This is a genomic window from Bradyrhizobium sp. LA6.1 (assembly GCF_040547805.1).
In the GTDB taxonomy this organism is placed as follows: Bacteria; Pseudomonadota; Alphaproteobacteria; order Rhizobiales; family Xanthobacteraceae; genus Bradyrhizobium; species Bradyrhizobium barranii.
Genome location: NZ_JBEPQK010000013.1, coordinates 109802 through 165540, shown reverse-complemented (window position 1 = coordinate 165540; position 55739 = coordinate 109802). Strand labels below are relative to the sequence as shown.

General features: G+C 64.9%; 55 protein-coding genes, 1 tRNA gene and 1 pseudogene (2 of these 57 running past the window's edge). 27 read left to right on the top strand and 30 right to left on the bottom strand.

Annotated features, from left to right (window positions below; all coding sequences use genetic code 11):
- Both ABIB99_RS28515 and ABIB99_RS28510 read right to left on the bottom strand, forming a co-directional pair.
- Positions 1-69, bottom strand: partial view of a hypothetical protein gene (locus tag ABIB99_RS28515; protein WP_354178592.1) — the beginning only. The gene continues 501 nt to the left of window position 1, outside the view; only the first 69 of its 570 coding nucleotides appear in the window; the start codon lies at positions 67-69; its stop codon lies beyond the left edge, outside the window.
- Positions 70-412: 343 nt separating this feature from the next.
- Positions 413-2749, bottom strand: coding sequence for a Tex family protein (locus ABIB99_RS28510; RefSeq protein WP_354178590.1), 2337 nt, complete (start codon positions 2747-2749; stop codon positions 413-415).
- 247 nt (positions 2750-2996) lie between these two features.
- Between ABIB99_RS28510 and atzD the strand changes: the two genes are divergently transcribed.
- Positions 2997-4118, top strand: coding sequence for a cyanuric acid amidohydrolase (gene atzD, locus ABIB99_RS28505; protein ID WP_354178588.1), 1122 nt, complete (start codon positions 2997-2999; stop codon positions 4116-4118).
- A 109-nt stretch (positions 4119-4227) separates the two neighbouring features.
- On the top strand, positions 4228-5697 hold the full coding sequence (locus ABIB99_RS28500) for an amidase (protein ID WP_354178586.1): 1470 nt from the start codon (positions 4228-4230) through the stop codon (positions 5695-5697).
- Positions 5698-5735: 38 nt separating this feature from the next.
- Here ABIB99_RS28500 and ABIB99_RS28495 read toward each other — a convergent pair whose 3' ends face one another.
- The gene (locus ABIB99_RS28495) at positions 5736-6053 is read right to left on the bottom strand and encodes a hypothetical protein (RefSeq protein WP_028151536.1); all 318 of its coding nucleotides are present in this window, start codon (positions 6051-6053) and stop codon (positions 5736-5738) included.
- Between the two features lie 161 nt (positions 6054-6214).
- On the opposite strand from ABIB99_RS28495, the gene ABIB99_RS28490 reads away from it, so the two are divergent.
- Together ABIB99_RS28490 and ABIB99_RS28485 are read left to right on the top strand one after the other, a co-directional pair.
- On the top strand, positions 6215-7123 hold the full coding sequence (locus tag ABIB99_RS28490; RefSeq protein ID WP_071909644.1) for a PaaI family thioesterase: 909 nt from the start codon (positions 6215-6217) through the stop codon (positions 7121-7123).
- A gap of 68 nt (positions 7124-7191) precedes the next feature.
- Positions 7192-7557 carry a hypothetical protein gene (locus ABIB99_RS28485; RefSeq protein ID WP_038942774.1) on the top strand — a complete coding sequence of 122 codons (366 nt, stop codon included), beginning with the start codon at positions 7192-7194 and terminating at the stop codon, positions 7555-7557.
- Here the strand turns inward: ABIB99_RS28485 and poxB are convergent.
- The 3 genes from poxB to ABIB99_RS28470 form a co-directional block, all read right to left on the bottom strand.
- Positions 7554-9290 (bottom strand): ubiquinone-dependent pyruvate dehydrogenase, encoded by a 1737-nt coding sequence (gene poxB / locus ABIB99_RS28480; RefSeq protein WP_354178583.1) that lies wholly within the window; start codon positions 9288-9290, stop codon positions 7554-7556. The genes ABIB99_RS28485 and poxB overlap by 4 nt on opposite strands.
- An 80-nt stretch (positions 9291-9370) precedes the next feature.
- Complete coding sequence (locus ABIB99_RS28475) at positions 9371-10003, bottom strand: 2-dehydro-3-deoxy-6-phosphogalactonate aldolase (protein ID WP_354178581.1); 633 nt, start codon at positions 10001-10003, stop codon at positions 9371-9373.
- A 13-nt stretch (positions 10004-10016) separates the two neighbouring features.
- The gene (locus ABIB99_RS28470) at positions 10017-10931 is read right to left on the bottom strand and encodes a 2-dehydro-3-deoxygalactonokinase (protein WP_354178579.1); all 915 of its coding nucleotides are present in this window, start codon (positions 10929-10931) and stop codon (positions 10017-10019) included.
- A 240-nt stretch (positions 10932-11171) separates the two neighbouring features.
- Here ABIB99_RS28470 and ABIB99_RS28465 point away from each other — a divergent pair, with 240 nt between their 5' ends.
- Complete coding sequence (locus tag ABIB99_RS28465; protein ID WP_354178736.1) at positions 11172-12269, top strand: LLM class flavin-dependent oxidoreductase; 1098 nt, start codon at positions 11172-11174, stop codon at positions 12267-12269.
- A 57-nt stretch (positions 12270-12326) separates the two neighbouring features.
- The gene (locus tag ABIB99_RS28460) at positions 12327-12881 is read left to right on the top strand and encodes a flavin reductase family protein (protein WP_094183977.1); all 555 of its coding nucleotides are present in this window, start codon (positions 12327-12329) and stop codon (positions 12879-12881) included.
- Between the two features lie 206 nt (positions 12882-13087).
- On the opposite strand, the gene ABIB99_RS28455 is transcribed toward ABIB99_RS28460, so the two are convergent.
- The 3 genes from ABIB99_RS28455 to ABIB99_RS28445 form a co-directional block, all read right to left on the bottom strand.
- Positions 13088-14944, bottom strand: coding sequence for a sigma-54-dependent Fis family transcriptional regulator (locus ABIB99_RS28455; protein ID WP_208069487.1), 1857 nt, complete (start codon positions 14942-14944; stop codon positions 13088-13090).
- A gap of 95 nt (positions 14945-15039) precedes the next feature.
- Positions 15040-18342, bottom strand: a complete 3303-nt coding sequence (locus ABIB99_RS28450) for an acetyl-CoA carboxylase family protein (protein ID WP_063985466.1) — start codon at positions 18340-18342, stop codon at positions 15040-15042.
- Between the two features lie 194 nt (positions 18343-18536).
- Positions 18537-20219: a methyl-accepting chemotaxis protein gene (locus ABIB99_RS28445; RefSeq protein WP_063985467.1), complete on the bottom strand. Its 1683-nt coding sequence runs from the start codon at positions 20217-20219 to the stop codon at positions 18537-18539.
- A 294-nt stretch (positions 20220-20513) separates the two neighbouring features.
- Between ABIB99_RS28445 and ABIB99_RS28440 the strand changes: the two genes are divergently transcribed.
- Together ABIB99_RS28440 and ABIB99_RS28435 are read left to right on the top strand one after the other, a co-directional pair.
- Positions 20514-21014, top strand: coding sequence for a hypothetical protein (locus ABIB99_RS28440; protein ID WP_063985468.1), 501 nt, complete (start codon positions 20514-20516; stop codon positions 21012-21014).
- Positions 21015-21025: 11 nt separating this feature from the next.
- Complete coding sequence (locus ABIB99_RS28435; protein ID WP_063985469.1) at positions 21026-21499, top strand: hypothetical protein; 474 nt, start codon at positions 21026-21028, stop codon at positions 21497-21499.
- Positions 21500-21641: 142 nt separating this feature from the next.
- Here the strand turns inward: ABIB99_RS28435 and ABIB99_RS28430 are convergent, their stop codons facing one another.
- Positions 21642-22241: a TetR/AcrR family transcriptional regulator gene (locus ABIB99_RS28430; protein ID WP_063985470.1), complete on the bottom strand. Its 600-nt coding sequence runs from the start codon at positions 22239-22241 to the stop codon at positions 21642-21644.
- Positions 22242-22412: 171 nt separating this feature from the next.
- On the opposite strand from ABIB99_RS28430, the gene ABIB99_RS28425 reads away from it, so the two are divergent.
- Complete coding sequence (locus tag ABIB99_RS28425; RefSeq protein WP_063985471.1) at positions 22413-22790, top strand: tautomerase family protein; 378 nt, start codon at positions 22413-22415, stop codon at positions 22788-22790.
- A 34-nt stretch (positions 22791-22824) separates the two neighbouring features.
- On the opposite strand, the gene ABIB99_RS28420 is transcribed toward ABIB99_RS28425, so the two are convergent.
- Both ABIB99_RS28420 and ABIB99_RS28415 read right to left on the bottom strand, forming a co-directional pair.
- Positions 22825-23754 (bottom strand): CobW family GTP-binding protein, encoded by a 930-nt coding sequence (locus ABIB99_RS28420; RefSeq protein ID WP_063985472.1) that lies wholly within the window; start codon positions 23752-23754, stop codon positions 22825-22827.
- 4 nt (positions 23755-23758) lie between these two features.
- Positions 23759-25249: an amidohydrolase family protein gene (locus ABIB99_RS28415; RefSeq protein WP_354178573.1), complete on the bottom strand. Its 1491-nt coding sequence runs from the start codon at positions 25247-25249 to the stop codon at positions 23759-23761.
- A 185-nt stretch (positions 25250-25434) separates the two neighbouring features.
- On the opposite strand from ABIB99_RS28415, the gene ABIB99_RS28410 reads away from it, so the two are divergent.
- Positions 25435-26529: a tetratricopeptide repeat protein gene (locus ABIB99_RS28410; protein WP_084795304.1), complete on the top strand. Its 1095-nt coding sequence runs from the start codon at positions 25435-25437 to the stop codon at positions 26527-26529.
- Positions 26463-26753: pseudogene (locus ABIB99_RS28405) on the top strand (HigA family addiction module antitoxin); the annotation flags it as partial. The gene ABIB99_RS28410 and the pseudogene ABIB99_RS28405, both read left to right, overlap by 67 nt.
- 208 nt (positions 26754-26961) lie before the next feature.
- Here ABIB99_RS28405 and ABIB99_RS28400 read toward each other — a convergent pair.
- From ABIB99_RS28400 to ABIB99_RS28385, 4 genes are all read right to left on the bottom strand, one after another.
- Positions 26962-27399: a 2'-5' RNA ligase family protein gene (locus ABIB99_RS28400; protein WP_231145435.1), complete on the bottom strand. Its 438-nt coding sequence runs from the start codon at positions 27397-27399 to the stop codon at positions 26962-26964.
- A gap of 158 nt (positions 27400-27557) precedes the next feature.
- A tRNA-Glu gene (locus ABIB99_RS28395) sits at positions 27558-27632 on the bottom strand.
- Between the two features lie 139 nt (positions 27633-27771).
- Positions 27772-28362 (bottom strand): DUF2846 domain-containing protein, encoded by a 591-nt coding sequence (locus ABIB99_RS28390; protein WP_354178570.1) that lies wholly within the window; start codon positions 28360-28362, stop codon positions 27772-27774.
- 98 nt (positions 28363-28460) lie between these two features.
- A complete protein-coding gene (locus tag ABIB99_RS28385; protein ID WP_063985478.1) occupies positions 28461-28805 on the bottom strand; it encodes a hypothetical protein in 345 nt (114 codons plus the stop codon).
- Here ABIB99_RS28385 and ABIB99_RS28380 point away from each other — a divergent pair.
- The 4 genes from ABIB99_RS28380 (at position 28804) to ABIB99_RS28365 (ending at position 32284) form a co-directional block, all read left to right on the top strand.
- Positions 28804-29811 carry an RluA family pseudouridine synthase gene (locus ABIB99_RS28380; RefSeq protein WP_063985479.1) on the top strand — a complete coding sequence of 336 codons (1008 nt, stop codon included), beginning with the start codon at positions 28804-28806 and terminating at the stop codon, positions 29809-29811. The genes ABIB99_RS28385 and ABIB99_RS28380 overlap by 2 nt on opposite strands.
- 216 nt (positions 29812-30027) lie before the next feature.
- Positions 30028-30927, top strand: a complete 900-nt coding sequence (gene rpoH / locus ABIB99_RS28375; protein ID WP_014492123.1) for an RNA polymerase sigma factor RpoH — start codon at positions 30028-30030, stop codon at positions 30925-30927.
- Positions 30928-31261: 334 nt separating this feature from the next.
- Positions 31262-31462 (top strand): hypothetical protein, encoded by a 201-nt coding sequence (locus tag ABIB99_RS28370; protein ID WP_354178567.1) that lies wholly within the window; start codon positions 31262-31264, stop codon positions 31460-31462.
- A 474-nt stretch (positions 31463-31936) separates the two neighbouring features.
- Positions 31937-32284 (top strand): hypothetical protein, encoded by a 348-nt coding sequence (locus tag ABIB99_RS28365; protein WP_223153852.1) that lies wholly within the window; start codon positions 31937-31939, stop codon positions 32282-32284.
- Between the two features lie 111 nt (positions 32285-32395).
- On the opposite strand, the gene ABIB99_RS28360 is transcribed toward ABIB99_RS28365, so the two are convergent.
- The 4 genes from ABIB99_RS28360 to ABIB99_RS28345 form a co-directional block, all read right to left on the bottom strand.
- Complete coding sequence (locus tag ABIB99_RS28360) at positions 32396-33022, bottom strand: peptidoglycan recognition protein family protein (RefSeq protein ID WP_063985481.1); 627 nt, start codon at positions 33020-33022, stop codon at positions 32396-32398.
- A 34-nt stretch (positions 33023-33056) separates the two neighbouring features.
- Positions 33057-34268 carry a GGDEF domain-containing protein gene (locus ABIB99_RS28355; RefSeq protein ID WP_354178564.1) on the bottom strand — a complete coding sequence of 404 codons (1212 nt, stop codon included), beginning with the start codon at positions 34266-34268 and terminating at the stop codon, positions 33057-33059.
- Between the two features lie 641 nt (positions 34269-34909).
- Positions 34910-35521: a LysE family translocator gene (locus ABIB99_RS28350; RefSeq protein ID WP_063985483.1), complete on the bottom strand. Its 612-nt coding sequence runs from the start codon at positions 35519-35521 to the stop codon at positions 34910-34912.
- 55 nt (positions 35522-35576) lie between these two features.
- On the bottom strand, positions 35577-35951 hold the full coding sequence (locus tag ABIB99_RS28345; RefSeq protein WP_028150703.1) for a response regulator: 375 nt from the start codon (positions 35949-35951) through the stop codon (positions 35577-35579).
- A 120-nt stretch (positions 35952-36071) separates the two neighbouring features.
- On the opposite strand from ABIB99_RS28345, the gene ABIB99_RS28340 reads away from it, so the two are divergent.
- Positions 36072-36908 (top strand): SDR family NAD(P)-dependent oxidoreductase, encoded by an 837-nt coding sequence (locus ABIB99_RS28340; RefSeq protein WP_354178561.1) that lies wholly within the window; start codon positions 36072-36074, stop codon positions 36906-36908.
- A 187-nt stretch (positions 36909-37095) separates the two neighbouring features.
- On the opposite strand, the gene ABIB99_RS28335 is transcribed toward ABIB99_RS28340, so the two are convergent.
- Complete coding sequence (locus ABIB99_RS28335) at positions 37096-37902, bottom strand: lytic murein transglycosylase (RefSeq protein WP_063985485.1); 807 nt, start codon at positions 37900-37902, stop codon at positions 37096-37098.
- 167 nt (positions 37903-38069) lie between these two features.
- Here ABIB99_RS28335 and ABIB99_RS28330 point away from each other — a divergent pair, with 167 nt between their 5' ends.
- The 3 genes from ABIB99_RS28330 (at position 38070) to ABIB99_RS28320 (ending at position 39874) form a co-directional block, all read left to right on the top strand.
- A complete protein-coding gene (locus ABIB99_RS28330) occupies positions 38070-39002 on the top strand; it encodes an OmpA family protein (RefSeq protein ID WP_354178558.1) in 933 nt (310 codons plus the stop codon).
- A 120-nt stretch (positions 39003-39122) separates the two neighbouring features.
- Positions 39123-39392 (top strand): hypothetical protein, encoded by a 270-nt coding sequence (locus tag ABIB99_RS28325; RefSeq protein WP_354178556.1) that lies wholly within the window; start codon positions 39123-39125, stop codon positions 39390-39392.
- Positions 39393-39637: 245 nt separating this feature from the next.
- Positions 39638-39874, top strand: coding sequence for a hypothetical protein (locus tag ABIB99_RS28320; protein ID WP_028150700.1), 237 nt, complete (start codon positions 39638-39640; stop codon positions 39872-39874).
- A 109-nt stretch (positions 39875-39983) separates the two neighbouring features.
- On the opposite strand, the gene rpoD is transcribed toward ABIB99_RS28320, so the two are convergent.
- Both rpoD and dnaG read right to left on the bottom strand, forming a co-directional pair.
- Entirely contained in the window at positions 39984-42143 is a 2160-nt protein-coding gene (gene rpoD / locus ABIB99_RS28315) for an RNA polymerase sigma factor RpoD (RefSeq protein ID WP_208069369.1), read from the bottom strand.
- A 379-nt stretch (positions 42144-42522) separates the two neighbouring features.
- Positions 42523-44541, bottom strand: coding sequence for a DNA primase (gene dnaG / locus ABIB99_RS28310; RefSeq protein WP_354178553.1), 2019 nt, complete (start codon positions 44539-44541; stop codon positions 42523-42525).
- 203 nt (positions 44542-44744) lie between these two features.
- On the opposite strand from dnaG, the gene ABIB99_RS28305 reads away from it, so the two are divergent.
- Positions 44745-45308 (top strand): chlorite dismutase family protein, encoded by a 564-nt coding sequence (locus ABIB99_RS28305; protein ID WP_063985488.1) that lies wholly within the window; start codon positions 44745-44747, stop codon positions 45306-45308.
- Between the two features lie 76 nt (positions 45309-45384).
- Here ABIB99_RS28305 and ABIB99_RS28300 read toward each other — a convergent pair whose 3' ends face one another.
- Entirely contained in the window at positions 45385-45783 is a 399-nt protein-coding gene (locus ABIB99_RS28300; RefSeq protein WP_063985489.1) for a gamma-glutamylcyclotransferase family protein, read from the bottom strand.
- 205 nt (positions 45784-45988) lie between these two features.
- On the opposite strand from ABIB99_RS28300, the gene ABIB99_RS28295 reads away from it, so the two are divergent.
- On the top strand, positions 45989-46795 hold the full coding sequence (locus ABIB99_RS28295) for an N-formylglutamate amidohydrolase (RefSeq protein WP_231143624.1): 807 nt from the start codon (positions 45989-45991) through the stop codon (positions 46793-46795).
- Here ABIB99_RS28295 and ABIB99_RS28290 read toward each other — a convergent pair.
- The 4 genes from ABIB99_RS28290 to ABIB99_RS28275 all read right to left on the bottom strand — a co-directional run bounded on the left by ABIB99_RS28290 (position 46792) and on the right by ABIB99_RS28275 (position 50513).
- On the bottom strand, positions 46792-47775 hold the full coding sequence (locus tag ABIB99_RS28290) for a DUF3592 domain-containing protein (RefSeq protein ID WP_084795399.1): 984 nt from the start codon (positions 47773-47775) through the stop codon (positions 46792-46794). The genes ABIB99_RS28295 and ABIB99_RS28290 overlap by 4 nt on opposite strands.
- Before the next feature lie 84 nt (positions 47776-47859).
- Positions 47860-48480, bottom strand: coding sequence for a LysE family translocator (locus ABIB99_RS28285; RefSeq protein ID WP_080586526.1), 621 nt, complete (start codon positions 48478-48480; stop codon positions 47860-47862).
- Between the two features lie 45 nt (positions 48481-48525).
- On the bottom strand, positions 48526-49062 hold the full coding sequence (locus ABIB99_RS28280) for a hypothetical protein (RefSeq protein WP_063985490.1): 537 nt from the start codon (positions 49060-49062) through the stop codon (positions 48526-48528).
- Between the two features lie 2 nt (positions 49063-49064).
- Positions 49065-50513 (bottom strand): LVIVD repeat-containing protein, encoded by a 1449-nt coding sequence (locus ABIB99_RS28275; protein ID WP_063985491.1) that lies wholly within the window; start codon positions 50511-50513, stop codon positions 49065-49067.
- Positions 50514-50629: 116 nt separating this feature from the next.
- Here ABIB99_RS28275 and ABIB99_RS28270 point away from each other — a divergent pair, with 116 nt between their 5' ends.
- Genes ABIB99_RS28270 through ABIB99_RS28260 form a run of 3 tightly spaced genes read left to right on the top strand, consistent with a single transcriptional unit; the run spans position 50630 to position 51916 of the window.
- Positions 50630-50944 (top strand): ArsR/SmtB family transcription factor, encoded by a 315-nt coding sequence (locus ABIB99_RS28270; RefSeq protein ID WP_063687468.1) that lies wholly within the window; start codon positions 50630-50632, stop codon positions 50942-50944.
- Positions 50937-51407, top strand: coding sequence for an SRPBCC family protein (locus ABIB99_RS28265; protein WP_014492102.1), 471 nt, complete (start codon positions 50937-50939; stop codon positions 51405-51407). The genes ABIB99_RS28270 and ABIB99_RS28265 overlap by 8 nt, the downstream gene beginning before the upstream one ends.
- Positions 51404-51916, top strand: a complete 513-nt coding sequence (locus tag ABIB99_RS28260; protein ID WP_063985492.1) for an SRPBCC family protein — start codon at positions 51404-51406, stop codon at positions 51914-51916. Before ABIB99_RS28265 ends, ABIB99_RS28260 begins: the two co-directional genes overlap by 4 nt.
- An 18-nt stretch (positions 51917-51934) precedes the next feature.
- Here ABIB99_RS28260 and ABIB99_RS28255 read toward each other — a convergent pair whose 3' ends face one another.
- Positions 51935-52114 (bottom strand): hypothetical protein, encoded by a 180-nt coding sequence (locus ABIB99_RS28255; RefSeq protein ID WP_063985493.1) that lies wholly within the window; start codon positions 52112-52114, stop codon positions 51935-51937.
- A 394-nt stretch (positions 52115-52508) separates the two neighbouring features.
- Here ABIB99_RS28255 and ABIB99_RS28250 point away from each other — a divergent pair, with 394 nt between their 5' ends.
- Together ABIB99_RS28250 and ABIB99_RS28245 are read left to right on the top strand one after the other, a co-directional pair.
- Positions 52509-53315, top strand: a complete 807-nt coding sequence (locus ABIB99_RS28250; RefSeq protein WP_063985494.1) for a transglutaminase-like domain-containing protein — start codon at positions 52509-52511, stop codon at positions 53313-53315.
- On the top strand, positions 53315-53500 hold the full coding sequence (locus ABIB99_RS28245) for a hypothetical protein (RefSeq protein ID WP_063985495.1): 186 nt from the start codon (positions 53315-53317) through the stop codon (positions 53498-53500). Before ABIB99_RS28250 ends, ABIB99_RS28245 begins: the two co-directional genes overlap by 1 nt.
- A 28-nt stretch (positions 53501-53528) precedes the next feature.
- Here ABIB99_RS28245 and ABIB99_RS28240 read toward each other — a convergent pair whose 3' ends face one another.
- Entirely contained in the window at positions 53529-54302 is a 774-nt protein-coding gene (locus ABIB99_RS28240; protein ID WP_354178546.1) for a DUF2189 domain-containing protein, read from the bottom strand.
- Positions 54303-54601: 299 nt separating this feature from the next.
- Between ABIB99_RS28240 and ABIB99_RS28235 the strand changes: the two genes are divergently transcribed.
- On the top strand, positions 54602-55739 hold the 5' portion of the coding sequence (locus ABIB99_RS28235) for an ATP-binding protein (RefSeq protein ID WP_063985497.1). Its footprint extends 1094 nt past the window's final position; 1138 of the gene's 2232 nt are visible here — the first part of the coding sequence; its start codon is at positions 54602-54604; its stop codon lies off the right edge, out of view.

The following is a 55739-nucleotide window of genomic DNA, read 5'->3' as shown; positions in this document are numbered from 1 at the left end:
AGGTGAGGCGAGCGCCATCATTGCGGCGAGCGTCACCGCAGTGACGCCTTTGAGAAGCCTGTTGTCCATCGAAGCATCCTCCGTGCTGCGCGGCGATCTTTCTGCCGCGCGAGGAGGATCAGATGAGAGGAAGGGACAGGCACCTTCAACTTACAAACGCGCCAGATTCTGACGCAGGTGTTAGGGACGAACGCTCTTTCGCTCCCTCGCCCCGTTCTGACGGGGAGAGGGTGGGGTGAGAGGCTGCGTCCCGCCAATGCGATCTAAAAAGTGATCGCAACGCTTGTCCCGTGCACCGTCAAGTTACGAGCCGGAGGGACCTTTGATCTGGTCAGCCGCATGCCTTGCCCCTCAGCCGGATCGCTGGCACGATCCGGCCTCTCCCCGCAAAGAGCGGGGAGAGGTTAAAATATCACGCCCGCTTGCCGCCGTTCTTCTCGGCTGCGCGGCGCATGGCCTCCGCGAGGGCACCGCCGCCGGAGGATTCCTGGTTGCGCGGGGCCGACGACGTCATGCGCGCGGGGTTTCGCGAGCTGTTGTCCCGCTGCATGCCGGGCGCATCCTTCTTGGCGCCGACCTCGTCGTCGAGGCGCAATGTCAGCGAGATGCGCTTGCGGGCGACTTCGAAGTCCAGCACTTTCACCTTGACGATGTCGCCGGGCTTCACCACCTCGCGCGGATCCTTGATGTAGTTCCTGGACATCGCCGAGATGTGAACCAGGCCGTCCTGGTGCACGCCGATATCGACGAAGGCGCCGAAGGCGGCAACGTTGGTCACGGTCCCCTCGAGGATCATGCCCTTCTGGAGATGCTTGATCTCCTCGACGCCCTCCTTGAACACCGCGGCCTTGAACGCCGGACGCGGGTCGCGGCCGGGCTTTTCCAATTCGCGCAGAATATCCGTGACGGTCGGCAGACCGAAAGTCTCGTCGACGAAATCCTTCGGCTTCAATGTGCGGACGATCTCGCTGCTGCCGATCAGCGCCTTGATGTCACTCTTGGTGGCGCTGAGAATCCGGCGCACCACGGGATAGGCTTCCGGATGCACGCCGGACGCATCGAGCGGGTCCTCGCCGCCGAGGATGCGCAGGAAGCCGGCACACTGCTCGAACGCCTTCGGCCCGAGCCGCGGCACGTCCTTGAGCGCCTTGCGCGACTTGAACGGGCCGTTGGCGTCGCGATGCGCCACGATGCTCGAGGCAAGGCCGGAGCCGACGCCCGACACGCGGGCAAGCAGCGGCGCCGAGGCGGTGTTGACGTCGACGCCGACCGCATTCACGCAGTCCTCGACCACGGCATCGAGCGACTTGGCGAGCTTGGCCTGGCCGAGGTCGTGCTGGTACTGGCCGACGCCGATCGCCTTGGGCTCGATCTTGACGAGCTCGGCGAGCGGATCTTGGAGCCGCCGTGCGATCGAGACCGCGCCGCGCAGGGTGACGTCGAGACCCGGCAACTCCTCCGAGGCGAAGGCCGAGGCCGAATAGACCGACGCGCCGGCTTCCGACACCACGATCTTGGTCATCTTCAGCTCGGCCAGGCCCTTGACGAGATCGCCTGCGAGCTTGTCGGTTTCGCGCGAGGCGGTGCCGTTGCCGATCGCGATCAGCTCGACACGATGCTTCAGCGCAAGCTTGCCGAGGATCGCAAGCGCCTCGTTCCACTGCCGCTGCGGCTCGTGCGGATAGATCACGGCAGTATCGACCACCTTGCCGGTCGCGTCGGTGACGGCGACCTTGACGCCGGTGCGGTAGCCGGGATCGAGCCCCATGGTGACGCGGGTGCCGGCGGGTGCCGCGAGCAGCAGGTCGCGCAAATTGGAAGCGAACACGCGTACGGCCTCGGTCTCGGCGGCGTTCCACAGCCGCATGCGCAGGTCGATGTTGAGATGCACCTGGATCTTGGTGCGCCAGGCCCAGCGCACAGTGTCGATCAGCCAGCGGTCGCCGGCGCGCTTGAGGTCGGCGATGCCGAACCGCTTCATGATCTTCAATTCATAAGCGCTCGGCACGCCCGGCGGCGACGCTTCGGCTTCGGCCTGGATCTGGAGATCGAGGATCTCTTCCTTCTCGCCGCGGAACATCGCGAGGATGCGGTGCGACGGGAGCTTCGTCAGCGGCTCGGAGAACTCGAAATAGTCGGCGAACTTCTCACCCTCGGTCTTCTTGCCGTCGCGCACCTTGGAGGCCATGCGCGCGTTGGTCCACACCTCCTCGCGCAAAGCACCGATCAGGTCGGCGTCCTCGTCGAAGCGCTCGACCAGGATGGCGCGGGCGCCATCGAGCGCGGCGGCGGCATCGGCGACGCCCTTCTCGGCGTTGATGAAGGTTTCGGCCACGACCTTCGGATCGTTGCCCGGCTCCGCCATCAGCTGATTGGCGAGCGGCTCGAGCCCGGCTTCCTTGGCGATCTCGGCCTTGGTGCGGCGCTTCGGCTTGAACGGCAGATAGATGTCTTCGAGGCGCGCCTTGCTGTCGGCGGCGAGAATGGAGGCTTCCAGCGCGGCATCGAGCTTGCCCTGCTCGCGGACCGATTCGAGGATCGCCTTGCGGCGGTCTTCGAGCTCGCGCAAATAGCCCAGGCGCTCCTCCAGGGTGCGCAATTGCGCGTCGTCGAGCGCACCGGTTGCTTCCTTGCGGTAGCGGGCGATGAAGGGAACCGTGGCGCCGCCGTCGAGCAACGTCACCGTCGCCTCGACCTGCTCCGCCCGTACCCCAAGCTCCTGCGCAATTTTCTGGTTGATATTTGCCACGCGAGAATCCCTCTATCCAAGCACGCGACGCGGGGGCGAACCACCGGCAGCGGGACGCCGCTTATGGACCAACCGAGGTTGATTCATCAAGGTGCGGCGCGCAACCGTCGACAGAGGATTTTTTTGTTGAACCGGATGCGATCTCGCCACATTCGTGGGTGCCTGCGCCCCGCTTGTGCCTTGACATGCGCGTCCGTTCCACGGCTGGTTGACCCGCCGGACCACCGAACTCCACACGAGGACTGCAATGCGGACAGCATCGGTCGGCGTCTTCAGGGTCGCCACCACCGGCCCCGGCGACGTCTCCGGCCTCATGGCCATGATCGGCTCCGGCGCGATCGACCCGACAACGATTTTGGCCATCCTCGGCAAGACCGAAGGCAATGGCGGCGTCAACGATTTTACGCGGGAGTATGCCGTTGCTGCGTTGTGCACCGCGCTGGCGCCAGAACTCGGCCTTTCGGCAGAGGCGGTCGAGCAGCGCATCGCCTTCGTGATGTCGGGTGGCACCGAAGGCGTGCTCAGCCCGCATATCACGGTGTTCACGCGGCGCCAGGCTGAGCGCCCGGCAGGCATGTCCGGCAAGCGCTTGAGCATCGGCATGGCGCACACGCGGGACTTCCTCCCCGAAGAGATCGGCCGCTCCGCACAGATCATGGAAACGGCCAAGGCGGTGACTGCCGCGATGGCGGATGCCGGCATCACCGATCCCGCCGACGTCCATTTCGTGCAGATCAAATGCCCGCTGCTCACCAGCGACCGCGTCGAAGCAGCAAACGCGCGCGGCAGCAAGACGGCCACGACCAGCGCCTACAGCTCGATGGCCTATTCGCGCGGCGCCTCCGCGCTTGGGGTCGCGGTCGCGCTCGGCGAGATCGCTTCCGATGTTCGCGACGACGATGTGCTACGGCGCTACGATCTGTTCTCGTCGGTTGCGTCCACCTCGTCTGGGATCGAGCTGATGCACAACGTCATCATCGTGCTCGGCAACTCGGCGTCTTCAGCTAGCGAGTTCGAGATCGGCCACGCCGTGATGAACGATGCGATCGATGCTCCGGCGGTGGTGTCGGCGTTGAAATGTGTTGGCCTTGGTGTTGGGCTTGGCGTCGCGCCGCTAGCCACCGAGGACCGCGAGCTCGTCAATATCTTCGCCAAGGCCGAGGCCTCGCCTGATGGCAGCGTGCGCGGCTTCCGCCACACCATGCTGGAGGATACCGACATCAGCTCGACGCGCCACGCCCGCGCAGCCGTCGGCGGCCTGATCGCCGGCCTCGCCGGCACCGGCGCGGTCTATGTCTCCGGCGGTGCCGAGCATCAGGGGCCGGCCGGCGGCGGCCCGGTTGCGGTGATCGCGCGGCTGTCTTATTGACGCGGCGACCTCTCCGCCCGGCGCAACCCTGCCCTTCGCGCCGGCTCAGTTGATTCACGCGGGACCTTGCGAAAAAGGTGACGCCGCTACCCACGGGGATTTGGACTTCATGACTTTGCCGATGAGCTGGAACGAATGGGCGCAGCACGATGGCGTCGGACTGGCGGCCCGCGTCCGCAAGGGCGAGCTGACGGCGAAGGAGCTGGCGCGCCAGGCCGCGGCGGGCGTGGCCAAGGTCAATCCGGCACTGTCGGGCGTGGTCGAGCTGTTCGAGGACGTGATCGCCGATCCGGCCAAGGACGGCGCCAATCTCGCCGGCCCGTTCGCCGGCTTGCCCTTCCTGATGAAGGACCTCGGACCGACCATGAAGGGACGGCTCCAGGAAATGGGCTCGCTGCTGATGCGCGGCAATCGCGCCGCGGCCGACACGTTCCTCACCGGTAAATTCCGCCAGGCAGGCCTCAACCTGATCGGACGAACCACGACGCCGGAATTCGGCGTGTGCAGCTCGGCCGACAATCCCGCCGTCTACGTGACGCGCAATCCCTGGAATACCGACTACACCACCTGCGGCTCGTCGGCGGGCAGCGCGGCGATGGTCGCGGCCGGCGTCGTCCCGATCGCGCATGCGACCGACGGTGGCGGCTCGATCCGCATTCCCGCCGGCGTCAACGGCAATATCGGGCTGAAAGTGTCGCGCGGCGTGTTCTCGCTGGCCCCGCACATGTCCGACCTCACCGGTCTCGTCTCGATCCAGGGCTGTCAATCGCGCTCGGTGCGCGACACCGCCGCCTTCGTCGATCACGCGCGCGGGCCTGCACCCGGCGAGTTCATGCCGTTCTGGACCACGGCGCAGCCCTATTCCGAGATGATCAAGCGCGACCCGTCAAAGCTTCGCATCGCGCTGTCGCACACCTGGGGCGACTACACTGCGACGCCGGAGATCGCCGCCGAGCTGGAGAAAACCGGTCGCTTCCTCGAAGGCCTCGGCCATCACGTCGAATACGCGCTGCCCGAGCTCGACTTCCGCGCCGCGTTCGCGGCGCAGACCACCTGCTACATCAGCAATTTTGCCGTGGTGATCTCCAACATGCTCGCCGCGCGCGGGCTGGAAAAGCCGCCGGAAGATCTCATCGAGCCCATGAACATCAGGATCTGGGAAGCCGGTCGGCACGCGAGCTTCGCCGAGCGGGCGAAGATGCAAGGCGTGTTCAACACGACCTCGCGCGGCTTCGGCGCGTTCTTCGAGCAGTGGGACGTGATCCTGACGCCGATCACCGCGTTGCCGACGCCGAAGGTCGGCACCAGGGAATATCTCACCATCTCCGAAAATCCTGACGTCCTCGACTGGTTCGGCAATCTCTGGCGCTTCTTCGCCTTCACGCCGCTCGCCAATCTCTGCGGCATGCCGGCGATCTCGATGCCGATGGCAGAGCAAGACCACGGCCTCCCCCTCGGCATCCAGGCCATCGCCAAGCAGGCCAATGACGGCCTGCTGCTGCAGCTCGCCGCCCAGATCGAGCGCGCGCTCGACGGCAAGTGGAACGGCGGCAAGAAGCCGAAGGTGCATGTGGGCTGAGAGATTGCGATCGCATTCAAAAGCGATCGCCCGCGATCTCAGTTCTTCACCGTCGGGATCACCTCCGCCGGCTGCTGCTGCCCTTGCCTGTACATCGCCAGCGCCTTGTCGAGCGCCTCGCGCAGCGCCAGCGCTGCGGCCACGCTGCAACGCAAGTGCGCGGTCTGGACCACGTCGACCCTGACGGCGGCACCGACCGGCATCAGCAGGTTCGCGGCGAGCTCGATCTGGATCGCGCCGTTGTGGTGTCCGAAGCAGGATGCGCCGTCGAAATAGATGATCGGTGCCCGTTCCGAGCTGGAGCTCGAAATGGTCACGGGCCCCTGATTGGTGGCGGGTGTTTCGGGGTCGGCCATGGGCACTCCTTGGGGCTAGTCGACGGACGAAGCGCCCACCATCGTTGCTTCGGCACACCATGTCGAGGCCAAACCGGCCCGGACAGACCTGCCTGCAGACCTGCCTAATGAGCCCCTTTCGGGGTTTTGCGCGGCGACCGACACTGGTCTAGAACGTCGTCATGTCCACTTCACCCACCACGCTGCCGTTCGAGGAACTCGCCGAGGCGATCAAGGGCCGCCGTTCCGACTACGGCCATATCAGCGGGCTCCAGCTCGACCGCTTCGCGCCCGCCGAGGCCTGGTCCAGCCTGCCCTATCGTCCGGTCTTCGTCGGCGACACCGAGACCGGCGTGCTGCATGGCGGCGTCGTCACCGCGATGCTGGACGAGAGCTGCGGCATGGCGGTGCAACTTGCACTCGACGGCACGCGCGCGATCGCAACCCTGGATCTGCGCATCGATTATCAGAAGCCGGCGACGCCGGGCCTCGACATCAAGGCGCATTCGGTCTGCTACCGCACCACGCGCTCGATCGCCTTCGTGCGCTCCACCGCCTATCAGGACTCCGAGGACGATCCGGTCGCAACCGCGACCGCCTGCTTCATGATCGGCGCCAATCGCACCAACATGCTCGCGGACCGCAGGATGGACTCGCGCAGCATCCCGACGCTGGAGGCGCCCGACGACCCGGACGGCCCGTTCGCCAACAGCCCGTTCGCGCGCTGCCTCGGCATTCGCGTCAATAACGATGGCACGCTGACGATGCCGTTCTCGCCGCAGATCATCGGCAACCCGATCCTGCCCGCGATCCATGGTGGCATGACCGGTGCCTTCCTCGAGACCTCCGCGATCCTCGGCGTGAGGCGCGAGCTCGGCATCGCGGCGCTGCCCAAGCCGATCGGACTCACCGTCAACTATCTGCGTTCCGGACGTGCCCTCGATACCGTCGCCAATGTCTCGATCGTGAAACAGGGCCGGCGTATCGTCGCCTTCGAGGCGCGGGCCTGGCAGGACGATGCGAACAAGCCGATCGCCACCGCTTTCGGCCATTTCATGCTGCGGCCAACGCCCGGAAGTGACGAGGAATAGGCGTATTTTCCCTTGACGACCGGAGTTCCGGCCACAACGATAGCGCGGTTCCTGCGAGAGGTATTGGATTGCGGCATCCGCTCGACATCATCGCCATGTTCGCCGCGCTCTGGCTGCTGGCGTCGATGGTGCTCGACGCGCTGACGCCAAAGGAGCTGACCGCGGTGATGATCGGCATCGCGATCGGGCCCGCCATCGTCATCACCGCCGTGTTCTATTATTTGCGCTGCCCGCGCACCGATTTCGCGGTGATGTTCGCAGCGCTCTGGCTGATCTCCGATATCGCCATTGCGTTCATCTCGCCGACGCAGCTGCCGTATTTCCTGATCGCACTCGGCTTCGTGCCGGCCCTGCTGATCGGCATCGTGCTGCACTGGCAGCGCTTCCAGCACCGCCACGAGCGGCTGCCCGCGCCTTCGGTCAAGCGGGGCTAGCGCGGCAACAGGTTGGTCTTCGCGAGATCGAGCACCTCGTCGCCACGACCGTTCATCACCGCGCGCAGCACCCAGAGGCTAAAACCCTTGATCTGCTCGGGCGTGATGGTCGGCGGCATCGACAGCTCCTGCTTCGCCGTGACGACGTCGAGCAGCGCGGGTCCGTCATGGGCCAGCATCTCCTTCACGGCCCCCGGAAGCTCGCCGGGGTCCTCGACGCGTTTGGCGAAAATGCCCATCGCGCGCGCCATCGCCGCGAAATCGGGATTCTCGAGATCGACATTGGTGTCGACGAACCCGGCCGCCTTCATCTCCAGCGCAACGAAGCCGAGCACGCCGTTGTTGAAGACCACGACCTTCACCGGCAGCTTCATCTGGGTCAGCGTGATGAGGTCACCCATCAGCATGGTGAAGCCGCCGTCGCCGGAGAGCGAGATGATCTGGCGGCCGGGCTGCGAGGCCTGCGCGCCGATCGCCTGCGGCATGGCGTTGGCCATCGAGCCGTGCACGAACGAGCCGATCAGCCGGCGGCGGCCATTCATGTCGAGATAGCGCGCGGCCCACACCGTGGGCGTGCCGACATCGGCGGTGAAGACGGCGTCATCAGAGGCATGGTCGCTGATGACTTTTGCCAGATATTGCGGATGGATCGGCTTGCTGCCCGGTGTCCCCTTCGCAAGCGAGTCGAGCCCTTCGCGCGCTTTCTTGTAGTGTGCGATGGCGTCGTCGAGATGCCTCCGCTGCGTCTTGGTCTTGAGCAGCGGCAGCAGTGCCTCGATGGTCAGCTTGACGTCGCCGACGAGGCCGAGATCGATCTTGCACCGCCGTCCCAGATTTTCAGGGCGGATGTCGATCTGCGCGACCTGCGCATCGGTGGGGAAGAACTGCTTGTAAGGGAAATCGGTGCCGAGCATCACCAGCGCGTCGCAGGCGTGCATGGCGGCGTAGCCAGAGGAGAAGCCGATGAAGCCGGTCATGCCGACGTCGTAGGGGTTATCGTACTCGACATGCTCCTTGCCGCCGAGTGCATGCACGATCGGGCTCTTCAGCGCTTCTGCCAGCTGCATCAGCGGCGCGTGCGCACCCGCACAGCCGCGGCCGCAGAACAGGGTGATGCGTTCGGCGCTGTTCAGGAGGTCCGCGAGCGCCTTCAGCTCGTCGACCTGCGGCACAACCTTCGGCGCCGACAGCGCGAGCCCGCGCGTCGACGACAGCGCGCGCTTGGGCGGGCTGCGGAACGCGACGTCGCCGGGCATGGCGATCACGGCGACGCCGCGCAGGCCTACGGCCGCGCGGATGGCGTTCTCGATCACGTAAGGCAGCTGGCTCGCATCCGACACCAGCTCGCAATAATGGCTGCACTCCCTGAACAGGTTTTGCGGATGGGTTTCCTGGAAATAGCCGCCGCCGATTTCCGCCGAAGGGATCTGCGCCGCGATCGCAAGCACGGGGACGCGACTGCGATGCGCATCGAACAGGCCGTTGATCAGGTGCAGATTGCCCGGGCCGCAGGAGCCTGCGCACACTGCAAGGCTTCCGGTCATCTCGGCTTCGCCGGCAGCCGCGAAGGCCGCCACCTCCTCGTGGCGGACATGAATCCATTCGATGGTGCCGCGGCGGCGCAGCGCCTCGGTGAAAGCGTTCAGACTGTCGCCGACGATGCCGTAGATGCGCTTGACGCCGGCCTGTTCGAGTGTTGCCACGAACAGATCGGCCACGTTGTTGATCGCCATGTCAGTCTCCTGATCTCGCTGGTGCAGCAAGATAGGATAAAGCGCGGCTATGACGAGATCACGGCTTGTTTATTGCTGCGTCAGTCTTTCGCAATCGCCCGATCGTAGGCCGCGATTGTCACCTTTGCGCGAGCGGCGACATCGGCGGCCGTCATGCCGGGCTTGTAGAGGCTGGAGCCGAGCCCGAAAGCGGTCACGCCGCCCTTCATGTACTCGGCAAAATTCTGGTCGGAGACGCCGCCGACGGCGGCAATCATCACACCCGCCGGCAGCACGGCGCGGATTGCGGCAATACCGGACGCGCCGAGCACGCTGGCCGGAAAGAATTTCAGGCCAGATGCGCCGGAGCGCGCCGCGAGCAGCGCCTCGGTCGGCGAGAACACGCCCGGCAACGTCACCATGGCGTACTGATGTGCACGCGTGAGCACCTGCGTATCCACATTCGGCGAGACCATCAACTTGCCGCCGACGTCATTGAGACGATCGACATCTGCGGCGACCAGCACCGTGCCGGCGCCGATCAGGACTCCGGCCGGCGCGAGCTTCGCGGCAGTCGCGATCGAGCGGAACGGCTCCGGCGAATTCAGGGGGATCTCGATCGCGGTCATGCCGGCCTCGATCAGCACGCCGACGATCGCCTCGGTCTCCTCGGGCTTCACACCACGCAGGATCGCGACCAGCGGACGCTGCATCGGCGGAAACGGAACGCTCATCTCAAGATTCCTCTCATTTCGTCCAGATCGCGGCAGCCGCCATCGACAGGCCGCGGCGAACGGCTTCATCGGCATCGATCGGCTGCACGGTGACCGACAGCGCATCGAAGGCCAGCCGGTACAGCATTGCGAGCCGCCCGGAGGCAATCAGCGTGATGCCCGCTTTCGGCACAGTGCCGGAGAGCCCTGCCGCCAGCTCCGCACCGATCAACGTGCCCGACAGCGTCTCGCGCGCGGCGGCCGGCGTGCCGCCGAACAGGAGCTGCCGGGACCGCGCTGTGAACAGAAGGTTGGCCGCGAAGGCCGGCGCTTCATACGCGGCTTTCACGGCCGCCTTGAAGCTCGCGACATCCTCGGCGTCATCGGCACCGGCGACCGCGAGCGACAAGATCGTCTCGCGCGAGACCACGCTGAAGAGCTCGCCGGTCATGAAGGTGGAGAAATGCGCGACCGTGCCGTCCTTCACGCGCACCCATTTCGAATGCGTGCCGGGCATGCAGACCAGCGCTTCGCCTGCGGCCTCGAGACCGAGTGCGCCAAGCAGCTGCGTCTCCTCGCCGCGCATCACGTCCGGCGCCCTGGTATCGCGCTGCGCGATGCCGGGCAGGATGCGAATATCGTGCGTCTCGCCGGGCACAAGCGCGGCCTGCTTCAGCACGGCAGAGAGCGGCGCAGGCGTGTCAACGTAGCCGGCCTCGACCCAGCCGGTCTTGGCGCCGGCCATGCCGCAGACAAGCACCGGCAGCTGGGCTGGGGCCTCGACTGCCTTGAGATGCGACTGCAGCACGCCGGCAAAGCCGGCCTTGGCCGCGGCCAGCATGCCCTCATCGCTGCGACGTTCAGCCAGCACCTTGCCGGCACGGTCGATCAGCCAGAGGCGGAAGCTACTGGTGCCCCAGTCCACCGCGACATAGGCGGGTTCGCTCATCTCAACGGGTATCCTTGGTCTCACCGGCAAGACGCCGTCTCGCGACAATGAGACGGACGCTCGCAAATCAGCCCCGGGATATCGGCTATTGCCGCCTCAAACCAGCGATTTTTCGCGGGTCTGAGGCGCTCGCCGCGCTGGCACACGGCTTGCGATGCGGTGGCACACCGCTTGCTAAAGCTGTCCTGTTCACGTCCAGGAACGCGCAACAAGACGCGTCAACATCAGATGAGGAAACCCATGGAGATCGGCTATTTCACGATGCCTTCGCATCCGCCGGAGTGCGGCCTGAAGGAAGGAAACGACTGGGACCTGCAAGTCATGCGCTGGCTCGATGAGCTCGGCTATCAGGAGGCCTGGGTCGGCGAGCACCACACCGCGCCCTGGGAACCCAATCCCACGCCGGACCTCCTGATCGCGCAGGCGCTGATGCAGACCAAGAATATCCGCATCGGGCCGGGCGGCTTCCTGCTGCCCTATCACCATCCGGCCGAGCTCGCCAACCGCGTCGCAATGCTCGACCATCTCTCCGAGGGTCGGCTCAATTTCGGCGTCGCAGCTTCGGGCCTGCCGAGCGACTGGGCGATGTTCAACGTCGACGGCATGAGCGGACAGAACCGCGACATGACCCGCGAGGCGCTGGAGATCATCCTGAAGCTGTGGTCCGATCCCGCGCCCTTCACCTACAAGGGCAAGTTCTGGACGGTGACCAAGCCGGACACGATGTTCGACTTCCTCAAGCCCCACATCAAGCCGCTCCAGGCCCCGCATCCGCCGATCGGCGTTGCCGGGCTCTCGAAGAACTCGGACACGCTGAAGCTCGCCGGCGAGCGCGGCTTCATTCCGATGAGCCTCAACCTCAATCCGGCCTATGTCGGCAGCCATTGGGATTCGGTCGAGATCGGCGCCGCCAAGACCGGCCGCAAGCCGAACCGCGCGGATTGGCGCCTCGTACGTGAGGTGTTCGTCGCCGACACCGACGAGGAGGCCTGGAAGCTCTCGACCGGCGACATGATGGGCCGGATGATGGGCGAGTACTTCCTGCCGCTGCTCGGCCATTTCGGCTTCAAGGACTATTTGAAGCACGCGCCCGACGTGCCCGATAGCGACGTCACCGTCGAATATTGCGCCAAGCGGAACTGGATCGTCGGCTCGCCCGCAACCGTCGCCGAGAAGATCGAGAAGATCTACGACGAGGTCGGCGGCTTTGGCGTGCTGCTGGTGTTCGGCTTCGACTACAAGCACAAGCCGGAGCCCTGGCGCCATTCGCTCTCGCTGCTCAGCAAAGAGGTGATGCCGCGCCTGAAGCATCTCGGCTCCGCAAAGAAGGCCGCTTGACGCGCGGCGGGTGCGGCGCAATCGTGTCGCACCCGCCCCCGTTTCGGAGATTTCGGCGTGAGCGTCGACGCGAAGGATTTCAAACTGGCAATGCGCCAATGTGCCGGCGCGGTTGCGCTGGTCACGGTTGGCGCCGAGCACGGCAAGCGCACCGGGCTGACGGTGACATCAGCCTGCTCGCTATCGGACAATCCGCCGTCCCTGATCGTCTGCGTCAACCGCAACGCCAGCGCACATGCGCGCATCCGCGAGGAAGGCGCCTTCGCGATCAACTTCTTGCACGAGGACCACGCCGTGCTCGCGCTCACCTTCAGCGGCCAGAAGGGCGTCAACGGCGACGACCGATTTGCGTTCGGGCAGTGGACGCGCGGGGTGACCGGCGCACCGGTGCTGACCGATGCGGTCGCCGCGTTCGACTGCGTGCTGGCGCAGGAATTCGAAACCAAGACGCATTCGATCTTCGTCGGCGAGGTGCGTGGCGTCACGCATTCCGACGAGGCCGCGCCGCTGGTGTATCTGCGTAGCAGCTTCCACGTCCCTCACGAAATCCGCGGCACCGTTTCAGTCGGCGACCTCGATTCGCGGCATCTGAGCTGGAGCGATTTTTCGTAAGAGCGCGCCCTAGTCTCGGTGCCCCTTCCTTCTCCCCTTGTGGGAGAAGGTGGCGCGAAGCGCCGGATGAGGGGTATCTTTCCGCGCACGCAAATGGCGAGGTGAATCCGCGGAGGCAGACCCCTCACCCGTCTCGCCGCTACGCGGCGATCCACCCTCTCCCACAAGGGGATAGGGGAAGAGAGTTCGCCGCATGCGACTGAACGCTACTGCGCCGTCTCGATCTTCAACTGCTTGATCTTCCGATACAGCGTGGCACGACTGAGCTTCAGTGCACGCGCCGCCTCGGTGACGCGGCCGCCATGCTTGCGTAGCGCCTCGACGATCGTCGCGCGCTCGGCCGCTGCGAGATCGGGCGCTGCCATCCTCCCACCGAACGGAGGCAGATCGAGATCGGCATCCATGATGACGCCGTCCTCCGCCGTGCAGCCGGCAAGCCGCAGCACGTGGCGGAGCTGGCGCATGTTGCCGGGATAGGGATAGGCCGAGAGCAACGCCCAGGCCTCGTCCGACAGGCGGCAATCCGGCGCCTCCTCGCGCGCGATCTGGCGGATGATATCGTCTCTGTCGGCGCGCTCGCGCAACGCCGGCAGTCGCACCTCCATGCCGCGCAGGCGGAAGTAGAGATCGGCGCGGAAGGCGCCCTCCTCCGCCATGCGGCTGAGATCGCGATGAGTCGCGCTGATCAGGCGGATGTCGACCGGCACCGGCTTGAGCGCGCCGAGCGGCCAGACCTCGCGGTTTTCGAGCACGCGCAAGAGGCGCGTCTGCAGCGCGATCGGCATGTCGCCGATCTCGTCGAGAAACAGCGTGCCGCCGTCGGCCTGCACGATGAGCCCCTTCGAGCCGTCGCGGCGCGCGCCGGTGAAGGCGCCGGCCTCATAGCCGAACAGCTCGGCGTCGATCAGGCTCTCCGGCATCGCCGCGCAGTTCAGCGCGACATAATGGTTGCGGGCGCGGTTGCTCGCCGCGTGAATGGCGCGCGCGAACACGTCCTTGCCGACGCCGGTCTCGCCATGCAGCAGCACCGGCAGATTGTGGTCGCCGATGCTCCGCAGCCGTTTGACGCTTTTGATCAGGCCGGGATCGCGACCTGCGAGCCGATGCAGCGAATCGAAACGATCGACGGCAACGTCACGACGCTGAGTGGACGGCCTCGCCCGCAGCGGCGGCGCGACATGTCCCTGCCCGAGCGCGCTGCCGTCGGCGCGGCGCAGTTCGACGACCTCGTCCGCACCACGCGCCGCGTGATGATCGAACTTGATATAGCGCGACAGATCGATGCCCGATGCGATCAAGCCGTCTGTGAGGCCCAGCAGCGCGCGCGCCGAACGGCAGGCGCCGACGATGCGGCGATCGTCGTCATAGGCAAGCAGGCCGCTGCCGCCGTCGCCCGGCACGGTGGCGATCCAGGCGTTGCGGAAATGGCCGCGGAAGATCGCGCCCTCCATCCGCCGCGTCGCCTCCATCGTCACCGCGAGCGCGAGCTGATGCGCGGCGCGTTCGAGATCCTCGCGGCACGAGGTGATGTTCACGGCACCGGCGAGCCGGCCGGCCTGATCGAACAACGGCGCCACGGCGCAGGAGAACATGTGCCACTGCGCGCGGAAATGCTCGTCGCGATGCACCAGGATGGGCTTCTCTTCGGCAAGCGCGGTGCCGAGCCCGTTGGTGCCCTCGAAGGTCTCGGCGAAATTCGAGCCGGTGTAGATCTTCCAGTCCAAGAACATCTTTGCGTCGGCTTCCCCCGGCAGGCGGCTGAACAGCATGGTCGCGTTCGTATCAGCCAGATTGACGCAGTAGCCGGCCTCGCGCAGCACCCGGGCGAGATCGTCGAGCTCGGGCATCGCGAGCCGGATCGTCTCCTCCATCGGTTCGGCGACGTGCCGGATCTCGGCCTCGGTCAGCGTCTGCGGCGGGCCCTGGCGCGCGGGATCGAGCTTGTGGCTGATTACGCAGCGCCGCCAGGAATTGGCGATCCGCGACGAGGCATCGACGTCGGCCACGTGGTTGGCGACGGACAAGACACGGGCGACATGGTTCGAGGCCGAAAGGCTGGCCATCGCGGACGTCTCCACCCTGCATTATTGTGCAAAGTCTGGCAGCACAGGCGGGGATGTCAATCGGGAACCGGGACGCAGCTATTGCTGCACTGCGCTCACCACGTATCGATGCAGGGTCGCTTCTTCTTCGTCCTCGCGGGCGGCCTCGGCACCGAGCGCACGCCCGCCATGATCCAGCGCCGCGTCTCGGCGGGGTCGATGACGTTGTCGATCTCGAACACCGAGGCGATCGAGACCGCCTTGCCGTTGGCATAGAGCTCGGCGACCTTGTTCCGATAATAGGTCTCGCGCTCCTCGGGGTCGGCGATCGCCTCCATCTCCTTGCGGAAGCCGAGGCGGACATACCCCTCCAGGCCCATGCCGCCGAATTCGCCGGTCGGCCAGGCCGCGGTGAAGAAGGAGGCGTGGAAGCCGCCGCCGATCATCGACTGCGCGCCGAGACCATAGCCCTTGCGCAGCACGATGCCGAACAGCGGTACGGTAAGGCTCGCACCTGTCACGAACATGCGCGAGACGTGGCGCACGATCGCGGTCTTCTCGGCCTCCGGGCCGACCATGAAGCCGGGCGTATCGCAGAGCGAGACGATCGGCAGATCGAAGGCATCGCAGAGCTGGAGGAAGCGCGCGGCCTTGTCGCCGGCGTCGGCATCGATCGCGCCGCCGAGATGGCGTGGATTGTTGGCGATCAGACCGAACGGCTTGCCCTCGATGCGGATCAGCGCGGTGATCATGCCGACGCCGTAGTCGCGGCGCAGCTCCAACACGGAATCCTTGTCGGCGACGAGATCGATCACGCTGCGGATGTCATAGACGCGCAGGCGGTTCTCCGGGATCGCACGACGAAGCAGGCGCTGGTCGGCCGCTTGCCACTCCGTCACCGCGCCCTGGAAATAGGACAGGTATTTTTGCGCCACCCGCGTCGCCTCCTCCTCGTCCTCGACGAGGATGTCGATCACGCCGTTCGGTGACTGGAAGGAGACCGGGCCGACCTCGGCCGGGTGATAGACGCCGAGACCGCCGCCTTCGATCATCGCCGGACCGCCCATGCCGATCGAGGCGTTCCTGGTGGCAATGATGACGTCGCAGCAGCCGAGCATCGCGGCGTTGCCGGCGAAGCAATAGCCGGAGACCACGCCGATAACCGGCACGAGGCCGGAGAGCCTTGCGAACTGGACGAAGGACGGGCCGTCGAGGCCGGTCATACCGAGCCGGTCGGTGTCGCCGGGCCGGCCGCCGCCGCCTTCGGCATAGAACACCAGCGGCACGCGCCAGTCTTCCGCAAGCGTCAGCATGCGGTCGATCTTCTTGTGGTTCATGTGGCCCTGTGTGCCCGCGAGCACGGTGTAGTCATAGGCCACGACGATGCAGCGGCCGCCCTCGGCGCCGAACTTGTCGGCATTCACCGTCGCAACACCCATCACGAGGCCGTCGGCCGGTGTGCTCTTGATGAGATCGTCGAGCTTACGGCGGCGCCGCTGCGCTGCAATCGCAAGGCTGCCATATTCCATGAACGAGCCGTCGTCGACGAGCTGCGCGACGTTCTCGCGCGCGGTGCGCTGGTTGGTGTTGCGGCGGCGCTCGACCGAGGCCGGTCGGTTGGCATCGAGCGTATTGGCCTGGCGCGCGATCATCTCGGCAAGATCAGGGCGGATGTGGTCGAGATCGACATCGGCTTCCGCTGCCGACGCATCGGCCGCGACGTCGAGCGGCTCCAGATACATGATCGGTTCGCCATGCATCAGGGTAACGCCATCGGCGGCCACGAGCTTCATGACGCGGCCGCCCTGCTCGGCCATGACCAGATGCTCCATCTTCATGGATTCGATCACGGCGAGCTGCTGGCCCGGGCGCACGATCTCGCCTTCCTTCACCTGGATGGTGACGATGGTTCCCTGCAAGGGCGCTGCGACCATCACCGCGCCTTCGGGCACGATCTGCACGACGTGCGTCTCGGCGCCATGGCCGCTTCGCTCGGTCGCGGCAAAATAGAGCGGCTTTGCCGCGCCATCGGCCGCCTCGACCAGCTTTGCGATGTTGCGATCGATGAAATCGGTCGCAATGCGGTTGGTCCTGAAATCGGGATGTGCGAGCACGGCCTGGAGGAAGGCGATGTTAGTGACGACACCGTCGATCCTGAACTCGCGCAAGGCGCGCGAGGCTTTTGCCACGACGTCGTGCCAGGCTTCGCCCGGCGTGTGCACGATGACCTTGGCCAGCAGGGAGTCGAACGCCGCGCTGGTTTTATAGCTGGCATAACCAAAACTATCGACGCGGACGCCGGGCCCCGACGGCGGCTCGAACACGGCGAGCACGCCGCCGGTCGGATGCGTCGCCCCCAGCTCGTCCAGCGTCTCCATGTTGACGCGGAGCTGCATGGCGTAGCCGCGCGGCTTTGGGATGGAGCCCTGTGCCAAACCAAGGGAGGCCAATGTTGCGCCGGCGGCGACCGCAAGCTGGGCCCGGACGAGGTCGAGACCGAGCACTTCCTCCGTCACGGTGTGCTCGACCTGAAGCCGCGGATTGGCCTCGATGAACGCAAAGCTGTCCTCGGCCGTGCCGTCGACCAGGAACTCGAAGGTGCCGAGATTGTCGTAAGCCGCCGCGGTCGCGAGCTGCCTCGCAGCCTCGATGATGCGGCCGCGCAAGGCGTCGCTGAGCGACGGGCTCGGCGCCACCTCGATCAGCTTCTGGTGCCTGCGCTGGATGGTGCATTCGCGCTCCCAGAGATGGGAGATCGCGCCATGGCGATCGCCGATGATCTGCACCTCGATGTGGCGGGCCTGGCGGATCAGGCGCTCGGCATAGACGCCGTCGAAGCCGAACGCCGCCTTGGCCTCGGATTGGCAGCGCGCATAAGCTGCCGCGAGATCGGCGGCATTCTCCACGACACGCATGCCGCGGCCGCCGCCACCGGCCATCGCCTTGATCACGATCGCCGCGCCCTTGCCGAGGGATTCGAAGAATGCCGTGATCTCCTCCAGCGACGAAGGCCCGCTGGTGCCGGCGATGATCGGCACGCCGCAACGCTTCGCCAGTTGCCGCGCCGCGACCTTGTCGCCGAACAGTTCAAGCGCGGCCGGCTTCGGCCCGACGAAGGCGATGCCCGCATCCGCGCAAGCCTTGGCGAACGCGGCGTTCTCGCTGAGGAAGCCATAACCGGGATGCACCGCGTCGCAGCCGGCGCTCTTCGCCGCCTTCACCACCGCTTCGATATCGAGATAGGCCCGTGCGCCGCGGCCGGGGATTTCGACCGCCTCGTCGGCAACACGCGCGTGCAGCGACAGCGCGTCATCGGCCGGATGGATCGCGACCGTCGCGATGCCGGCATCGGCCGCCGCGCGCGCGATGCGGATGGCGATCTCGCCACGGTTGGCGATCAGGAGTTTCTTGAACGACATGCGGCGTCTCCATGCCCGCGGGCCGAGGCGCGGGTCGGCAGGTTCGATGATCCTGCTTCTTCACTTTAACCGCAGCCGTCAAGGGCGGGAAAGCCGGTCGCGGTGACCGGTCCCGCGGGCCGGAATATCAATTGCCCGCGCGCGCCGTGACGAGGCGGAGAGTCCGCGTCACGGCAGATAGTATGAACGCGATGTCAGGCCGCCCGCACGCCCGCAACGAAGGTGCTGACCTCGTTCTCCAGTGATTGCAGCTTCTGCGACAGCCGGCCGCTCGATTGCAGCACGAGGCCCGCGGCCTGGCCCGTTTCCGCCGTGGCGTCGGTGACACCGGAGATGTTCTGCGAGACCTGGTCGGTGCCGGACGCCGCCTCCTGCACGCTGTGGGCGATCGCCTGCGTCGCGGCGCCCTGCTCCTCGACAGCGGCGGCGATCGACGAGGAGATCTCGTTGACCTCCATGATGGTCTTGCGGATGCTCTCGATGTTGCCGACAACCTGGTTGGTCTCGGCCTGGATCGCGGTGATCTGCGCGCCGATCTCGTCGGTCGCCTTCGCGGTCTGGCTCGCCAGCGATTTCACCTCGCTCGCGACCACGGCAAATCCCCTGCCGGCCTCGCCGGCGCGCGCCGCTTCGATGGTGGCGTTGAGCGCGAGCAGGTTGGTCTGCGAGGCGATCTGGTTGATGAGGTCGATGACCTCGCCGATCTTGTGCGCGGCGACGGCCAGCCCCTGCACGGTGTCGTTGGTGCGCTGACCGTCCGCGGCCGCCTTGTCGGCCACGTTTGCAGCCTGCGCGACACGCTGGCTGATCTCGGTGATCGAGGACGACAGCTGGCCGGCGGCGGACGCCACTGTCTGCACATTGCTCGACGCCTGCTGGCAGGCGGTCGCGACGAAGCTTGCGCGGTCTGTCGCCTTGTTCGCGGTCTCCGACATGCCTTGCGCGGCCTGCTGCATCGCGCGCGCCTCGGTGAAGACGTCGCGGACGACGGCCTGAACGCTCGCCTCGAACTTGCCGGCGAGATCGGCCATCGTCTTGCGTTTCTCGTCGTCGGCCCTCTGCTTGGTCTCCTGCTGCTCGGCATGCATGCGGCTCACCGCCGACGCATTGTCCTTGAACACGGCAAGCGCCTTGGCGAGCCCGCCGACCTCGTCGCTGCGGCCGGTGTAGGGCACCTCGAACGCGCTGTCGCCGGCGGCGAGCCGCTCGGTCAGCGCGGTGATGTTCGCGAGCGGCCGGGTCACGCTGCGGCCGATCACGAAGGAGCAGGCCAGCACCAGGACCAGGACGGCCAGACAAATGTAGGCGAATGTCGTCGCATTCTGGCGAAAAACGGCATCGACGTCGTCGAGATAAATGCCGGTACCGATGATCCATCCCCAGGGCGCAAAGCCCTTCACATAGGAGATTTTTCCGACCGGCTGCTCGAAGCCCGGCTTCGGCCAGAGATAGCTGTAGAAGCCGGCGCCCTGCTTGTTGACGACGTCAACGAAACCCATGAACAGCGCGTTGCCGGCAGGGTCCTTCATGCCAGAGAGATCCTTGCCGTCGAGCTCGGGCTTGATCGGGTGCATGACCATCTTGGGGGCCATGTCGTTGATCCAGAAATACTCGACCTTGTCATAACGCAGGCTCTTGATCGTTGCGATCGCGGCGGCCTGCGCCTGCTCGCGCGGCAGCTTCCCCTCGCTCTCGAGCGTCTGATAGTGCGCCAGGATGCCGTAGCCGACATCGACCATGTGCTGCGTCTTGGCCTGGCGGTCGGCGATCATCTGCGCGCGCAGGGTCGAGAGCGCGATCGGCGCAAGAGCGATCATGCCGAGGAGGCTGATGCCGACAATCAGGACCAGCTTGAAACTGATGCGGGAGAAAAACATCGGTGCTCGCAAGAATTGGAAGGTCTGATATGCCAGTTTATCCCGCACCCCTTAGCGAAGCTTTAAGCATTCGGGTTCCCCAAATCGCCGCAAAATTGCGTCGGTGGCCGCCGGCGTACTGCGTGCGGCTTGGCAGGCCGGCGAGGCTTGGCTGCATCCGGGATCCCGGCTCTTTAGATCTAGAAGACCTCGATATCGCCGCTCCAAGCGTTGACTTGCGGTCGGCTCTGGCGGAACGATCGGCGCAGATCATCAGCGCCAGCTGTGGCGTGAGCTGCAAAGGCCAGAGGCTCAATGCATCAATCGACATATGGCAAGTCCCTCGACCTTCCCGCGCTGTGCGCGGCGGAGCGGCTCTTCATCTGGGGATTTCGGGCCAAGGCACGCAGCGGAAGCGCCGTTCCGACCGCGGCCGATATCCAGCAAGTGTACGACCACTTTCGCGTCGGCGACGCCGTGCCGTCGCTGGAATCCATCATCGAGATCTTCGCTTGCACGGCGCATACGGCCATCGAAGTTCATTGCCCGACCTGTCCGAAGATGTCCGACAGCGAGCATGGAATCTTGCGGGCGATCGCCGCGGCACAGCAGGAACGCATCGACGTCGCGCGCGAGCAGTTCGAGAGCTGGCTGCCGCCGGTCGGTGCCGATTGGGCTCTCGCGCCCGTGCAGGGGCTTGCAACGATCTTCCGCATGGCCGGCCTCATTCTGCCCGACCGACACGTTCAGTCTTTCGACCATGACCGGACGATGGCGATGAAGAGCTGGCTGGTCGGAAGTCCCACGCTGCACTGACGGGATCGTTCATGCTCCACGATACGTGTGGTTCTGCGCCAGTCGAAACAGCCGGCCAGCCGCGGCTCTGTCCGCTCCAGGCCGCGCTTGCGGCGCGTCCCTGCGTCGAGAGCTACGATGAATTTTCCCGCGTTGCGCTGTCGCTGTTCCGATTCATCGGAGCGGCCTATACGACCGGCGCCTCCGATTGCTGGGAAGCGGCCTATCGCTTCGCCGACGAGGCGTCGGGCATCGCCGACAGTCCGCTGCTGGTGGCGCGTGCTGCTGCGCTCGTCAGGATCCTGCGCAGCGGCCGGCCGTGCGAACTGTGCTTCATGCCGCCCTCGTGCCGGCGCCTCTCGCAGGACGAGGCGGAATTGATGCGACTGCTGGCGGTCGCGCGCCGCAACCAGCCGGGCGAACTCGAATCCATCGTTTGCCAGTTCGTCGGGAACGAGAACGAGATCGCGACAACGCGGGCCGTCAACGCGCTTGCCTTGTGCTGACGCTTTGATGGGTTCTAGTCGCATCTCAAGCGACCTTGCGCTATCAACGTCCTCATGGAGACGCAGTGCTCGATGCCCTCCATAAAACCTCCAGACGGCCCCAGGGATCACCACCGCTGGGGTCGTCGTTTTGCGGCCTGACCTAACCGCCCTTCTTGCCGAGCACGAGATCGATGGTGTGAGCCGCGATCTTGCGCAGCTGCGGCTCGTCGCCGAAGGCACGTTCGAGCACGCCAAGGCCGCGCGTCACCGTGATGATGTGCAGCGCTGCGGCCGCGGGATTGCCATTGAACTCGCCGCGCTCTGCGCCTGCCGCCAACGTCTCTTGAACCAGCATGGTGATGCGCGAGATGAGGCCCGCAAAGGCCTGACGCGCGTCTTCATCCAAGCCCTCCCCTTCGGCCGCGCCGAGCTCCATCAATCCGCGCGTGGTCGGACATCCCCGCGGTGGCGAGCCCGAGCGGAAGTTGGTGATGGTCAGGTCGAAAAACGCGGTGAGGCGTTTTCGCAATGAGCCCGCGCCGAGCGCCTTTTGCAGGGCGAGGAGATAATCGCCCGCATAACGCTCATAGGCCTGGAGGAACAGCGCCTCCTTGCTGCCGAAGGCATTGTAGAGGCTGCCGCGCTGAACACCGGCATCGCGCGCGATGTCCGACAGCGACGTGCCGCGCACGCCCTTGCGCCAGAACTGGTCGAACGCGATACGCAGGACGTCGTCGTGGTCGAACTCGCGCGGCCTCAAATCCTGCTCCTCTGCCCGGCAAAAGTATTTGACACGACGTCAATAACGTGTTTTCTCGACATCGTGTCAAAAACTAATTGGGATTGATAGCCCGTTCCGTCAATGGGCCCAACGGCCGGCGCTTGCGTGCGCCCTGGCCGATCGGGCCCGCATGCCAAAAGGGACCCGCCCATGCCTCTCCTTCACATCTCGATGCGCGCCGGCAAACCGGAAGCCTATCGGCAGGCGATCCTCGATGGTTTGTACCTCGCCATGCGCGAGGCGCTGAACGTGCCCGAGGGCGACGAGTTCATGACCATCAGCGAGCATGACGCCTCGAACTTCCGCTGCGGCAATGCCTATGGCGTCAAACGCAGCGACGACGCCGTGCTGATCCAGATCACTGTGTTCGCATCGCGCACGGCGGAGCAGAAGAAGGCGCTGTACCGGCGGATCGCGGAGCTTCTCGGCGAAAACCCGGGCATCCGCTCCGAGGACGTGTTCGTCAACGTGCTCGACGCCCCCGCGGAGAACTGGTCCGTCGGAAACGGCATCGCGCAATTTGCGTGAAGTGAGGGGCGTGCTTCTGGCGTGATCGCTTGCTTCACCCACCCGCAATACACGCCTCCATGATCCCGTCGAGCTCGGCCTTCGAGAGCACGCCGAGTTCGGCGATGAATACGATCCGCGCGCGCGGCACGCCCGGTGCCGGCGCATCGCCGGGCGCGAGCGTCGCGCGGCCGGCGGCGAACTGAAACACCATCTGGCGCCCGGGTTGCTCGACGGTCTCGAACAGGCCTTTTGCGCGCGCAAGCTTTGGCGCCAGGCGGCCGATCGCCTGCTGCAGGCGCGGCAGCGACAGCGGCTGGTCCGAGGTCCAGCTCAGCGTCTCGAAGCGCTCCTCGGACGGCCGTCGTGGTCCAGGGTCGCGCGGCGCGGGCGCACGATTGACAGCCGCGGGAAACAGCAGCACGGACGGAATCTCGCCGTGCCTGGCATCGACCACCACGGCGGGGACGCGTTGCGCGCGGATGGCTTCGCGCATGCGGGCGCCTGCGCCCTCGTCCGCCAGGTCGAGCTTGCTCAGCGCCACGATATCGGCGACGCGCAGCTGCGACCGCATCAGCGCATCATCCAGAGCCGCCGGCAGCGTCGCCGCATCCATCACGCAGAGCACGGTTTCCAGCGGCGCCTCGCGCAGGATCACGGGGTCCATCAGGTTGCGGACGATGTCGGCGGGATCGGCGACGCCGCTGGTCTCGATGACGATATATTCGGGCTTCGGATCGCGCCGAAGCAGCGTCGAGAGCGTGCGCAGGAGATCGCCTTCGAGCGAGCAGCAGATGCAGCCATTGGCGAGGCTGACCACGCCGTCGCTCGCACCCGCGATCAACTCCGCGTCAATGTTGATCGCGCCGAAATCGTTGACGATTGCCGCGATACGCCGTCCCTCCGCGTTCGCCAGCAGATGGTTGACGACCGTGGTCTTGCCCGCCCCCAGAAAACCCGTCACCAGGAGAATGGGGACCGGCATGGGATCAGCCTTCGACGACGGGACGGCGCACGGGGCGGCCGGGCCGCGCTGCCACGTCCAGCACACCATCGCTGATCAGCGGCTGGCCGCTGACGATCAGATGCCGCACGCCTTCCGACGGACGGTTCATCGCCGTGAAGGTCGCGCGGTCCGAGAGCTTCTCGTAGTCGAACACGACGATATCGGCATCGGCGTCCATCGCGAGCCGGCCCTTGGCGCGCATCGCCGGCGTGCTCTGCGACAGGATCTCTGCGGGGATCAGCGCGCATTTGCGCACGCCTTCCAGCAGCGACACGGTCTTGCGCTCGCGCACCCATTCGCGGATGAATTTCGTGAAGCAGCCGGCCGAGCGCGGATGCGAGGTGGCATCATCCGGCAACGGCCAGGCATCGCCGGTGTAGGTCTTGCCGTCCGACGTCGTCCACGGCATCGCATCGGACGCGATCGCGCCGCCGGGATACAGCACCGACATATCGAGCAGATCGCGATGATGCGCATTATTGTCGATATCGAGGATGTGCCAGAGCACCAGCGAGGACGGCTCTTCGGCCTGCGCCTTCAGCAGCTCCTCGCGATCGCGGAAGCGGTGACCGTCGGTCACGCGCTGCACTGAGTCATAACCGGTGCCGTTGCGCTCGACGAACTGGGGATCACTGAAGAAGGCCGCTGCCAGCACGGTCGAGCCGGTGCCGTAGGGATAGGCCTCGACCGTGATGGGCAAGCCCTGCGCCTGCGCCTTCTCGACCAGCACGCGGCAGCGCTCGATGTCGGTCTTGCTCGACGAGTTGAAATGGCAGATGTGCATGTGCGCGCCGGTGGCGCCGGCATAGCCGATCAGGCGGATATAGGCTTCCGCCGCACTTTCGGGGTCGACGCGCGACATGTAGGCGACGTGGGTGAAGGTCGGCACGTCCTGCCTCGCCGCGAGCTGGCAGACCGCGGTCAGCTCCTGCACGCCGGCACCCGGCGCATAGGCGTTCAGGATGCCGATGCCGATGCCGCCTTCGTTGAGGCCGCGCGAAAGACGCTCGAGGATGCCGGCGACCTCCGCATCGCTCGCCACGTTGTCCATCCAGCGGCGATCGCGCATGGCGTTGCCGAACGCCTCCAGCGAGCTCTCCGCATTCGAGCCGGTCATCGCACCGATGCGCGCAAAGGCCCAGTTGGTGGCGGCGCCGTAGTTCAGCACGCGTCCCTTCCGCGCCTGGCGCTCATACCAGGAGGCGACCGGCAGCACGCCGGCCTCGAGATCGAGCGTCGTCGTCACGCCGTCGAACGCCTGCATGCGGTCGGCCGGGATCGACTGGCCATGCGCGTGGAGGTCGATGAAGCCCGGCGCGACCACGAGCCCTGTCGCGTCGATCACCTGCTCGGCGCCGCCGAGGCCCGTGCCGACCGCGGCGATCTTGCCGTCCATCACCGCCACATCGCCAATGGCATCCATCCCGCTCGCGGGATCCACCACCCGGCCGCCAGAGATCACCAAGCCGCTCATGTCAAAACTCCGCATGCTATTGCCAGAACCTCCGAAGGCCCGGCAGCAGCTCCGGAGGCGCGGAGCGCATAGTGCAGATTTTGGGGAGAACGACTACCGCCACTGATGCCGATGCTGCATGCGCTCGCGACCTCGCGGCATGTCTTGCCCGAAGGGCAACGGACCAACAAGCCTCCGGTAGAACGATGGAAAAGATCGCTATAAGGTTGCCGTCGCGGCAGGTCGCGTTGCCTGCGTCGGGATCATCGGCCAAGTGTGTCGTGCAAGGGGGCGAAATGTCTGCAATGTCAAATCAGGGCCTGCGCATCGGCTGCAGGGCAGCTTTGATCATCTTCATCGTCGTCTCGGCGGCAAGCGCGTTTGCGGCCACCCCACAAGACCTGAACGATTGTCAGGACAGCACCGATGTCCCGCGCATGATGGCAGCGTGCAGCAGCCTCTCCCAGGACGCCAGACTACCTCCCGGTGCAAGATCCATGGCATTGCTCAAGCATGGCTTCGGAAATTTTGCACTCGGCAACATGGATGCGGCTCAAGCCGACTTCACCGAGGCGGTCAGGCTCAACCCGAAGAACAACTACGCTCATCACGAGCTGGGACTGACCTTGGCCAAAAAGGGCGACACCACACGCGCAATCGCTTCTCTCACCGAGGCCATCAATCTTGATCCCTCAGGTGCCGCAAGCCGGTTCATTCGCGGGCAGATTTATATGTCCGAGGACAGGCTGGACGAGGCGATCCGGGATTTCACCGATGCCATCAGGCTTGGACCCGACAAGAACACCACCTTTGCCAAAGACCAGGAGGTGAGTCGTCCGGAGGCCGATCGCGTCGCGACTGACTACTACGCGGCCCGGGGAGATGCGTACTATCGGAGAGGCGATTTCAGGGATGCCGCTTCGGACTATGACCGGGAGGCGCGGTTTTCCGATCCCGATGGCTACGGCGTGATTTGGGGATCGGTGGCGCGGATGCAGGGACGATCTGCCGATGCGGGCATCGCGCTGTCTGCTGCACTCGACAAGGGCCAGCTCAGGGATTGGCCGAGAACCGTTGGCGAATTGCTCGTCGGCCGGATCACTCCCGCCGCAGCCCTGGCTTCGGCCAGGAATTCAGATCAAACCTGCGAGGCGCACTATTACGGTGGGATTGTTCAGCTCAAGGCCAACGACACAGTCGCGGCCCGGAACGAGTTTGCGGCCGCGCGAGACGGATGCCCGACCTCGTTTCGAGAGTATCGTGCCGCCATTGCCGACCTGAAGCGATTGCAGGCGCAGTGATCGCAGAGGCGGAGAAAGCGACCGGCAAAATCCTGCGCGAGGAATTTCTCGTTCCGCTCAAACTGACACCCTACGCGATCGCGGCCGCCCTGAACGTGCCGCGCACCCGGATCGGGCACATTGCGCGCGAGGAAAAGCCCGTCACGGCCGATACTGCGCTGCAGCTCGGAAAATTCTTCAAGACTGGCGCTGCGTTCTGGATGAACATTCAGACGCGCTTCGATCTGGAAACGGCCGTCGGCGTGATTATCGACACCCACGAGCACACCGGCATGGCCGAGATCCTTATGAAGAGAGAACACCGAGTTCGATGGTATGCCCTGGGCGAGAAGATCACCTTTAACTCCGCCGAGATCGCCTTCGCCTGCAACATGTTTGCTAGCGACTTGGCGTCGAAGCTACCGACCTTGCCCACCGCGGCCGTGCCATCGACTACGGGGGCAATCGCTGCTCAGCGATTACCTGAACCGGCGGAAAGGCAACGCAATCTGCCACGTCGAACAGCACTTCCATGCTTCGATCAAACGATCGCGCAAAAGCAATCGCGTCATCACGCCGCTCATCGGCGATGCGCAAGCCGAGCGTACAATGCGGCGTCCATGCCCCGGGCCGGTAATGAGGGCGGCAATGCGCCGGGTCGATTGCGGCGCTGACGGAGCTGTGGATGCGGGTTAGCGCCTCATTGGAGTTCGGCTCCGCCCAGAGAACGAGAGGCGAGCCTGCGAACCAACGAATCCGTTTGAACTCGATGCGAAATTGCGCTTCGCCAGCGACGGCCGCCAGCATGGCCGCCCATGCTATCTTTTCGTCGATCGCAGGCGAGTCGTAGATCGCAAATGTAAAATGTGGCCGGTAGCCAAGGGTGCGCATCGAAGGCTCGACTTCGAACGCTACGACCTGATCCCACAGCCACTCGATCTCACTTGCTGAATTGTTATCGGCTCGAACGTTGATCGCCAATGCCACAAGCGCTCACCCAGCGGGGGGAACAATCAAATCGAGATCAAGGGAAGGTAGCTTCAAGGCAATGGCGCTCCCTAGGGGAATCGAACCCCTGTTTCAGCCTTGAGAGGGCCGCGTCCTAACCGCTAGACGAAGGGAGCGTGAGGGACAGGACATAGCCGCGAAATTTGCCGACGGCAAGCCTCGATGGGGTACGAAAATCCCGGATATGCACGGTCAATGCGGCTCAAGCTTAATTGCGGGGCAGGCCGCCGCGCCCCGCGAAACTGCCGGGAACACTCACGGCTGCTTCAGTTTCTCGATCGCCGCAGCGCCGGCGGCCGGCTCCAGGCGGAACAGGCCCGCGCCCGCAAAGGCTGATTTGAACGGCGAAGAGGACCGGATCTGCTGGCCGCTGCTGCCGGCGAAGGCCTGGTTGAGGAGGTCCTGGCCGATGGCGCCCGTCCGCTGCGTCCCGACGCCGAAATAGTAGGTCTTGCCGGCCTCGACGGGGACCTCGACCTCATAGTCCGTCATCGACATCTTCATGTGGGAGGCGATCTTGTGGACGCCCGGCGGCCGGTCGACGAAGAAGAACGTCCCCATGTCGACCTTTCCGACGGACTTGCCGTCGATCAGGATTTCCGACGAGGCTGCCATTCCGCCCATCGCGCCGAAAATGCCCTTCTCGCGCAGGAAATAGAGCCTTGCGTTCCGCGAGCCCGTTGGCTTGGCCTGCGCCGCGGGTTGTTTGGCCGGTGCGGCAAGTCCAGCCTGCCTGGCTGGCGCTGTGGGCTGCCTGGCCGGCTCTGCGAGCGCCGCAAATCCAGCGCATCCGTACGTTCCGACAACGAGTGCAATTGCGACGACGCGCGACTTGATACGTCCCATTCCCAGTCCCAGCCCAACTTCCCAAGCCCAAGAGCTAAATCAGAAGTTGCGCGGCAAGACAAACTGGACCGGAGAACGATCAACAGCCGCGGCCGGCCCTACGGCTCATTGGCAAATTTCAGCTTTCCGGCCGGCTTCAGGGTGTGGGCGTCGAAGGTGCGGATCTCGATGACGCCGCCCACGTCCAGCGTGACCACGAGGCGGTCGCCGGCGACCCCGGTCGAGACGATCCTGGCGCCCTTGGGCAGGGCGGCGGTGACGTCACCGGCCATTTCGGACGCCCTTCCCTCCGACTTGAAAAGGCGGTAGCCCACCGCAATCAGGACGGCGCAGATTGCCAGCGCCGTGGTCAACCCCGCGATCAGCATCATCCGCCGCACCCGCGCGAACAGCGCGGCCTGCTCGGGGCTCGGTTCGGGAACAGCGGTATCAGACGTCGTCATGGATAGCTCAGGCTCTGCGCAAAGGTTGGAAGTTGTCGTCGCCGGCGACGAGGGCTCGGCTCGGCTTGACCGCGTGCTGGCGGCGCACCTCACCGACCTGTCGCGATCGAGGCTGAAAGCCCTGATTTTGGCGGGCGCGGTGAGCCTCAAGGACGCCGCGATCCGCGACCCCGCTTATCACGTCACATCCGGCGATACGATCACAATCGACGTGCCGGAGGCGGCCCCGCCCGAGCCCAAGGGCGAGGATATCGCCCTCGACATCGTGTTCGAGGACGACGACATCGTCGTCCTCAACAAGCCGAAGGGCCTCGTCGTGCACCCCGCGGCCGGCCACGAGACCGGCACGCTGGTCAACGCGCTGATCGCCCATTGCGGCGGCTCGCTCTCCGGCATCGGCGGGGTACGCCGGCCCGGCATCGTGCACCGGCTCGACAAGGACACGACCGGGCTGATGGTGGTCGCCAAGAACGACCTCGCCCATGCCTCGCTCACCGCGCAATTCGCCGACCACGGCCGGACGGGCGCGATGCGCCGCGGCTACATGGCCTTCGCCTGGGGGCTGCCAGGACGCCACCGCGGCACCGTCGATGCGCCGATCGACCGCCACCCGTATGCGCGCGAGAAGATGGCGGTGCGCCAGGGCGGCCGCGAGGCGGTGACGCATTGGGAGCTTCTGGAGAGTTTTGCGGGGCGTGACGGCAAGCCGATCGCCTCCCTGCTCGCCTGCGAACTCGAGACCGGACGCACCCACCAGATCCGCGTCCACCTCGCCCATATCGGCCATCCCCTGATGGGCGACGCCGTCTATGGCCCGCACTTCAAGACCAAGGCGAACCACCTCGGCCCGGAGTCGCAGGCGACTCTGGCCACGCTTGGACGGCAGGCCCTGCATGCCTATTTGCTGGTATTGGAGCACCCGAGAACCGGAGAATTACTCCACTGGGAAGCGCCTCTGCCGAAGGATTTGCTTCTCCTTCAGGGCGCTCTGAAAGCGGCGCTATGACGCAGGCCGCCTTGGAAAAGCGTTACATTACAAAAAGTTATAGCTGCCACACGGGGACGTGACGTCAGCAATCCTTCCCTTTTTGACCCCCCTTGGGGTATATTGCGCTTGCGTTGGAAATGACCAACGGAACATCGCAGCTACGGCCGGCTTTAACACAGCGGTCGTCTGCCTGGCCCGCCGCTATCGGGGGCCTGAACCTTGGAGGGCTTCATCATGGCCCGTACCGCTGCTTTGCCGGTCCTCAATGGAGAATCCGGCCTTTCTCGCTACCTCGCCGAGATCCGCAAGTTCCCGATGCTGGAACCCCAGCAGGAATACATGCTCGCCAAGCGTTGGCGTGAGCATGATGATCGCGACGCGGCGCACCAACTCGTCACCAGCCATCTCCGCCTCGTGGCCAAGATCGCCATGGGCTATCGCGGCTACGGCCTGCCGATCTCCGAGGTCGTCTCGGAAGGCAATGTCGGCCTCATGCAGGCGGTGAAGCGTTTCGAACCCGAAAAGGGGTTCCGTCTCGCCACCTACGCGATGTGGTGGATCAAGGCGTCGATTCAAGAGTACATCCTGCGTTCCTGGTCGCTCGTGAAGATGGGCACCACCGCGAACCAGAAGAAGCTGTTCTTCAACCTGCGCAAGGCGAAGAGCAAGATCAACGCGCTGGACGAGGGCGATCTCCGCCCCGACCAGGTGAAGATCATTGCCAAGCGCCTCGGCGTCACCGACCAGGACGTGATCGACATGAACCGCCGCCTCGGTGGCGACGCGTCGCTCAACGCTCCGATCCGCGATGACGGCGAAGCCGGCGAATGGCAGGACTGGCTGGTCGACAACACGCCCAACCAGGAAGCCATGCTGGCGGAGCACGAGGAGTATGACGAACGCCGTGACGCGCTGAACGGCGCCATGGGCGTGCTCAACCCGCGCGAACGCCGCATTTTCGAGGCTCGCCGCCTCGCCGATGAGCCGATGACGCTGGAAGACCTTGCCGCCGAGTTCGGCGTGTCGCGCGAGCGCGTCCGCCAGATCGAAGTCCGCGCCTTTGAAAAGGTGCAGGCCGCGGTCAAGGGCACGATCGCACGGGCGGAACAGGCCGCACTGGAAGCCGCGCACTAAGCGGGCTTTCGCGGTAGATATTGGCGGATCGACAAGAGGCAGAAAGCCGGCGGCAACGCCGGCTTTTTTGTTTGTGGCGATGCTCTGTTTGAGTGATCCGCCGTGCCTTCTCTGCGCGATGCGACGCGCGCCGTACCTCCACACTCGCTGTCGTGCCCCGGCTTGAACCGGGCGATGACAGCGGTGGTTGTGGCGGAAAGTCTTACCAAGTGAGATCGCCATCACAGTCTCCTTCCCCTGGCCGACATAGAACCGGGCTTGCCTTGAACCCGCGCGTCCGGTCAACCGACCCAGAATGATCGGGCCGGCGGCCTCAACTGAACGGACACCAACCGTGTCGATCATCCTGCAATCCACCGTCGGCGGCTTCTCCGCCCAGTTCATGCGCAAGCTGCCGCTGGTCGAGCAAGCGATGCGCGAGCACGGGCTCGATCCCGCGGAGTTCGTCATCTCCAAGGACTATGCCTCGACCGCGACGATCCCGCTCATGGGCCCGTTCTTCTATAATTACAGCGTGTTCTTCGGCGACGAATAATTCACCGTCACCGAGCCGAACGACATGGTGTTCCTGGACTACTTCTTCAAACGCGTGCTGGCGTCGGACGGCCCGCCGGAATTGCCACGGCGGCCGGGATTGATGCGGCGGCTGTTCGGATGGATGGCGCAGCCGGTTTAGCTCGTCATTCCGGAGCGCGTCATGGATGCTTCCCGCTCAATCGTCCTTGTCGATCACGCTTGCCGCAGGACGCTTGCTGATGTATGTGCTGCCGCCCGGCGCGATATCGCGCCTTTGTTGTTCAGCGCAACCAAGGGAGGCGGCATGAAAAGTAGATCGATACGTTCTGACCGCCGACCTCTTTGATCGGCAATCGGTCATAAGCTGAACGCCGCTTCGCGGCTGTTCTCCATTCATTGCATCTGGCTGCGAGGGGCGCGACGCAACAAGGCGTCGCGCCGTGTCGTCATGTATTTGCGGTTCGTTACACCGCTCATCCACCCGCACAGTCGCGTGGAGAGCGGCTTCTTTCGTGCGTCCTGGTATGTCCAGCGAAACAACTGTCCGGACTGGATCCGGCATGAGCTCTCGGACCAGTTCAATTGGTTCGCGCAGCATCTGCCGCTTCCTGGACGCATCGCGCGTCACTTCAAGCGGCGCGATTCGATCTGGGGCATTTGCTGGTTCGATCCTCAAGCCCGCGAGGCTGTCAGCCGCGCGCGCTACTGCGCTTGGCTGCTCGAGGAGGGTGGCCTGCCGGTGCGCACGATTACAACCTCGCGCCAGCGCGAAGTGATCTGGCGCGACGCGCACCAGATCGTCACGAAGCCTTCCGCCGATCTTCCCAAGGCATTCCCCTGAGCCTGGGAAGACCGGTGGACTTGGGATGGCGATGAGAGCCGATAGCGATCGCTCTCGATGGCCGTCCGGCACCGGAGGTTTCGGCCTTTGGTTGCCGGACGCGCCTGCTCGTCACTCCCCCCAAATCCGCGCCAGCGTCGCGAGCCAGCAGCCTTCGCAATAGCGGGCGTCCTTGTAGTCGATCCAGTTGTGCGCATAGACGTGGTCGAGCGGGATGCCGTAGCGCGCGCGCAGCACCTTCACGAGGATCTTCCAGGCCGCGACCTGCGCCTCGGTCGGGCCCGCGGTGACATCCGGATAGTTGCCGGCGAACTCGACGCCGATCGAGTTGTCGCGCACCACCTGGCGATAGGTCGATCTGTTGTCGATATACTTGTTGTCGTTGCGGTTGGCGCCGTCGCCATGGGTCGGCACGAGATTCTCCGCAACCGCCCAATAAACCGTGCCGTCGGTCTCGACCCACACGGTGACGCCGCGGCGCGTCGGGTTCTTCGATTGCTCCGCCGCGCCACCGCGCGCCGAGCCTGCCGGCCCCTCGGTCTGGTGCACGATGATGTTGCGCCAGGGATGGGCGTCGCGGACATCGCCCCATGGCGCGAGCCAGACCATTTTCAGGCCGGGAATGTCAGGCGTGCCGGAGACGCGCGCGATCTTTGCGAGCTCGGCATCCGTCGCAGCGGCTGGGGTCAACAGAAGAAGGGCGGCGAAAAAAGCCGCGGGCAGGCGGAGGATCATCATACGGGTCCAAGGCGGGCCCAAATCCTAGCAGGCTTCATGCGAATTTGCGCGTGGCCTCGCCGAGCCCGGGCCGCTCAGGCGAGAGCGGCGGAGCCGGATCGTAGACGGCAAAGTCGTTCTTGCCGTTTTTCTTGGCGTCATAGAGGGCGTGGTCGGCATGGGCGATGAGGCGGTCCGGAAACTGGCCGATGCCGCGGTCCCATTCGGCAACGCCGATCGAGATCGCGATCGGGATGTCCCTGGTTGTACAGGCCGCGGCGTCCTGGCGGCAGACCTCAAGCACGCGGCGGGCGATCGCGGCAGCCTCGCGCAGGGACGAGGACGGCAGCACGACGCAGAACTCGTCGCCGCCGGTGCGGGCCAGCATGTCGCCCGGCCGCAGCCGCGTTTGCGCCATCAGGGTGAAGTGCCGCAAGCAGGCATCGCCCGCGGCGTGACCATGGGAGTCATTGATGGCCTTGAAGCCGTCGAGATCGATCACCAGCAGCGAGAACGGCTCGCCGCCGCGCTCAGACCGGGCGCATTCCTCGGACAGGCGCTGCAACAAATGGCGCCGGTTGGCGACGCCGGTGAGATCGTCGAGCAGCGCGAGGTCGGCGACCTCGTTGCGCAGGCGATCCATCGCCATCAGCAGGAAGCCGAAATTGAGCGTCATCGACAGGAACAGGAGGCCCAGCACCATGACGCCATGAGCCTGACCGCCGGCGCGCGCCGAGAAATCGTGGCCGAGCAGATTACCCAGCGTGCGAACCGCAAAGATCCCGATGATGGTGAGGATGACGATGCCGGACAGCCGCGCGCCCGGGCTGACGCGGCCCTCCGGCGGCGCAAGGAGCAGACGCAGCGCCAGCACCAGCGGCAAGGCCTGGCCGAGCGTGTAGCTGAGCATGCGCAGCTGCATGTGCTCGAAGCCGACCATGAAGAACACGACGCCGGCGAGGCTTAGCACCCCCGTTGCGGCCATGACGCGCCATGAGACCGGCCGGTCATAGAAGCGCTGAATGCCCATGGCGGCGAGGCAGCTCGCCGCGATGATACCGGCAGCGCCGACAAGAAGCGGCAGGGGAGAGGCGACGAACAGGCGGACTAGGGCCGTCATCGCGCCGGCGGCGCCGACGAACGACGATGCCATCCAGAACCGCGCGGCCGCAAATTTCGGATAGGAGCGCGTCACGTAGGCCCAGATCAGGCCAAGCGCCAGGAAGTTGACGACGAAGACCGTCCAGAGTGTCGGTACGTTCAGCATGGCGCGTGCGGCACGCGCAGCGTCGCACCCCCCATCTCTGGCAGCCGTTCGTCCATGACCCTTCCCCGCGTTCTTGCGGAGAAGAATGCGCGGATTGCACTTAACGGAACCTCACTGCGATCTGCGAAAGCTCGCCCTTGGTTTTGGATTCATGAACAGTGCGCCGCGATTATCGGATCATTAGGCATGTCGCGGTCTCCCTGCGCGGCCACGCCGATGCGCATCGCGATGCGGATTCGTGGGCAAAAATCACCCGAAAACGCATCTGAGCTGTGGATAACGTAATGACACAGATGTGACAGCACGGGGCAGCCGCCCGCGAATCTGCTGAGTTTGTGGTCGAGGATGTTGCGAGGCTGGCCCTCCGCCGAGCATCCCTCGTGTCGCGTTTAACCATGAACCCTTGAGAGGATACTATGGCTAAGAAAGCGAAGAAGGCGAAGAAGGCGACGAAGAAAAAGGCCAAGAAGGCCGCCAAGAAGAAGTAGCCAGCATGTTCTTTGCCCGGGTGGAGCCTCGCTCCGCCCGGGCGTCGGGTAAGGTCGAGAGAGTTTGAGGATGGCGGGCGCAAGGCCCGCTTTTTTATTGGCCGCACTCTGCTGCGGCGTCTCCCCGCAAGCGGGGAGAGATGAAGGAGAAGCCTAGCGCTCCGCAAACGCCAGCTTGGCACCAAGCGCCGCAAAGCCGGCGGCAAAGCTGCGGCGCAGCCAGGCCATGACACGCGGGCGGGAGATGACGCGATCGCGTACCGACGCCGCACAGAGACCGTAGAGGACGAACACCGCAAAGGTCATAGCCATGAAGGCGCCGCTCAATTCCAGCATCCGCGCCAGCACATGGGCTTCATCCACCGCAATGAACTGCGGCAGAAAGGCCAGGAAGAAGATCGATAGTTTCGGGTTGAGGATGTTGATCAGGAAGCCGGTGACGATGACGCGGCGGCTCGACCGCTCCTTGATCTCGCCATCGACCGCGAGCGCTCCAGTCTCACGCAGCGCCTGCCAGGACATGTAGAGCAGATAGGCGACGCCGCCCCATTTCAGCGCGGCAAAGGCGAGCGCGCTGGTATGCAGCACCGCGGCAAGCCCAAGCATCGCAGCTATCATGTGCGGCACGATTCCGAGCGTGCAGCCGAAGGCGGCAGCGATGCTCGCGCGCGAGCCGCGGGTCAGCGCCGCAGCCAGGGTGTAGAGCACGCCGGTGCCGGGCGAGGCGACGACGATGAGCGAGGTAAGCAGGAAGGACAAGGTCATGGGCAGACCCTATCACCGCGCCTCACGGCAAGAAAGCGAGCCCCCGGATCAATCGTCAGGACAGCTGCGCGAGCTCGGCCTCGCGGAGCACGTCGAGCGGAGCCCACGGCTTGGCCCAGAATTTTGCGCCGTCGGGTAACGGCTGCGCCAAGGGACGGCCGGAGGTGACGACGATATCGAGCTTTGGATTGCGGTCCTTGGCGACGTGCGCGAGCTCGACCCCGGTCATGCGCCCCGCAAGCTGGACGTCCGTCAGCATCAGACAGAGCGCGCCGGCGCTTCTGTCGAGCACCCGCTGGGCAGCCTCGGCGCTGTCGCACTGGATGACCTGGTAGCCGCTCTCCTCCAGCAGAAGACTGAGCATCTCCCGTTGCATGACGTCGTCTTCGACGATCAACGCCGTGGCGCGAAATGGTTCTGCCTGTCCCATGGGGCTGCTCCAGTGCTTGCTTGCGTAACCTATGTTAAGGAGCCAGTTCGCCAGTGGTTCAGTTCCATCATGAAAAATGTAGATCATAGGTCCACACGACCGGCTTGACGGGGGGACATCATGACTGCCATTCGCGGCGCCGCCGCCATCACGGGAGCGGCGAGCGGCATTGGCCGCGCGCTGGCGATCGAGCTCGGAAGTCGCGGCTGCGATCTCGCGCTCGCCGACCGCGACGAGGCCGGATTGAAGACGCTCGCCGCCGAGATCGGTGCCGCACGCAAGGTCAGCGTGCATCGCGTCGACGTCAGCGAGCCCGGCGACATCGCTGAGTTCGCGCGTGATGCGATCGCGGCGCATCCCGCGCTCGGCATCGTCATCAACAATGCCGGCGTGGCGTTGATGGGATCGTTCGAGGAGATCGACCAGGCGCAGATGGAGTGGCTGTTCGACATCAATTTCTGGGGCGTGGTGCACGGCACGCGCGCTTTCCTGCCGCACCTGAAGACGCTGGCAGAGGCGCACATCGTCAACGTCTCCTCGATCTTCGGCATCATCGCGCCGCCGGGACAGTCGGCCTATGCCGCCGCCAAGTTCGCGGTGCGCGGCTTTTCCGAGAGCGTGCGGCACGAGCTTGCGATCGCGGGCAGCCCCGTAAAACTGTCGGTGGTGCATCCCGGCGGCGTCGCCACCGCCATCGCGCGCAATTCGCGCACCGGGGTCGGCGTCACCGACAATGCGCGCCGCGCGCAATCGATCGAGCGGTTCGAGAACGCGGCAAAGACCACGCCGAAAGACGCCGCGCTGCGCATCATCAAGGGCATCGAGAACAACCAGCCCCGCATCCTGATCGGCAACGACGCCCGTTTCATGGACTTGTTGCAGCGCTTCCGCCCCGGCACCTATTGGGCGCCGTTGCAGCGGAAGCTGGAGAAGATGTCGAAGGGGACGGCGAAGTAGGCGTGACGCGACGGCATCGCCGCTGCGTGCTCCGCTGTCGCCACACCACCGCTGTCATGCCCCGGCTTGACCGGGGCATCCAGTACGCCGCGGCTTCTCGGTTCTAGCCGCGCCTCCTCTGGAATACTGGATCGCCCGCCCCAGTGCGCAAGTGCGCACAAGGCGGGCGATGACACCGAGTATGTGGTCACTGCCCCGCCAGCCGGTCCGCAAAATAGCCGATCGTCTTGCGGTAGATCACCGCCCTGTTCCACTCCCGCATCGCCTCGAAATTGGCGGTGCCTTCGCCGTAAGGCTGGCCCATCTTGAAGCCGCTGGTGTGAAGCAGGTTCGCGGTCGAGGCGAGCACGTCGGGCACGCTGTGGCGCAGATCGACGTGGCCGTCGCCGTCGAAATCGACGCCGTATTTGATGTAGGACGACGGCAAGAACTGGGTCTGGCCGATCTCGCCGGCATAGGCGCCAATGAGGTCGCGCAGCGGCAGGTCGCCGCGCTGCACGATCTTGAGCGCGGCGAGCAGCTCTCCCTGGAACAGCTCGGTGCGGCGGCAATCATGCGCGAGCGTGGCGAGCGTGCGGATCACCGGCAGCTTGCCGATGTCGCCCTTGCCGAAATCGCTTTCCAGCCCCCAGATCGCGACCAGGATATAGCGGGGCACGCCGAACTGCTGCTCGATGCGCGAGAGCAGCGCCGCGTGGCGCTGCAACAGTGCCTTGCCGCCATTGATGCGGCCAGGGCCGACGCGGGTCGAGACATACTGTTCAAAGCTCTTGTTGAAGGTGTAGCGCTGGCGCCGGTCGAAGGCGAGCACCGCGCCATCCTGGGCGATACCGCTGAAGGCCGCGCTGGTCACGCTCGCCGAGACGCCGGCTCCTTGCGCCTCCGAGCTCATGCTGGCGACGAAGCTGTTGAAGTCGCCGCCGCAACGCGCGGCCTGCGCCGATCCGCCGGCCAGACAGAGGATGAAGGCGGTGGCCAGGGCGAGTCTCGACATGCGGGAAAATCCTTTGAAGAATGAACGCGGAAGCGCGCGATCATGCCCGGGAACCGGATTCGCGTCAAAGCGGCAGATCCTCGCCAGAACCGATCGTCAGAACCGATCGTATCTTGGCCGCGACAAATGAATTGCGCTCGCCCCGTCCCCAACCGATCGAGATCACCATGCCCATTCCGCACCGGATGCTCGCTGTCCTCGCCCTGCTCTCCTTCACCGCCACGGCCGCCGCCGCGCAGACCCGCGATGTCGCAGGCAGCCGCGACTATCCCGGCATCGGCCGCTTCACCGGCAGCGTCATCACCGGCTACGTGGTGAAGGATTTTGACGCGGCACGGATGCAGGCGGCCGCCTTTAGGGACGGCCAGCCGGCTGATGCGCGGCGGCTCGAAGGCCGCATCTTCCGCATCGCCTATCGCACCAATCCCGGCCCCTCGATCCTGGAAGTGTCGCGCAATTTCGAGACGCAGCTTGCGAAAGCCGGCTTCGAGACCTTGCTCGCCTGCGACACCGACGCCTGCGGTGCCATTCCCTTCACGGAAAGCATCGACACGCTGCCGGTCCCGCAGATGTGGGTCGACGGCTTTAACTACCGCTATTTTTCCGGCCGCAAGACCGAAGGCGGGCGCGAGACCTATGCCAGCGTCATCGTCAGCCAGAACAACCAGGACATTTATGCGCTGGTCACAGTCGCCGAGCTCGGCGCGATCGCGAACAAGATGGTCGATGCCGCCGCTATGGCGAAGGGTCTTGGCGAGACCGGCCACGTCGCGCTCTACGGCATCTATTTCGATACCGACAAGGCGGTGCTGAAGCCGGAGAGCCGCCCGACGCTGGAGCAGATCGCAAAGCTGCTGACGAGCCAGCCGCAGCTCAACGTCTTCATCGTCGGCCACACCGACAGTCAGGGCGCTTACGAATACAATCTCGATCTCTCGAAGCGCCGCGCCGAAGCGGTCGCAGCCGAACTCGTGAAAAGCTTTCGGATCGCGCAGACGCGGCTGCGCACCGCCGGCGTCGGATTGCTGGCACCAGTCGGTTCCAACGCTACGGACGCTGGCCGCGCGCTCAACCGGCGCGTGGAGCTGGTAGCACCGTGACGGCCTCACTCATCTTCCCACCTGCGCTCCGAGTATCTGTTGAATGGCGTTATCGGTGGAGAAGTGGCTCGTCGTAGCGGAACTCGCCACGTGTACGAGGCGAGATGTGCAACCGCGAACATGGAACTCGTTCGCACAATGGAACACAACCTGTGCACGCGGACGGAAGACGTGCAGGCGAACGCGCTTTTTTACAAAGCACGCACCTCTTCGTTGCGTTGCGAGAGCAGGAAATATGAACAAAGTGATTTGGCCATCCAAACAATTGCTTTGATGCGCATCAAAACCAGACATCGCGACGAGCGCATATCTGACGCGCTCGATGCGACATCACAGCGTCAACGATTTGCCTTGCCACGCTTTGGCGCAAGTTATAGTCTTCTATTCTAGGTTGTCGCCCCGCCAGCCCCGGGCGACGCTGAGGACCAAAAATAAACGGCGGGCTTTGCGGCCCGCCGTTTATTGAGCGAAGGGTCTCATCGGATTTTACGAAGCGCCGGACGCATCCGAACATCCAGCAAACGGACTTCATCGATCGATTGCGCAGCCGATACCGCCGCGACAGGTCCGTGTGACCACCGGAAAACCCGCCAAAGTCATTTGACTATAGCGCCCTGATCGACGACAAGCCCGCCATGGCCAAAAAACCTGGAACCAATCCCAAGGGCGAGTTCGCCTTTTTCAACGTCTTCTACGAAGACGGCTCCCAACGCTCCAACCGGCGCGTGCCTGCGGAGCTGCTCGGAGGCCTGGACGGCGACGAGCCCGCGCGCGGCTTCATCATGGAGCAGGACCGCGAGATCGCGGAAAAGTCCGGCCGCCCGCCGCTGGCAATCAAGACCCTCGACCGGGTCGGCGCGAAGAAGAAGTAGGCTCCGCCCGACTTGCGAAGCGTCGGCACAAATAGAAAACGGCGGGCTTTCGGCCCGCCGTTTTCGTTTGGATGAATGCCCGGGACTGGCCCGGGCACGACGATCCGAATTAGTTGTCGAGGAACGACCGCAGTTTCCGGCTCCGCGACGGATGCTTCAGCTTGCGCAGCGCCTTCGCTTCGATCTGACGGATACGTTCGCGGGTGACCGAGAACTGCTGGCCGACTTCTTCCAGCGTGTGGTCGGTGTTCATGCCGATGCCGAAGCGCATGCGCAGCACGCGCTCTTCGCGCGGCGTGAGCGAGGCGAGCACGCGCGTCGTGGTCTCGCGCAGGTTCGACTGGATCGCGGCGTCGATCGGGAGGATCGCGTTCTTGTCCTCGATGAAATCGCCGAGATGTGAATCCTCTTCGTCACCGACCGGCGTCTCCAGCGACAGCGGCTCCTTGGCGATCTTGAGGACCTTGCGGACCTTCTCCAGGGGCATGCCGAGCTTCTCGGCGAGCTCTTCCGGGGTCGGCTCGCGGCCGATCTCGTTGAGCATCTGGCGCGAGGTGCGCACGATCTTGTTGATCGTCTCGATCATGTGCACGGGGATGCGGATGGTGCGCGCCTGGTCGGCGATCGAGCGGGTGATCGCCTGCCGGATCCACCACGTGGCGTAGGTCGAGAACTTGTAGCCGCGGCGGTACTCGAACTTGTCGACCGCCTTCATCAGGCCGATGTTGCCTTCCTGGATCAGGTCGAGGAACTGCAGACCGCGGTTGGTGTACTTCTTAGCGATCGAGATCACGAGACGGAGGTTGGCTTCCACCATCTCCTTCTTGGCCTGGCGTGCCTCGCGCTCGCCCTTCTGCACGGAGTGCACGATCTTGCGGAACTCGACGATCTCGAGGCCGGTGAGCGCGGCAAGCTGGTGCACCTCGTGACGGAGGTCCTTGATCCGGTCCTTCTCGATATGGACGAAGTTCTTCCAGCCCTTGGCCGAGAGCTTCGAGACACGGTTGAGCCAGCGCGGATCGAGCTCCGAGCCGGTGTAGTTGCGCAGGAAGTCCTCACGCGCGACGCCATGGCTGTCGGCAAGGCGCATCAGGCGGCCCTCGTGCGACACGAGGCGCTTGTTGATGTCGTAGAGCTGCTCGACCAGTGAGTCGATGCGCGCCTGGTTCAGGCGCAGCGACTTCACCTCGACGATGATCTCGTCCTTCAGCTTGCGGTATTTGCGTTCCTGGTGCGGCGACAGCGAGGGCCCGTGCGAGGTGCTCTCGAGCTGGTTCTGAATGTCCTGCTCCTGAAGCTTGCGCAGCTTCTTGTAGCTGTCGGCGATCTTGTCGAAGATCTCGACGACCTTCGGCTTGAGCTCGGCCTCGATGGCCGCGAGCGACATCTGGTTCTCGAACTCGTCGTCCTCGTCCATGTCGGCTTCGGCGGCGGCTTCGCCCGGATCCTTCTCGCCTTCGCCGGCATTGCCGGGCGCAGGCGCGGCGCGGAACGGGGTCGGCGACGGCGGCGCGGCGGGCGGCGCGACATGCGCCGGCGCAGCTCCGTTCACGGCTGCGACCTCGCCGCCTTCGGCGGACGCTTCACCATTCTCGCCGGTCGGACCGCCGATCATCGCGGTGTTCATGCCGCCCTTGGCGTCGGGCCCGGCATAGGTCGCTTCGAGATCGATGATGTCGCGAAGGAAGATTTTGCCTTCGTTGAGCTCGTCGCGCCAGATGATGATGGCCTGGAAGGTCAGCGGGCTTTCGCAGAGGCCTGCGATCATCGCCTCGCGGCCGGCCTCGATGCGCTTTGCAATCGCGATTTCGCCTTCGCGGGACAGGAGCTCGACCGTACCCATCTCGCGCAGATACATGCGCACGGGATCGTCGGTGCGCTCGCCCGGCTCGCTCTTCTTGACCTCGGTGACGGCCTTCTGGGTGACCTCGACGAGTTCGTTGTCGGTCTCGTCCTCGCCGCCCTCGTCCTTGTCCTCCTCGCCGTCGCTATCGTCGGCTTCGGTGACGTTGATGCCCATGTCCGAGAGCATGGACATGATGTCCTCGATCTGCTCGGGGGAGGTCTGGTCGGACGGCAAAACTTCGTTGAGCTGATCGAAGGTCACGAAGCCGCGCTTCTTGGCCTGCTTGATCATCTTCTTCACGGCCGCGTCGGACAGATCGAGCAACGGCGACGGCGCGTCCTGGGAGTCCTTCTCCGGCGCGTCCGCTGCCTTGTCGTCCTTTTCTTTGTCCTTCGCCTGCAGCGTCTTTGCCTTGGTGGCCATCCATTGCTCCTAAACGCGCTTCATGCAGAAGGCCGAACGGCCCGCCCGCCTGAATTCACTTGAACCTGTTGTTCGACGCTCTCGCTTCGTCACATCGCGACACGGAAAGGGCGGCGCGGATATCTCTCGCCACCCCGACCTTTTCTCTCGCCGGATTTGCCTAACGCTTCGTGAGCCTCTTTGTCGCAGCGGATGCAGGTGTAGTGCCAACAGCGATTGCGCGGATTCATTCCTGACGCGTCTGTTCTGCCTGCGGCCGCCTGGTGGCCAAAGTGCTACAAGACCGTTAAGCCTCGATTAACCCTGTTTTTGCCGCCAAACCTTGGATTTGGCGAGTCTTTTAGCGGTTCCGGTCCCGGCCGTCCGCATGATTCTTTCATCACACGCTCTTCTGGAACCGGCCCGACAGCTCGCCAAAACCCTCGATCAGGGCCTCGGTACCGTCGACTTCTCCTATCCGAGCCTTGACGTCACGCAGCCACGCCAAATTGGCCTCGCTGGGGTCCTCCCCCAAGGCCAGCTCGGCGTCCTTCAGTTCTCTAAGTAGTGAATGGTATTGCCGATGCAAGGCAACGAGCTGGTGCCAGGTGGAGAGAACGTCGTCCCGGGCGGCGCCCTCGCGGGCACCCCACACCGCCGCGGTCGTGATGCCATTCTCAACCCTTTGAAGAAGCTGTGAAAATCCGCCCTTTTCGATGTCGGCTCGCATCTTCTCGGCCAGCTCGCCGGGGTCCGGCGAGTGGTGGTGGTCGTTGGCGAAGGCGGCGATGATGCCGGCCCGGAGCTTATGGGCCTCGGGATGGGCCAGCTCCAGGGCGGCGACTTCCTCAAGGTGGTCGTGCAGCAGCCAGGGGTGGTTGATCAGGATTTGCAGGATCAGGGCTTCGCGCCGGGATATGGCGCTGCGCTGGCCCTTCATGATCGGGCTGGCCGCTAGCTGGGGGCTCGCCGCCTGGTAGGGGCCGGAGGGAATAAAGGCAGGACCGGGGGCCCCACGCCGCCCCTGGCTGCCGAATCCCTGCCCCCCGAATCGATTCGCCTGCCCCCCGCCGCGGGGTTGGAAGGAGCGGCCGGAATTGCCCTGGAAATTGCCCCGGCCGGCAAAGCCGCCGCGCCCGCCCTCGGGCGCGAAGGTGCGTCGAAGCCGTTCGGCAAAATCGTCGCGATAATAGCGCCGCACCACCTCGTCGCGGATGCCGTTGGACAGCTCCTTGACGCGCGCTTCCAGCGCGGCGCGACGCTCGGGCGTGGCAAAGTTGCCGCCCTCGAGTTCGCGCGACCAAATCATCTCGGCGAGCGGCTTCGCCGCAGCAATGACATCCTCGATCGCGCCGCGACCGCCCGAGCGGGCGAGATCGTCGGGGTCTTGCCCTTCCGGCAGCAGCGCAAAGCGCAGGCTCTTGCCCGGCGCAAGAAATGGCAAGGCCAAGTCGGCCGCGCGATAAGCCGCCTTCTGTCCGGCACGATCGCCGTCGAAGCAGAGGATCGGCTCGTCCGCCATCTTCCAGAGCAGCGTGAGCTGGTTTTCGGTCAGCGCGGTGCCGAGCGGCGCCACGGCACCTGCAAAGCCTGCTGTCACCATGGCGATGACGTCGACATAGCCTTCGACCACGATCAGCGCGCTACCATCGTGGGTGGCTTTGCGCGCGGTCTGGTGATTGTAGAGATTGTCGCCCTTGTGGAAGAGCGGCGTCTCCGGCGAGTTCAGGTATTTTGCCGGAACGTCCTTCTCCAGCGCGCGCCCGCCGAAGGCGATGACACGGCCACGCAGATCCGTGATCGGAAACATCACGCGATCGCGGAAGCGATCGTAGGGCACGGGAATGTCGTTGCCGGCAACGAGCAGCCCGGTCTCGATCATGTCCTCGACGGAGACGCCGAGCTTGCCGAGATGCTCCTTCAGCGCGAAACGCTCGGGTGGCGGCGGCGCATAGCCGAGGCGGAACTGCACTTGCGTCGCCGGCGAGATCGCGCGATCGGCGAGATAGCCGCGCGCCTTGGCGCCGGCGCGCGAGGCCAGCGTCTCGGCGAAGAATTTTGCAGCGAGCTCCATGACGTCATGCAGCGTGCGGCGCCGCTGCTCGTGCCGCGCCGCATCCGGCGTCACCGCCGGCAGCGGCAGGCCCGCCATGCCGGCGAGCCGCTCCACAGCCTCGGCGAACGGCAGGCCGTCGGTCTCCATCACGAAGGTGATGATGTCGCCGTGCTTGCCGGAGGAGAAGTCGTGGTAAAATCCCTTCTGGTCGTTGACGTAGAAGGACGGCGTCTTCTCCTGCTGGAACGGCGACAGCCCCTTCCATTCCCGCCCGGCCTTCTTCAGCTTCACGCGCTTGCCCACGACTTCGGAGACCGAAAGCCGGGCACGAAGCTCGTCGAGGAACTGGGGCGTGAAGCGCATGGGCTCTGGGTCTGGCGCGAATCAACGTGAGTCGGGCGAAGGGTTACGGATATAGGCGCGGCCTGCCCAAAAGTCAGGTTTGTCCGGCTTATCCGGGTTATTCGACCTATGCACAGGCGTCATTCCGGGGCGATGCGAAGCATCGAGCCCGGAATGACCGCGGAAAGACTTGAACCCGGACCGGTTCCGCGCTTCCATAGGCCATGTTCAGGATGTTTCGCGGCGGCCACAGCGGGGGCTGGCGTGTGACCTCGATTTCACCCGTGGTGGGCGAGCCCCTGCCCTTCGTGCCGGCGCTGTCGGTGACCGACAGCGAGGCGATTTCATTGCCCCTGGTGCCCTCTCGCAATGCGTGGCGGCTGGTCGGCGTTGCGAGCACGCCGCGCTATACTGAGCGCGCCGAGAAGCAGCAGCTCACCGCGGTGCAGGCCGAGCTCGGCCGGTTAGGGGCCACTTCCGCGGCGCTGATTCCGATCCGCAAATCGGAGGCGTGGTGGGAGCTGACGCAGGAAGAGCGCCGCAAGATCTTCGAGGACAAGTCGCACCACATCGCCAGCACTCTTCGTTTCCTGCCCGCCATCGCGCGGCAGCTCTATCACAGCCGCGATCTCGGCGGTCCCTTCGACTTCCTGACATGGTTCGAGTTCGCGCCCCCCGATGCCTCGCTGTTCGAGGAGCTGGTGGCGATGCTGAGGCAGACCGAGGAGTGGAGCTACGTCGAGCACGAGATCGACGTGCGCCTGGTGAAGGAAGTGCTGTCGGCTTAGTGATCGAACGCCGGCCACGATGAAGGTGCGATCCCTCGCTCCGCTTGCGCGGGAGAGGTGAAGTCCGCATCCGCGCCTAGTGCTCGAGAAAGCGCCCGGACTCGATGCGCGGCAGATCGATGACGGGCCAATTGTAGACGTAAGTCCAGGCCTTCTCCGTGGTGCCATCAGGCAGCGTCACGTCGATCAGCTTGCGCAGATATTCGGTCGGCTCCGGAAAGCCCTCGCCGCAGGCCTCGTACATGTCGAGCTCGCGCAGGAGCTCGTCGGGCACGCGCAATTGAAAAAGCTCACCATGGACGACATCGGAGGCCGCGTTCGACAGCAGCAATCCGGGATAATGCTTCACGAGAACGAGCCGGCCGCGACACGTCGCGTCACCCAAAAAGTCCGCATGTCCTGCAAGCAGCCGCGCCATCGGATGGTCGAAGCCGCGCATCAGGGTGCCGTAGACGAAAAGACGATCGGAGGTCATGGGGTGTCTATAGCCGTCAATCGAGCGAAACGACAGCCGCACATTTCCTCGTCCCAGCGAAGTCCCGGGGGCAATCGAGATTTGGTCTTGTGATGAATCGCCGGCAACGGCATCGTCTGGCGATCATGATGATTTTGGGTGGACCGACCTGCAAGCGATTGCTGCCCAATTTGGACGGTAACTGCTTTTTCCATAGGCAATCAGGATGGACTTGAACACGGCCGACGCGACCGATCAACTGCTCGGCGCGGGGGACATTCCGCCGGTGCATGAGGTCAATGCGGATGGGGCATCGCCTTTCCTGCTCACCTCGGATCATTACGGACGGATCTTGCCGCGCGCGCTCGGCGACCTCGGCGTCGCGGCAAGCGAGCTGACGCGACACATCGCCTGGGACATCGGCATTGCCGGCGTCGCCGAGCGGCTGGCAAGAATGCTCGATGCGCATCTGATCGCGCAGCGCTATTCCCGGCTCGTGATCGACTGCAACCGCTCGCCCGGCGTAGCAAGCTCGATTCCCGTGATATCCGAGGCGACCGCGATCCCGCGCAACGAGGGCATCTCAGAGGGCGAGCGCGCGGCGCGGCGGCGCGAGATCTTCGAGCCCTATCACCGCCGCATCGATGCCGCGATCGACCGCCGCCTGCACGACACGCGGCCGACGGTGCTGGTGTCGCTGCACAGCTTCACGCCGGTTTATGCCGGCGTCGCCCGGCCCTGGCACATCGCCGCGCTGTATAACCGCGACACCGTGCTGCCGCAGCTGCTGCTGAAACATTTGCGCGCTGAAGGCGATCTCGTCGTCGGCGACAACGAGCCCTATGCGGTGAGCGACCTCAGCGACTACACCATCCCCGTCCACGGCGAAGCCCGCGGCCTCGTCAACACCGGCATCGAGATCCGCCAGGATCTGATCGCGGATCAGTCCGGCCAGCAGCAATGGGCGGAGCGGCTGGCGAGGATTTTTGCGGAGATCGAGCTGGAGTTGCGCAGGGAGAGGCTGGTCGACTAGCTGCCCCGCGTCGCGACGAACACCGCGAGCGCAGCGAAAATCGCAGCGATACCCCACAGCAGCCAGGCGATGCGGACGGGGCCGCTTGTATCGAGCGTTGCCTCGGCCGGGTTGTCGGGATTGACGCGCACCTCGACGGTCGCGCCGTGCTTGTAGCGCGACATCAGCTTCTTCAACATCTCGTCGGACCCGGACTGCGTCCCGGCCGCGACGCGCGCGCATTCATTGGTGTAGCTGATATTCTGATAGCGATAGGTGTAGGTCACGCGCTTGCCGAACATCTCGGTGCCGCGGCGCTCGCCCGGCTCGCTGGCCTCGTGATATTGCTCGATCCCCGACAGCTTGATCGTGCCCGGCACCACCGGCCAGCGCGCCGCCTTCAACGCCTGCCGCCGCACCCCATACCCCATCAGCGCGATGACGAGGCCGAACGCGCCGAAGCCGACGACGAGGCCGGCGAGATCGGGCCGCCCGATGCGGTGCGCAAGGTAGGCATAAGTCTGGTTGAGCCCGAACGCCGAGCCGAACACGATGCCAAACGCGATCGCCGTGCCGATGCCGAGGCAGCCCCACAGCCCCTTGGGCAGGTCGCGCTCGAGCACGGCCTGATCGGGATGGCGCGGATTGTAATAGACGGTGACGATGCTGCCGGCGGGATATTTTGCAAGCTTCTCGGCGACCTCGAAATTGCCGAGGTCCTCGCCGATCGAGATGCGGTTACAGCTCAGCTTGCGGCTGCCGACCGGATATTCGTAAGTCACGTTCGCAAAATTGCGGCTCTCGAGCCGATAGCCTTCCTCGCGGTCGCTGTCGGACACCCTGACCTCGCGTACCTCGGCGACCGAGCGGACGACCTTGCCCGATGCCTGCGGCCAGCTTCGCGCCTCGCGCACCTGCCAGGTCTTCACAACGGAGGCGACCAGTAACAGCCCGAGCGGTGCGAACAGCATCGCATAGACGAACCAGGGCAGATCGGGCACGGCCAAATTCCTTCGTCAGCGGCAATGCCCGATTGGACGCATCGCCGCCGCGAAGGGTTCAAGCGCGAACCGGTACGAGCGAGGTTATTTTGCCCGTGTCAGCGCCAGCCAGATACCGCCGCCGATCATGAAGCCGCCGGAGATGCGCGACATCAGCCGCGTCCGGCGGGCCGAGAAGAATTTTCGCGCACGCCCCGCGGCAAGAGCGTAGAGCGCATCCGTCATCGCCGCGGTGACCATGAAAGTGGCGCCCAGCACCGCGACTTGCGGGAAGTGATCGCGGTTCATGTCCATGAACTGCGGAATGAAGGCGCCGAAGAAGATCAGCACTTTCGGGTTCGACAGCAGCACAAGGAAGCCTTGCAGGAAGAACCCGCCGCGCGGCGGCGCCGGCGGCTCGTCGACATTGAGGCCTTCGACCGGCGCCCAGATCAGCTTGATGCCGAGCCAGATCAGATAGGCGGCGCCGGCAAAGCGCACCCAGTCGAACCAGTAACCCATGGTCGCCATCAGCGAGGTCAGGCCGACTGCGACGATGCCGATGACGATGGCGAGCCCGGCCTGCGCGCCCGCGACATTGGTCAACGCCGCGCGCGTGCCGTGACGCAGGCCGTTGGCGACGACGAGGGTGACGATCGGCCCCGGCAGCAAGGCCAGCGCAATGCAGGCGGCGACGAAGGCGAAATAGGCTTGCATGGACATCATGGGGAGGACTCGCTGAGAGCGGTTTGGCGCATTAATGCATGACACTCACTGTCCGTCCAGCGCCGCGGTCGCCCATACCTTCATCTCCCGCGTCTCCAGGAACGCCAGCGCTGCGCGTTGCACGGCGCCTGCTTCGCCACGCCCCTGGGCCGCAGCGACGAAGAGATCGCAGCGGCGCGAGACGGCGATGCCGATCGCGGCATGGCGGACGTCGTCGAGCATATCGAGATCATAGCGCCTGGCACGGCCGCGCATCTCGCCAAGACCCACCTCCTCGCCCGGCGCGACGGCGGCAAAGCGCGGGCTGATCAGATCGATGTCGGCAACGCGATCGACCTCATCATCGTCGGCGACGCCGCGGTCGCAATTGCAGAAGCCACGCTTGGCGCGCACGTAGAGCTCGGTGCCCGCGCAGGCGCCGTCGCAGCGGAACGCGCGGCCGGCGGGCCAGCCGTCGCGCGGGAACGGCCATGCGATTTCGCGCCAGCCTGCCGATTCCGCCGCCGGCGCCAGCCGATAGGCCCCGACGCCGGACACACCGAGCGCGATGGCCACAGCCGCAATCGCCGCCCCGCGCCGCATCGTCAGTTCCTCGGCAGGCCGGCGGCCGCGCGCGCCGGTCCGGTCAGTTCGAGGATATGCAGACCGGTATTGGCGCGGTCGACGATGTAGATGTAGCCGCGATCGTCGGTCTCGACATTGTTGGTCTGGATCGCGACCTTGCAGCGCTCGCCGCCCTCGACGGGAATGCAGCGCTTGTCTGTGGCCTGCGTGATCGCCGGGATGAAATAGCCGACCTCCTTCGGATGATAGGGATCGCGGATGTCGAGCGCCCGCACGCCCGCATTGAAGAAGGCGATGAAGGCCATCTTCTTGTAATAGACCGGCGCCATGCTCTCGTTCGAGGAGTGCGAGCCGAAGCGGCCGCCGCGCTGGCAGAACTGTCCACCCGCCTCCGGCACGGTGTAGCTCGAGATCATCATCGGCCGCGTCTCGGTGGTGACGTCGGCGAACCACACCATCTGCCGCGCCTCGCCGCATTCGTTCAGAATCGCCTCGTCGACGATCATGACGATGTCGCGGGTCTTGCCGTCCTTGTCCTCGGCGAATTCCGCGACCGGCATATCGAGCATCGGGAACGTCGTATGCGCGCCGTTGAAGGCGGACATCGGCATGCGCGAAATCTCGGGATAGCGAAGATTCTCCGGCGTCGGCTCCTTCGGCCCGTTCAGCAACTTGTCGCGATCGACGATCTGCAGGATGCCGCCCTTGTTGGTGCCGTAGCCGAAGAACACGCGATTGCCGTCGGGTCCGGTCGAGATCGGCCCGTGCAATTCGGTCGGCACGGCGCCGGTCGAGCCGGGCTCCTGGCCGGGCAGGCCAAAGTCGCGGATTTTCTGCGGATGCGCGGGATCGCTGAGGTCGTAGACCTGCGTCATGCGCCGCGTGCGCCAGTCCGGCGCGCCGGAGACAAGAAAGGCGATGCCGGTGTCGCACTCCCACCAGCTCTTGTGGGTGTCCTTCAGCCCGCCGATGCGGGTAACGAGCACGGGATTTACGGGGTCGGCGACGTTCCAGATCTCATGCGCCTCGCTGCCGAAGGTGCGGAGCATATAGACCGCATTGGGATCGCCCTTCGGCAGCGACTTGCCGTCGCAAACCCGTACCATCTGCGCGCCGCCGGATTCGTACTTGCCTTCCTGTCCCGGCAGATGCCGCAGATATTTTGGACGCGCGGGATCGGTGACGTCGACGATGGACGTTCCGTTCGGTTCGGCCTGCCCCGTCATCGGGTTGACGGGCGCGGGCACGTCGTCGGTGCCACCGTGATGGCCGATATAGGCGATCCAGCGATCGGCCTGATGATGGATGGTCGGCTGGTACGCGCTGCGCGCCTGCAGGTCGTTGGTGCCGACCAGCTTCATGTTGGACGCTTCCTGCGGCGCGCCGATGGTCTGCTTCTGTTGTGCCTGGGCCGTGGTGCTGCAGGCGAAAAGGACAAGACCTGCTGCGAGTGAGAAGCAACGGAACATCAAAGCTCTCCCGGAACCAATCTGCGTTGGCTGAGCTTCAAGGCTAGCACAGCCATTTCCGGGCGCCAAAGACACCATCTTGACATGCAACCATTTGGTTGCCTATTATCGCCACCATGGATGAGGTCTTCAAAGCGCTCGCCGATGCGTCACGACGGTCGCTGCTGGACAGGCTTCACGCCAGGAACGGCCAGACGCTGAACGAACTCTGCGAAGGCCTCGCGATGACGCGCCAGGCCGTGACCAAGCACCTTGTCATTCTCGAAGAGGCCAATCTGGTCACGACCATCAGACATGGCCGCGAGAAGCTGCATTACCTCAATCCGGTGCCGATCCATCAGATCGGCGAACGCTGGATCAGGAAATTCGAGCGCGGCAAGCTCGCCGCGCTCGGCGAGTTGAAACGTCAGTTGGAGAAGCGCGATGAGTAAGCCCCAATTCGTCTATGTGAGCTATATCGAGACCACGCCGGAAAAGCTGTGGGAGGCGCTGACGTCGAGCGAATTCACCAGGCAATACTGGTTCGGCGCCGAGGTCAGGTCAGACTGGAAGGTCGGCTCCCCCTTCGCGCTCACGCTCGACGGCGAGGTCACCGATTCCGGCGAGATTCTGGAGGCCGATCCGCCGCGCCGCCTGTCCTACAGCTTCAAGCACCAGAAGTTCGAAGAGCTGCGCGGCGAGCCGATATCGCGCGTCGTCTTCACGATCGAACCGTTCGGCTCGCTCGTGCGTTTGACCGTGTTGCATGACGGCTTCGTCGAGGGCGGCAAATATCTCGGCGCCGTCTCCAACGGCTGGCCGGCGATCCTGTCCCAGCTCAAGAGCCTGCTCGAGACCGGCAAGCTGCTCGGCATTCCCCGCGCCGCGCTCAACAAGGGATTCGACGCAAAATGAACCTCGATCAGTTCAAACCACTGACGGTCTACACCATCTACATCGTCTCCACGCCGGAGAAGGTGTGGGAAGCGCTGACCTCGGCCGAGTTCAGCAGGAAGTACTTTTCCGGTTTTGCCGTGGAGATGGAACGGAGGCTCGGCGGGAGTTTCACCGTGCGCGCGCCTGACGGTTCGGAGCACATCTCGGGTGAAGTCTTCGAATACGATCCGCCGAACAAGCTGACGGTGACATGGAACGTCAACTGGCCCGACCTCGTCGCAAAGCTCGGCACCACGCTCGTCACCTACGAGATCGAGCAAGCCGGCGAGGCCGTCCGCCTCACCATGAGCGAACGCCACGACCGCGCGCTCAGCGAAGGCATCCTCTCCGGCGGCCGCACCGGCTGGCCCGCGATCCTGTCGGGACTGAAGAGTTTGCTGGAAACCGGCAAGGCGCCGCAGATCAAAATGACACCGCCAGCGCAGATGCTGGCGGCGTTGAAGGCGATGGGGATCAAGACGCCGTAGCGGCCGAAATCGGCGCTGTTATCGCTTCTTCTTCACCGGCGGTTGAATCTCGTCGATCTTGCGACGGCAATCCCCTTCCGAGTCGTGCGGGCCCGAGACGAAGGTCCCGCTGACCTTGATCGCGTACCAGCCTGACTCCACGCCGAGCCGGAGCGCTTCGTCTGTCTTGACGTGCCGTGGGGAGAGAGTTTGCATCATGTGCTTTCGGTTGGCGTTCGATCTCGTATCGAACCGCTGTGGAATTTTTCAGGCGTCCGCGGCACGCCTGCTGCGTCCGGCTCGCCCGCGGGAAGTGGCAATAAGCGCGACGATCGCCGTTACGACGTCGCGATGAGAAGGCTCCGCCGATGCGAAGAATGAGTCGCTTCAAGTCGCGTGCGAATCGTCGTGACGCAGCGTGTGCGCACAGACGACCGCTCTTTCCGACATTGGCGCACCGTGCGCGCAATCGCCGCAATTAGCTATCGTTTTCTCGCCCGCGCCGCGCTTTTGAAGCGCCAAATGCCGCTCTCGATCGAATAAGGCCGTGAATGCCTTGTGTTCGATCGCTTCGTAGCCATGTTGGGAGCTTGGCCAAGAGAAAGAAGTTTGCATGAAGCTCCGCGTCGGGTTCGAGATGCTGTACGAGTTCCCGCAGCCGACGCCTATGATCATGGTGTTGGGCACGCACTTCACGCGCGCCTCTGATATCGTCGTGCCCGACCTGCTGACCACCCGACCTTCGGTGGCGATCAGTCCCTATCGCGACCTCTTCGGCAATTGGTGCAGCCGCATCGTTGCGCCGGCCGGCGCCTTCCGTCTTGCCGGCGATGGCATCGTTCGCGACAGCGGCCTGCCCGACCCGGTGTTTCCGAACGCGTTTCAGCACGCCGTCGAAGCGCTGCCGGCCGACACGCTCGTCTATCTGCTCGGCAGTCGCTACTGCGAGACCGATCGCCTGTCGGATATCGCATGGAAGTTGTTCGAACAGACGCCGCCGGGCTGGGCGCGGGTCCAGGCCATCTGCGATTTTGTTCATCGCCACATCACGTTCGGCCATGAGCACGCGCGTGCGACCAAGACAGCCCGGGAAGCCTACGACGAAGGCAAGGGCGTGTGCCGTGACTATGCCCATCTCGCCATCGCGTTCTGCCGCAGCATGAACATTCCGGCGCGTTACTGCACCGGCTACCTCAGCGACATCGGCACCCCACAACCATGGCCTGCTGGAGATTTCGCCGCCTGGTTCGAGGCTTTCGTCGGTGGAAGCTGGCACATGTTCGATCCGCGCAACAATACGCCGCGGATCGGCCGCGTGCTGATTGCGCAGGGGCGCGATGCCGCAGACGTCCCGATCGTCCAGACCTTCGGTCCGAATACCCTGCTCAATTTCAAGGTATGGACCGACGAGGTTGCCTGATGACAGACAGCACCCCTGCGCTCACCGCCGATGAATTTGCGTCCTTGGCCATAGTCGGCAAGGGTCAAGGCGACATTCCGCAGGCGCACGGCGAACGTCTGGCCAATCTGGGTTATGCGATCAGGCGGCTCGGCGAACTCGAGCTGACTTCGTCAGGCGCTCGCCGCCTGGCAACGGGCGAATAGCTCGCTTCCGTTGCGTCCGGCTTCCCCTTTACGTCACCGGCACCACCAACCGCCGGTAAAGGTGCCATGTCGCATGTCCGAGCACGGGCAGCGTCACGACCAGTCCGAGAAAGTACGGCAGCGCCGAGACGATCAGCAGCATCACGATCACCGCGGCCCACGAGATCATCGGCAGCGGGCTAGTCACCACCGCGCGTACGCTCGTCACCATGGCGGTGACGAAATCGACCTCGCGGTCGAGCAGCAGCGGAAACGACACCACCGTCAGCGAGAACAAAATCAGCGACAGCGCGGCACCGACCGCATTGCCGATGACGAGGAACAGCAGGCCCTCATTCGTCGTCAGCACCACCGTCATGAATTCCTGCAAGCTCGAGAACGAGGCGTGCAGGCCGAGCAGCAGCGCGATGAGCAGCCGCACCTGGTACATCCAGATCACGAACACGAACAGCGTGACGAAGGCCATCCAGCCGATCTCGCTGCGCGCGCGTATCGCCGACCAGATCGCGCCGAAGGAGACCGGCTCGCCGCATTCGCGGCGACGGCTGACCTCGTAGAGGCCGATCGCGACGAACGGCCCGATCAGCGCGAAGCCGGCCGCAAGGGGATAGACGAGATAGACCATGCCGAAGGCGGTGAGGCAGAGCATGATGGCGATGCCGCCGCCTGCGTAGAGCGCGCCGAAGCAGAGCCCGTAGAGCGGCAGCGCCTGGAAATCGCGCAAACCCTCGACCAGCGCCTCGGCGATGTCGGTCGCCGCCACGGGACGCACCACCGGATCGACTTTGCCCGAGATCGACATGCGGCTCCCTCTCCTCATCACCGGCACGATCTCCGTCGCGCGCGATCCCGATATTAGCGCCCTCGCGACCGGCGCGCACGCGCGCGTTGATTGCGGGATGACGGTATCCCGGGAGGCCCGACACCAGCCCGACAGGGCCTCGCGGGCGAACTTTCCGGGGACTCATCCGTGATGTACGCGGCCGAAATCTTTCCCCGCGGGGCTTTTTCGGCGGATGCCTATGGACTGAGCGGAGGGTGGTGCCGCAGATTGCATCTTCGAACCAGCACGCGCGACGACCAAATTGGACCGCCCGACCGATGAGCTTGCGTACCCGGCTACTGATACTCGTCATTGCGGCCATGCTGGTGCCGGCCATCCTCGTCGGCTTACGTTTCGTGCAAAATCGCAGCAGCGAAATCAACGCAGCCCTGGCCAATCTGACCGCGACAGCCGACGACATTGCGAGCGACCTGGACGAGAAGATCCAGGGCACCGCCCAGCTTCACTATGGTCTCGCCCGTGCACGCGACCTCGACACGCGCGACAAGGCGGCGTGCTCGGCGTTCCTGTCGGAAGTGCGCGAGGAATACCCACAGTTCACCGGGATATTGACCATCGATCCCGACGGCAGCCTGTTCTGCGATTCGCTGCGGACCAACCGCACCCTCGACCTCCGGGATCGCGCCTATTTCAAGCAGGCCCTGGCGTCGCGCGGCATCGCGCTCGAGCCGGTATTCGGCCGGCTGACCGGACTATCGGTGCTCCAGATCGCCTATCCAGTGCGATCGGAGACGGGCGCCCTGAAGCTGATCCTGCTCGCCTCCTTCAACCTGCGCAAATTCGCGGAGTTTCACGACAAGCGGCTGCTCGGCCAGAAGGAGATCCTGCTCCTCGACAGCAAGGGAACGGTTCTGGTCGCCCCCTCCCGCGGAGGATGGACCGAGCCGGTCGGCACGTCGATCGCGGGATCCGATCTGCTCCGCTTCGCTGCAACGCCGGACCGGAAGGCGTATCAGGAGGTGACCGATCGCGACGGCCGGACGCAGGTCTGGGCTGTCGCCGCGCGCTCGCCTTCGACCCGCGATGCCGGCCTCTACATCATGGTCGGACGGTCCAAGGACGGACTGGTCGCCGCGGCGAATCGCCGGCTCTACGAGGATGTGGCGATACTCGCGGTGGCCTCGCTGCTGCTGCTGGCGGCCGTCTGGATCCTTGCCACCGTGAGCGTCGGGCGCCAGGTCGGACGTCTCGCCACCATGGCGAAGAAACTTGGGCTCGGAGATCTCAGCGCGCGAATTCCGCCTCCCCACCCGGGCGGCGAACTGGGCGGATTGATGACCCTGCTCAACGACACCGCCGAGTCGCTCGAACAGCAACGCGCCGCCATCGCCGACCTCAGCCACAAGCTCAGCCAATCCCAGAAGATGGAAGCCATGGGCCAGCTCACCGGCGGCG

Bases quoted from the DNA above. Each gene is read 5' to 3' on its own strand.
- ABIB99_RS28305 (WP_063985488.1), top strand. From the start codon at position 44,745: ATGTTCAGGATGTTTCGCGGCGGCCACAGCGGGGGCTGGCGTGTGACC.
- ABIB99_RS28330 (WP_354178558.1), top strand. From the start codon at position 38,070: ATGCCCATTCCGCACCGGATGCTCGCTGTCCTCGCCCTGCTCTCCTTC.
- ABIB99_RS28255 (WP_063985493.1), bottom strand. From the start codon at position 52,114: ATGATGCAAACTCTCTCCCCACGGCACGTCAAGACAGACGAAGCGCTC.
- ABIB99_RS28390 (WP_354178570.1), bottom strand. From the start codon at position 28,362: ATGGGACGTATCAAGTCGCGCGTCGTCGCAATTGCACTCGTTGTCGGA.
- ABIB99_RS28435 (WP_063985469.1), top strand. From the start codon at position 21,026: ATGCTCCACGATACGTGTGGTTCTGCGCCAGTCGAAACAGCCGGCCAG.
- ABIB99_RS28420 (WP_063985472.1), bottom strand. From the start codon at position 23,754: ATGCCGGTCCCCATTCTCCTGGTGACGGGTTTTCTGGGGGCGGGCAAG.
- ABIB99_RS28325 (WP_354178556.1), top strand. From the start codon at position 39,123: ATGGAACTCGTTCGCACAATGGAACACAACCTGTGCACGCGGACGGAA.
- ABIB99_RS28400 (WP_231145435.1), bottom strand. From the start codon at position 27,399: ATGCGCACCCTTGGCTACCGGCCACATTTTACATTTGCGATCTACGAC.
- ABIB99_RS28250 (WP_063985494.1), top strand. From the start codon at position 52,509: ATGAAGCTCCGCGTCGGGTTCGAGATGCTGTACGAGTTCCCGCAGCCG.
- ABIB99_RS28470 (WP_354178579.1), bottom strand. From the start codon at position 10,931: ATGAGCGAACCCGCCTATGTCGCGGTGGACTGGGGCACCAGTAGCTTC.
- ABIB99_RS28295 (WP_231143624.1), top strand. From the start codon at position 45,989: ATGGACTTGAACACGGCCGACGCGACCGATCAACTGCTCGGCGCGGGG.
- ABIB99_RS28340 (WP_354178561.1), top strand. From the start codon at position 36,072: ATGACTGCCATTCGCGGCGCCGCCGCCATCACGGGAGCGGCGAGCGGC.
- ABIB99_RS28500 (WP_354178586.1), top strand. From the start codon at position 4,228: ATGACTTTGCCGATGAGCTGGAACGAATGGGCGCAGCACGATGGCGTC.
- ABIB99_RS28280 (WP_063985490.1), bottom strand. From the start codon at position 49,062: ATGCGGCGCGGGGCGGCGATTGCGGCTGTGGCCATCGCGCTCGGTGTG.
- ABIB99_RS28335 (WP_063985485.1), bottom strand. From the start codon at position 37,902: ATGTCGAGACTCGCCCTGGCCACCGCCTTCATCCTCTGTCTGGCCGGC.
- ABIB99_RS28320 (WP_028150700.1), top strand. From the start codon at position 39,638: ATGGCCAAAAAACCTGGAACCAATCCCAAGGGCGAGTTCGCCTTTTTC.
- ABIB99_RS28450 (WP_063985466.1), bottom strand. From the start codon at position 18,342: ATGTCGTTCAAGAAACTCCTGATCGCCAACCGTGGCGAGATCGCCATC.
- ABIB99_RS28490 (WP_071909644.1), top strand. From the start codon at position 6,215: ATGTCCACTTCACCCACCACGCTGCCGTTCGAGGAACTCGCCGAGGCG.
- ABIB99_RS28385 (WP_063985478.1), bottom strand. From the start codon at position 28,805: ATGACGACGTCTGATACCGCTGTTCCCGAACCGAGCCCCGAGCAGGCC.
- ABIB99_RS28265 (WP_014492102.1), top strand. From the start codon at position 50,937: ATGAGTAAGCCCCAATTCGTCTATGTGAGCTATATCGAGACCACGCCG.
- ABIB99_RS28495 (WP_028151536.1), bottom strand. From the start codon at position 6,053: ATGGCCGACCCCGAAACACCCGCCACCAATCAGGGGCCCGTGACCATT.
- ABIB99_RS28440 (WP_063985468.1), top strand. From the start codon at position 20,514: ATGCATCAATCGACATATGGCAAGTCCCTCGACCTTCCCGCGCTGTGC.
- ABIB99_RS28355 (WP_354178564.1), bottom strand. From the start codon at position 34,268: ATGCTGAACGTACCGACACTCTGGACGGTCTTCGTCGTCAACTTCCTG.
- ABIB99_RS28380 (WP_063985479.1), top strand. From the start codon at position 28,804: ATGGATAGCTCAGGCTCTGCGCAAAGGTTGGAAGTTGTCGTCGCCGGC.
- ABIB99_RS28275 (WP_063985491.1), bottom strand. From the start codon at position 50,513: ATGTTCCGTTGCTTCTCACTCGCAGCAGGTCTTGTCCTTTTCGCCTGC.
- rpoH (WP_014492123.1), top strand. From the start codon at position 30,028: ATGGCCCGTACCGCTGCTTTGCCGGTCCTCAATGGAGAATCCGGCCTT.
- atzD (WP_354178588.1), top strand. From the start codon at position 2,997: ATGCGGACAGCATCGGTCGGCGTCTTCAGGGTCGCCACCACCGGCCCC.
- ABIB99_RS28270 (WP_063687468.1), top strand. From the start codon at position 50,630: ATGGATGAGGTCTTCAAAGCGCTCGCCGATGCGTCACGACGGTCGCTG.
- ABIB99_RS28350 (WP_063985483.1), bottom strand. From the start codon at position 35,521: ATGACCTTGTCCTTCCTGCTTACCTCGCTCATCGTCGTCGCCTCGCCC.
- ABIB99_RS28415 (WP_354178573.1), bottom strand. From the start codon at position 25,249: ATGAGCGGCTTGGTGATCTCTGGCGGCCGGGTGGTGGATCCCGCGAGC.
- ABIB99_RS28445 (WP_063985467.1), bottom strand. From the start codon at position 20,219: ATGTTTTTCTCCCGCATCAGTTTCAAGCTGGTCCTGATTGTCGGCATC.
- dnaG (WP_354178553.1), bottom strand. From the start codon at position 44,541: ATGCGCTTCACGCCCCAGTTCCTCGACGAGCTTCGTGCCCGGCTTTCG.
- ABIB99_RS28425 (WP_063985471.1), top strand. From the start codon at position 22,413: ATGCCTCTCCTTCACATCTCGATGCGCGCCGGCAAACCGGAAGCCTAT.
- ABIB99_RS28260 (WP_063985492.1), top strand. From the start codon at position 51,404: ATGAACCTCGATCAGTTCAAACCACTGACGGTCTACACCATCTACATC.
- ABIB99_RS28410 (WP_084795304.1), top strand. From the start codon at position 25,435: ATGGAAAAGATCGCTATAAGGTTGCCGTCGCGGCAGGTCGCGTTGCCT.
- poxB (WP_354178583.1), bottom strand. From the start codon at position 9,290: ATGGCGATCAACAACGTGGCCGATCTGTTCGTGGCAACACTCGAACAG.
- ABIB99_RS28300 (WP_063985489.1), bottom strand. From the start codon at position 45,783: ATGACCTCCGATCGTCTTTTCGTCTACGGCACCCTGATGCGCGGCTTC.
- ABIB99_RS28475 (WP_354178581.1), bottom strand. From the start codon at position 10,003: ATGAGCGTTCCGTTTCCGCCGATGCAGCGTCCGCTGGTCGCGATCCTG.
- ABIB99_RS28285 (WP_080586526.1), bottom strand. From the start codon at position 48,480: ATGATGTCCATGCAAGCCTATTTCGCCTTCGTCGCCGCCTGCATTGCG.
- ABIB99_RS28240 (WP_354178546.1), bottom strand. From the start codon at position 54,302: ATGTCGATCTCGGGCAAAGTCGATCCGGTGGTGCGTCCCGTGGCGGCG.
- rpoD (WP_208069369.1), bottom strand. From the start codon at position 42,143: ATGGCCACCAAGGCAAAGACGCTGCAGGCGAAGGACAAAGAAAAGGAC.
- ABIB99_RS28360 (WP_063985481.1), bottom strand. From the start codon at position 33,022: ATGATGATCCTCCGCCTGCCCGCGGCTTTTTTCGCCGCCCTTCTTCTG.
- ABIB99_RS28345 (WP_028150703.1), bottom strand. From the start codon at position 35,951: ATGGGACAGGCAGAACCATTTCGCGCCACGGCGTTGATCGTCGAAGAC.
- ABIB99_RS28465 (WP_354178736.1), top strand. From the start codon at position 11,172: ATGGAGATCGGCTATTTCACGATGCCTTCGCATCCGCCGGAGTGCGGC.
- ABIB99_RS28455 (WP_208069487.1), bottom strand. From the start codon at position 14,944: ATGGCCAGCCTTTCGGCCTCGAACCATGTCGCCCGTGTCTTGTCCGTC.
- ABIB99_RS28245 (WP_063985495.1), top strand. From the start codon at position 53,315: ATGACAGACAGCACCCCTGCGCTCACCGCCGATGAATTTGCGTCCTTG.